Source organism: Burkholderia sp. SIMBA_062, assembly GCF_046534765.1.
Taxonomy (GTDB): domain Bacteria; phylum Pseudomonadota; class Gammaproteobacteria; order Burkholderiales; family Burkholderiaceae; genus Burkholderia; species Burkholderia ambifaria.
The window spans coordinates 1-55,401 of the sequence record NZ_JAWRYD010000025.1 but is presented as its reverse complement, the minus strand read 5'-3'; the positions used below and the strand labels follow the sequence as shown (position 1 = coordinate 55,401).

At 67.9% G+C, this 55,401-nt stretch carries 59 protein-coding genes and 2 pseudogenes (1 of these 61 only partly in view); 36 read left to right on the top strand and 25 right to left on the bottom strand.

The window, feature by feature from the left end; translation table 11 throughout:
• The 7 genes from lysA to SB786_RS24785 form a co-directional block, all read left to right on the top strand.
• Positions 1 to 1,163 carry the 3' portion of a diaminopimelate decarboxylase gene (gene lysA / locus SB786_RS24815; RefSeq protein ID WP_410729794.1) on the top strand. It extends 91 nt beyond the left edge of the window, so 1,163 of the gene's 1,254 nt are visible here — the last part of the coding sequence; its start codon lies off the left edge, out of view; its stop codon occupies positions 1,161 to 1,163.
• Positions 1,164 to 1,306: 143 nt separating this feature from the next.
• The gene (locus tag SB786_RS24810) at positions 1,307 to 1,573 is read left to right on the top strand and encodes a hypothetical protein (RefSeq protein ID WP_410729793.1); all 267 of its coding nucleotides are present in this window, start codon (positions 1,307 to 1,309) and stop codon (positions 1,571 to 1,573) included.
• Between the two features lie 179 nt (positions 1,574 to 1,752).
• Positions 1,753 to 2,553, top strand: coding sequence for a transporter substrate-binding domain-containing protein (locus SB786_RS24805; RefSeq protein WP_410729792.1), 801 nt, complete (start codon positions 1,753 to 1,755; stop codon positions 2,551 to 2,553).
• 84 nt (positions 2,554 to 2,637) lie between these two features.
• Complete coding sequence (locus SB786_RS24800; RefSeq protein ID WP_175702761.1) at positions 2,638 to 3,297, top strand: amino acid ABC transporter permease; 660 nt, start codon at positions 2,638 to 2,640, stop codon at positions 3,295 to 3,297.
• Between the two features lie 44 nt (positions 3,298 to 3,341).
• Entirely contained in the window at positions 3,342 to 4,067 is a 726-nt protein-coding gene (locus tag SB786_RS24795) for an amino acid ABC transporter ATP-binding protein (protein WP_126225748.1), read from the top strand.
• A gap of 49 nt (positions 4,068 to 4,116) precedes the next feature.
• The gene (gene metC / locus SB786_RS24790; protein ID WP_410729791.1) at positions 4,117 to 5,316 is read left to right on the top strand and encodes a cystathionine beta-lyase; all 1,200 of its coding nucleotides are present in this window, start codon (positions 4,117 to 4,119) and stop codon (positions 5,314 to 5,316) included.
• Positions 5,317 to 5,394: 78 nt separating this feature from the next.
• Entirely contained in the window at positions 5,395 to 5,739 is a 345-nt protein-coding gene (locus tag SB786_RS24785; RefSeq protein ID WP_006760714.1) for a DUF3088 domain-containing protein, read from the top strand.
• A gap of 227 nt (positions 5,740 to 5,966) precedes the next feature.
• On the opposite strand, the gene SB786_RS24780 is transcribed toward SB786_RS24785, so the two are convergent.
• Entirely contained in the window at positions 5,967 to 6,650 is a 684-nt protein-coding gene (locus tag SB786_RS24780) for a response regulator transcription factor (protein ID WP_410729789.1), read from the bottom strand.
• A gap of 281 nt (positions 6,651 to 6,931) precedes the next feature.
• Here SB786_RS24780 and SB786_RS24775 point away from each other — a divergent pair, with 281 nt between their 5' ends.
• The 8 genes from SB786_RS24775 (at position 6,932) to SB786_RS24740 (ending at position 12,934) form a co-directional block, all read left to right on the top strand.
• Positions 6,932 to 7,624: a DUF2589 domain-containing protein gene (locus tag SB786_RS24775; RefSeq protein ID WP_012366524.1), complete on the top strand. Its 693-nt coding sequence runs from the start codon at positions 6,932 to 6,934 to the stop codon at positions 7,622 to 7,624.
• Positions 7,625 to 7,639: 15 nt separating this feature from the next.
• Positions 7,640 to 8,566, top strand: coding sequence for a DUF2589 domain-containing protein (locus SB786_RS24770; RefSeq protein ID WP_410729788.1), 927 nt, complete (start codon positions 7,640 to 7,642; stop codon positions 8,564 to 8,566).
• Positions 8,550 to 8,996: a lysozyme gene (locus SB786_RS24765; RefSeq protein WP_006751360.1), complete on the top strand. Its 447-nt coding sequence runs from the start codon at positions 8,550 to 8,552 to the stop codon at positions 8,994 to 8,996. The genes SB786_RS24770 and SB786_RS24765 overlap by 17 nt, the downstream gene beginning before the upstream one ends.
• Before the next feature lie 175 nt (positions 8,997 to 9,171).
• Complete coding sequence (locus SB786_RS24760) at positions 9,172 to 10,290, top strand: poly(3-hydroxybutyrate) depolymerase (RefSeq protein ID WP_410729787.1); 1,119 nt, start codon at positions 9,172 to 9,174, stop codon at positions 10,288 to 10,290.
• A 66-nt stretch (positions 10,291 to 10,356) separates the two neighbouring features.
• A complete protein-coding gene (locus SB786_RS24755; protein WP_410729786.1) occupies positions 10,357 to 10,899 on the top strand; it encodes a hypothetical protein in 543 nt (180 codons plus the stop codon).
• Positions 10,896 to 11,516, top strand: a complete 621-nt coding sequence (locus SB786_RS24750; protein ID WP_410729785.1) for a hypothetical protein — start codon at positions 10,896 to 10,898, stop codon at positions 11,514 to 11,516. Before SB786_RS24755 ends, SB786_RS24750 begins: the two co-directional genes overlap by 4 nt.
• 112 nt (positions 11,517 to 11,628) lie before the next feature.
• Positions 11,629 to 12,246: a hypothetical protein gene (locus SB786_RS24745; RefSeq protein WP_006760772.1), complete on the top strand. Its 618-nt coding sequence runs from the start codon at positions 11,629 to 11,631 to the stop codon at positions 12,244 to 12,246.
• Positions 12,247 to 12,316: 70 nt separating this feature from the next.
• The gene (locus SB786_RS24740) at positions 12,317 to 12,934 is read left to right on the top strand and encodes a hypothetical protein (protein ID WP_410729783.1); all 618 of its coding nucleotides are present in this window, start codon (positions 12,317 to 12,319) and stop codon (positions 12,932 to 12,934) included.
• A gap of 58 nt (positions 12,935 to 12,992) precedes the next feature.
• On the opposite strand, the gene SB786_RS24735 is transcribed toward SB786_RS24740, so the two are convergent.
• The gene (locus tag SB786_RS24735) at positions 12,993 to 13,880 is read right to left on the bottom strand and encodes a DMT family transporter (RefSeq protein WP_175724091.1); all 888 of its coding nucleotides are present in this window, start codon (positions 13,878 to 13,880) and stop codon (positions 12,993 to 12,995) included.
• 127 nt (positions 13,881 to 14,007) lie between these two features.
• Between SB786_RS24735 and SB786_RS24730 the strand changes: the two genes are divergently transcribed.
• Positions 14,008 to 15,465 carry a PLP-dependent aminotransferase family protein gene (locus SB786_RS24730; protein WP_410729782.1) on the top strand — a complete coding sequence of 486 codons (1,458 nt, stop codon included), beginning with the start codon at positions 14,008 to 14,010 and terminating at the stop codon, positions 15,463 to 15,465.
• 42 nt (positions 15,466 to 15,507) lie between these two features.
• Here the strand turns inward: SB786_RS24730 and SB786_RS24725 are convergent, their stop codons facing one another.
• Positions 15,508 to 16,941, bottom strand: coding sequence for a nicotinate phosphoribosyltransferase (locus SB786_RS24725; protein ID WP_410729781.1), 1,434 nt, complete (start codon positions 16,939 to 16,941; stop codon positions 15,508 to 15,510).
• Positions 16,942 to 17,015: 74 nt separating this feature from the next.
• Positions 17,016 to 18,056: a bifunctional nicotinamide-nucleotide adenylyltransferase/Nudix hydroxylase gene (locus SB786_RS24720; protein ID WP_410729780.1), complete on the bottom strand. Its 1,041-nt coding sequence runs from the start codon at positions 18,054 to 18,056 to the stop codon at positions 17,016 to 17,018.
• A gap of 185 nt (positions 18,057 to 18,241) precedes the next feature.
• Between SB786_RS24720 and SB786_RS24715 the strand changes: the two genes are divergently transcribed.
• Positions 18,242 to 18,694 carry an SRPBCC family protein gene (locus SB786_RS24715; protein ID WP_410729779.1) on the top strand — a complete coding sequence of 151 codons (453 nt, stop codon included), beginning with the start codon at positions 18,242 to 18,244 and terminating at the stop codon, positions 18,692 to 18,694.
• 7 nt (positions 18,695 to 18,701) lie between these two features.
• Here the strand turns inward: SB786_RS24715 and speD are convergent, their stop codons facing one another.
• The 5 genes from speD to SB786_RS24690 are packed head-to-tail and all read right to left on the bottom strand — an operon-like array spanning position 18,702 to position 22,250.
• Positions 18,702 to 19,079, bottom strand: a complete 378-nt coding sequence (speD, locus tag SB786_RS24710) for an adenosylmethionine decarboxylase (RefSeq protein ID WP_410729778.1) — start codon at positions 19,077 to 19,079, stop codon at positions 18,702 to 18,704.
• Positions 19,076 to 19,237, bottom strand: a complete 162-nt coding sequence (locus tag SB786_RS24705; protein WP_410729777.1) for a hypothetical protein — start codon at positions 19,235 to 19,237, stop codon at positions 19,076 to 19,078. Before SB786_RS24705 ends, speD begins: the two co-directional genes overlap by 4 nt.
• Positions 19,237 to 20,757, bottom strand: a complete 1,521-nt coding sequence (locus SB786_RS24700) for a DUF4178 domain-containing protein (RefSeq protein ID WP_410729775.1) — start codon at positions 20,755 to 20,757, stop codon at positions 19,237 to 19,239. Before SB786_RS24700 ends, SB786_RS24705 begins: the two co-directional genes overlap by 1 nt.
• Before the next feature lie 9 nt (positions 20,758 to 20,766).
• Positions 20,767 to 21,837, bottom strand: a complete 1,071-nt coding sequence (locus SB786_RS24695; protein ID WP_410729774.1) for an SPFH domain-containing protein — start codon at positions 21,835 to 21,837, stop codon at positions 20,767 to 20,769.
• Positions 21,838 to 21,863: 26 nt separating this feature from the next.
• Entirely contained in the window at positions 21,864 to 22,250 is a 387-nt protein-coding gene (locus SB786_RS24690) for a DUF350 domain-containing protein (protein ID WP_410729773.1), read from the bottom strand.
• Between the two features lie 136 nt (positions 22,251 to 22,386).
• On the opposite strand from SB786_RS24690, the gene SB786_RS24685 reads away from it, so the two are divergent.
• From SB786_RS24685 to SB786_RS24660, 6 genes and pseudogenes are all read left to right on the top strand, one after another.
• The gene (locus SB786_RS24685) at positions 22,387 to 23,901 is read left to right on the top strand and encodes a polyamine aminopropyltransferase (RefSeq protein ID WP_410729772.1); all 1,515 of its coding nucleotides are present in this window, start codon (positions 22,387 to 22,389) and stop codon (positions 23,899 to 23,901) included.
• Positions 23,901 to 25,520, top strand: a complete 1,620-nt coding sequence (locus SB786_RS24680; protein WP_410729771.1) for an FAD-dependent oxidoreductase — start codon at positions 23,901 to 23,903, stop codon at positions 25,518 to 25,520. The genes SB786_RS24685 and SB786_RS24680 overlap by 1 nt, the downstream gene beginning before the upstream one ends.
• Before the next feature lie 147 nt (positions 25,521 to 25,667).
• Complete coding sequence (locus SB786_RS24675) at positions 25,668 to 26,429, top strand: N-acetylmuramoyl-L-alanine amidase family protein (protein WP_410729769.1); 762 nt, start codon at positions 25,668 to 25,670, stop codon at positions 26,427 to 26,429.
• Positions 26,430 to 26,480: 51 nt separating this feature from the next.
• Entirely contained in the window at positions 26,481 to 26,870 is a 390-nt protein-coding gene (locus SB786_RS24670) for a lysozyme inhibitor LprI family protein (RefSeq protein ID WP_410729768.1), read from the top strand.
• Positions 26,828 to 27,298, top strand: a complete 471-nt coding sequence (locus tag SB786_RS24665) for a hypothetical protein (protein WP_410729767.1) — start codon at positions 26,828 to 26,830, stop codon at positions 27,296 to 27,298. The genes SB786_RS24670 and SB786_RS24665 overlap by 43 nt, the downstream gene beginning before the upstream one ends.
• Positions 27,180 to 27,506: pseudogene (locus SB786_RS24660) on the top strand (GNAT family N-acetyltransferase); the annotation flags it as partial. The gene SB786_RS24665 and the pseudogene SB786_RS24660, both read left to right, overlap by 119 nt.
• Positions 27,507 to 27,516: 10 nt before the next feature.
• Here SB786_RS24660 and SB786_RS24655 read toward each other — a convergent pair.
• The 3 genes and pseudogenes from SB786_RS24655 to SB786_RS24645 form a co-directional block, all read right to left on the bottom strand.
• Positions 27,517 to 28,863 carry a glutamine synthetase family protein gene (locus SB786_RS24655; protein ID WP_410729766.1) on the bottom strand — a complete coding sequence of 449 codons (1,347 nt, stop codon included), beginning with the start codon at positions 28,861 to 28,863 and terminating at the stop codon, positions 27,517 to 27,519.
• A 146-nt stretch (positions 28,864 to 29,009) separates the two neighbouring features.
• Positions 29,010 to 29,567 carry a helix-turn-helix domain-containing protein gene (locus SB786_RS24650; protein ID WP_410729765.1) on the bottom strand — a complete coding sequence of 186 codons (558 nt, stop codon included), beginning with the start codon at positions 29,565 to 29,567 and terminating at the stop codon, positions 29,010 to 29,012.
• Positions 29,568 to 29,583: 16 nt separating this feature from the next.
• Positions 29,584 to 30,908: pseudogene (locus SB786_RS24645) on the bottom strand (NAD(P)/FAD-dependent oxidoreductase).
• 282 nt (positions 30,909 to 31,190) lie between these two features.
• On the opposite strand from SB786_RS24645, the gene SB786_RS24640 reads away from it, so the two are divergent.
• From SB786_RS24640 to SB786_RS24620, 5 genes are all read left to right on the top strand, one after another.
• Positions 31,191 to 32,264 (top strand): TIGR03118 family protein, encoded by a 1,074-nt coding sequence (locus tag SB786_RS24640; protein WP_410729764.1) that lies wholly within the window; start codon positions 31,191 to 31,193, stop codon positions 32,262 to 32,264.
• 76 nt (positions 32,265 to 32,340) lie between these two features.
• Complete coding sequence (locus SB786_RS24635) at positions 32,341 to 32,760, top strand: plastocyanin/azurin family copper-binding protein (protein WP_410729763.1); 420 nt, start codon at positions 32,341 to 32,343, stop codon at positions 32,758 to 32,760.
• Positions 32,761 to 33,106: 346 nt separating this feature from the next.
• Complete coding sequence (locus SB786_RS24630; RefSeq protein WP_410729762.1) at positions 33,107 to 33,334, top strand: DUF2945 domain-containing protein; 228 nt, start codon at positions 33,107 to 33,109, stop codon at positions 33,332 to 33,334.
• Positions 33,331 to 33,909 (top strand): DUF488 family protein, encoded by a 579-nt coding sequence (locus SB786_RS24625; protein WP_410729761.1) that lies wholly within the window; start codon positions 33,331 to 33,333, stop codon positions 33,907 to 33,909. Before SB786_RS24630 ends, SB786_RS24625 begins: the two co-directional genes overlap by 4 nt.
• Positions 33,910 to 34,101: 192 nt before the next feature.
• On the top strand, positions 34,102 to 34,839 hold the full coding sequence (locus SB786_RS24620) for a sulfite exporter TauE/SafE family protein (RefSeq protein WP_410729760.1): 738 nt from the start codon (positions 34,102 to 34,104) through the stop codon (positions 34,837 to 34,839).
• A gap of 125 nt (positions 34,840 to 34,964) precedes the next feature.
• Here the strand turns inward: SB786_RS24620 and SB786_RS24615 are convergent, their stop codons facing one another.
• The 5 genes from SB786_RS24615 to SB786_RS24595 form a co-directional block, all read right to left on the bottom strand.
• Entirely contained in the window at positions 34,965 to 35,543 is a 579-nt protein-coding gene (locus SB786_RS24615) for an NnrU family protein (RefSeq protein ID WP_410729759.1), read from the bottom strand.
• Positions 35,544 to 35,781: 238 nt separating this feature from the next.
• The gene (locus SB786_RS24610) at positions 35,782 to 36,201 is read right to left on the bottom strand and encodes a TfoX/Sxy family protein (protein WP_410729758.1); all 420 of its coding nucleotides are present in this window, start codon (positions 36,199 to 36,201) and stop codon (positions 35,782 to 35,784) included.
• Complete coding sequence (locus tag SB786_RS24605; protein WP_410729757.1) at positions 36,198 to 37,307, bottom strand: malate/lactate/ureidoglycolate dehydrogenase; 1,110 nt, start codon at positions 37,305 to 37,307, stop codon at positions 36,198 to 36,200. Before SB786_RS24605 ends, SB786_RS24610 begins: the two co-directional genes overlap by 4 nt.
• Before the next feature lie 70 nt (positions 37,308 to 37,377).
• A complete protein-coding gene (locus SB786_RS24600; RefSeq protein ID WP_410729756.1) occupies positions 37,378 to 38,832 on the bottom strand; it encodes a M20 family metallopeptidase in 1,455 nt (484 codons plus the stop codon).
• Between the two features lie 133 nt (positions 38,833 to 38,965).
• A complete protein-coding gene (locus tag SB786_RS24595; RefSeq protein ID WP_410729755.1) occupies positions 38,966 to 40,036 on the bottom strand; it encodes an NAD(P)H-dependent flavin oxidoreductase in 1,071 nt (356 codons plus the stop codon).
• Between the two features lie 435 nt (positions 40,037 to 40,471).
• Between SB786_RS24595 and adiC the strand changes: the two genes are divergently transcribed.
• Both adiC and SB786_RS24585 read left to right on the top strand, forming a co-directional pair.
• A complete protein-coding gene (gene adiC / locus SB786_RS24590; protein WP_410729754.1) occupies positions 40,472 to 41,998 on the top strand; it encodes an arginine/agmatine antiporter in 1,527 nt (508 codons plus the stop codon).
• Between the two features lie 2 nt (positions 41,999 to 42,000).
• Positions 42,001 to 44,340, top strand: coding sequence for an Orn/Lys/Arg decarboxylase N-terminal domain-containing protein (locus SB786_RS24585; RefSeq protein ID WP_410729753.1), 2,340 nt, complete (start codon positions 42,001 to 42,003; stop codon positions 44,338 to 44,340).
• A 66-nt stretch (positions 44,341 to 44,406) separates the two neighbouring features.
• Here SB786_RS24585 and SB786_RS24580 read toward each other — a convergent pair whose 3' ends face one another.
• Positions 44,407 to 45,135: a hypothetical protein gene (locus SB786_RS24580; protein ID WP_410729752.1), complete on the bottom strand. Its 729-nt coding sequence runs from the start codon at positions 45,133 to 45,135 to the stop codon at positions 44,407 to 44,409.
• A gap of 69 nt (positions 45,136 to 45,204) precedes the next feature.
• Between SB786_RS24580 and SB786_RS24575 the strand changes: the two genes are divergently transcribed.
• Both SB786_RS24575 and SB786_RS24570 read left to right on the top strand, forming a co-directional pair.
• Positions 45,205 to 45,342, top strand: a complete 138-nt coding sequence (locus SB786_RS24575; protein ID WP_410729751.1) for a hypothetical protein — start codon at positions 45,205 to 45,207, stop codon at positions 45,340 to 45,342.
• Between the two features lie 155 nt (positions 45,343 to 45,497).
• Positions 45,498 to 46,337 carry a DUF1460 domain-containing protein gene (locus SB786_RS24570; protein ID WP_410729750.1) on the top strand — a complete coding sequence of 280 codons (840 nt, stop codon included), beginning with the start codon at positions 45,498 to 45,500 and terminating at the stop codon, positions 46,335 to 46,337.
• 19 nt (positions 46,338 to 46,356) lie between these two features.
• Here the strand turns inward: SB786_RS24570 and ftrA are convergent, their stop codons facing one another.
• The gene (ftrA, locus tag SB786_RS24565) at positions 46,357 to 47,331 is read right to left on the bottom strand and encodes a transcriptional regulator FtrA (RefSeq protein ID WP_410729749.1); all 975 of its coding nucleotides are present in this window, start codon (positions 47,329 to 47,331) and stop codon (positions 46,357 to 46,359) included.
• Between the two features lie 110 nt (positions 47,332 to 47,441).
• Here ftrA and SB786_RS24560 point away from each other — a divergent pair, with 110 nt between their 5' ends.
• Complete coding sequence (locus SB786_RS24560) at positions 47,442 to 47,861, top strand: rhodanese-like domain-containing protein (protein WP_410729748.1); 420 nt, start codon at positions 47,442 to 47,444, stop codon at positions 47,859 to 47,861.
• 90 nt (positions 47,862 to 47,951) lie between these two features.
• Positions 47,952 to 48,281, top strand: a complete 330-nt coding sequence (locus SB786_RS24555) for a superinfection immunity protein (RefSeq protein ID WP_410729747.1) — start codon at positions 47,952 to 47,954, stop codon at positions 48,279 to 48,281.
• Positions 48,282 to 48,296: 15 nt separating this feature from the next.
• Here the strand turns inward: SB786_RS24555 and SB786_RS24550 are convergent, their stop codons facing one another.
• The 5 genes from SB786_RS24550 to SB786_RS24530 all read right to left on the bottom strand — a co-directional run bounded on the left by SB786_RS24550 (position 48,297) and on the right by SB786_RS24530 (position 52,670).
• Positions 48,297 to 49,478: a cytochrome P450 gene (locus SB786_RS24550; RefSeq protein WP_410729746.1), complete on the bottom strand. Its 1,182-nt coding sequence runs from the start codon at positions 49,476 to 49,478 to the stop codon at positions 48,297 to 48,299.
• Between the two features lie 175 nt (positions 49,479 to 49,653).
• Positions 49,654 to 49,917, bottom strand: a complete 264-nt coding sequence (locus tag SB786_RS24545) for a YodC family protein (protein ID WP_006758168.1) — start codon at positions 49,915 to 49,917, stop codon at positions 49,654 to 49,656.
• 340 nt (positions 49,918 to 50,257) lie between these two features.
• Positions 50,258 to 51,112 carry an oxaloacetate decarboxylase gene (locus SB786_RS24540; RefSeq protein WP_410729745.1) on the bottom strand — a complete coding sequence of 285 codons (855 nt, stop codon included), beginning with the start codon at positions 51,110 to 51,112 and terminating at the stop codon, positions 50,258 to 50,260.
• A 288-nt stretch (positions 51,113 to 51,400) separates the two neighbouring features.
• Positions 51,401 to 52,261: a MurR/RpiR family transcriptional regulator gene (locus SB786_RS24535; RefSeq protein ID WP_410729744.1), complete on the bottom strand. Its 861-nt coding sequence runs from the start codon at positions 52,259 to 52,261 to the stop codon at positions 51,401 to 51,403.
• Positions 52,262 to 52,316: 55 nt separating this feature from the next.
• Positions 52,317 to 52,670 carry a NirD/YgiW/YdeI family stress tolerance protein gene (locus tag SB786_RS24530; protein WP_410729743.1) on the bottom strand — a complete coding sequence of 118 codons (354 nt, stop codon included), beginning with the start codon at positions 52,668 to 52,670 and terminating at the stop codon, positions 52,317 to 52,319.
• Positions 52,671 to 52,895: 225 nt separating this feature from the next.
• Between SB786_RS24530 and SB786_RS24525 the strand changes: the two genes are divergently transcribed.
• Entirely contained in the window at positions 52,896 to 53,558 is a 663-nt protein-coding gene (locus SB786_RS24525) for a response regulator (protein WP_006753954.1), read from the top strand.
• On the top strand, positions 53,555 to 54,931 hold the full coding sequence (locus tag SB786_RS24520) for an ATP-binding protein (protein WP_410729742.1): 1,377 nt from the start codon (positions 53,555 to 53,557) through the stop codon (positions 54,929 to 54,931). Before SB786_RS24525 ends, SB786_RS24520 begins: the two co-directional genes overlap by 4 nt.
• A gap of 48 nt (positions 54,932 to 54,979) precedes the next feature.
• Here SB786_RS24520 and SB786_RS24515 read toward each other — a convergent pair.
• Positions 54,980 to 55,401: integrase core domain-containing protein (locus SB786_RS24515; RefSeq protein WP_410729741.1), on the bottom strand; the 422-nt coding region annotated here is incomplete at its 5' end.

The following is a 55,401-nucleotide window of genomic DNA, read 5'->3' as shown; positions in this document are numbered from 1 at the left end:
TCGCCCAACTGCGTCAGTTCGACGTGATCCGCTACGCGCAGAAGGCGAACTCGAACCTGCATATCCTCAAGCTGATGCGCGACGAACGCGTGTGCGTCGATGCCGTGTCGCTCGGCGAGATCGAGCGCAGCCTCGCTGCGGGGTTCAGTCCGGCAGGCGGTCCTGCGGCGGGCGATCCGGAAGGCGTCGTGTTCACGGCCGACCTGATCGACCGCCCGACGCTCGCCGCCGTGCTGAAGCACGGCGTGACCGTGAACGCCGGCTCGCTCGACATGCTGGCACGCGTGGGCGAGCATGCGCCCGGCCATCGCGTGTGGCTGCGCGTGAATCCCGGCTTCGGCCACGGCCACAGCAACAAGACCAATACCGGCGGCCCGCAGAGCAAGCACGGGATCTGGATCGACGACGTGCCGCGCGCGATCGAGATCGTGCGTCAGTACGGGCTGAAGCTGGTCGGCATCCACATGCATATCGGCTCGGGCGTCGACTATGGCCACCTGTCGCAGGTGTGCGACGCGATGGTCGACCTCGTCACGTCGCTCGGCCACGACATCGAAGCGATCTCCGCCGGCGGCGGGCTGTCGATTCCGTATCGCGACGGCGAGCCGCGCGTGGACGTCGGCCACTACTTCAGCCAGTGGGATGCCGCGCGCAAGCGGATCGAACGGCATCTCGGCCATGCGGTGCGCATCGAGATCGAGCCGGGCCGCTTCCTTGTCGCGGAGGCCGGCACGCTCGTCACCGAAGTGCAGGCCGTGAACCGCCGGCCGAAGCACGACTTCGTGCTGATCGATGCGGGCTTCAACGATCTGATGCGTCCGTCGATGTACGGCAGCTACCACGCGGTGTCCGTGCATGCGCCCGACGGCGCGCTGCCGGCCGGCCGGCCGCTCGTCGACATCGCGATCGCGGGGCCGCTGTGCGAATCCGGCGACGTGTTCACACAGGACGCGGGCGGCGTGGTCACGCACCGCAAGCTCGCGCAACCGCAGATCGGCGACCTGCTGTTCCTGCACGATGCGGGCGCGTACGGCGCATCGATGTCCTCGAACTACAACAGCCGGCCGCTCGCGCCGGAAGTGCTGGTCGATCGCGGCACGCCGCGGCTGATCCGCCGCCGGCAGACGATCGGCGAACTGCTCGCGCTCGAAACGTTCGAGTAACACGCGCGTTCGCGCCGCGTTCGACTGACCGGACGCCAACGGCCAGGCTTGCCGCTATCGGCATGCCTGGCCGTTTTGCTTTTCGGCGGTGATGCTCAGCGCAACCGCTCGAGCACACCGTAGCACCAGATGCTGCGCATCCCGTGCAACCGCAGCAGATCGCCTGCAGCGTGTTCCATGCATGGAGAAAAACATTCCACGCCGCGTGGGAAGTCCGTGCATTTTTGGAAGCACTTTCCTTTTTGACAAAACTAAGATTGCCCTCAGTCGTTCAGCATTTGCGTCACCGGATACGCATCGACGATGCAGCCGGTCTACCCCACTCGCAAGCCGCACGGGCACTCATGAACACGATGCTTGAACTCTTCGCCGCGCACCGTTACGCCACCATGCGCGAACGCATGCCGTAACGCATCGCGGCAAACGGCTCGCGCCCTGTCGCGCCCTCTCGCGCCGTCTGTCGCCGCACCTTTCCCGCGCCGCATTCCACCGCGGCCTGCTTCCCACCCACGGCGACGCCGCCCGTCGCCGCGGAGACGTACGCCCAAAAATTTCGACAACGACGTTTCGACAACACCCGGAGACAACCATGAAGCCCTTCACCCCGACGCTCAAGCAAGGCCTCGCCGCCGCCCTCCTCTGCGTGGCGGCCACGGCGTCGCACGCGGCGGACCTGCTCGACACCGTCAAGCAGGCCGGCGTGCTGAAGATCGCACTCGAAGGCACCTACCCGCCGTTCGACTACCGCAATGCCGCAGGACAACTCGAAGGATTCGACGTCGACGTCGCGAAGGCGGTCGCCGCGCGGCTCGGCGTGAAGCCGGCGTTCGTCACGACCGAATGGAGCGGGATTCTCGCCGGGCTGCAGGCCGGCAAGTTCGACGTGATCGTCAACCAGGTCGCGATTACGCCGTCGCGCCAGCAGGCGCTCGACTTCAGCATGCCGTACGTGTATTCGTCCGCGCAGCTGCTGCAACGCCAGAACGACACGCGGGCGTTCAAGTCGCTCGACGAGCTGAAGGGCAAGAAGGTCGGCGTGACGATGGGCAGCAACTACGTCGATCTCGTGAAGACGGTGCCCGCGATCGATCTGCAGGTCTATCCAGGCACGCCGGAAAACCTGCGCGACCTCGCGGCCGGGCGTATCGACGCGGCGGTCAATGACCGCCTGATGCTGAGCTACCTGATCAAGAACTCGCACCTGCCGCTGCGGCCCGGCTCCGTGCTCGCCGGCGGCGAGGACCGGATGGGCATCCCGTTCCGCAAGGGCAATCCGAAGTTCGCGAAGGCGATCGACGACGCGGTCGCATCGCTGCAGCAGGACGGCACGCTGAAGAAGATCTCGATGCAGTGGTTCGGCACGGACACGACGCGGCCGGTCGCGCAATAACGCAGCCGTCACGCGCCCGCGCGCCCGAACGCGCGGGCGCGCCGACACCTCGGCGGCACACGACACACAATCAGGAGACACGCGATGGAAGCACTCGATCTGGTCATTCATACCCTGCCCGTGATGGTGAAGGGCGCGCTGCTCACGCTGAAGTTCGCGGTGGCGTCGATGGCGCTCGGCCTCGTCGTCGGGCTCGTGGTCGCGATCATGCGCATCGGCAGCAACCGGCTCGCATCCGGTCTCGCGCAGGGCTACGTCAGCCTGATGCGCGGCACGCCGCTGCTCGTGCAGATGTTCGTCGTCTACTACGGGCTGCCCGATCTCGGCATCACGCTCGATCCGACGACGGCCGGCATCTTCACGCTGACGCTCAACGCCGGCGCGTACCTGTCGGAAAGCATGCGCGGCGCGATCCTCGGCATCGGCCGCGGGCAATGGGCGGCCGCGCACAGCCTCGGCCTCACGCACGTGCAGACGCTGCGCCACATCGTCTGCCCGCAAGCGCTGCGCCTCGCGGTGCCGAGCCTCGGCAATACGCTGATCAGCCTGATCAAGGACACGTCGCTCGTGTCGGTGATCACCGTCACCGAGCTGCTGCGCTCGACGCAGGAAGTCATCGCCGCGACGTTCCAGCCGCTGCCGCTGTACCTCGCGGCCGCCGCGCTCTACTGGGTGCTGAGCACGCTGCTCACGCGGCTGCAGGGCCGCGTCGAAACGCGGCTGTCGCTGCCATCCACGCATTGAGCCTGCGCATGTCATTCAACCCGAACCTCAACCACGGACAACCCATGATCACGCTCGACAACGTTTCCAAGTGGTATGGCAAGCATCAGGTCCTGTCGGCATGCAGCGCGGCGGTATCGAAAGGCGAAGTGGTCGTCGTCTGCGGGCCGTCTGGCTCCGGCAAGTCGACGCTGATCAAGACGATCAACGGCCTCGAGCCGTTCCAGAAAGGCAGCATCGTCGTCGACGGCATGCGGCTCGGCGATCCCGCCGCGAAACTCGCGCAACTGCGCGCGCGGGTCGGCATGGTGTTCCAGCATTTCGAGCTGTTTCCGCACCTGTCGATCACCGACAACCTGACGCTCGCGCAGGTCAAGGTGCTCGGCCGCCGCAAGGACGAAGCGCTCGACAACGCGATGAAGCTGCTCGATCGTGTCGGCCTGAACGCGCATGCGAACAAGTATCCGGGGCAATTGTCCGGCGGGCAGCAGCAACGCGTCGCGATTGCACGCGCGCTGTCGATGAACCCGGTCGCGATGCTGTTCGACGAGCCGACTTCCGCGCTCGACCCCGAGATGATCAACGAAGTGCTCGACGTGATGGTCGAGCTCGCGCGCGACGGCATGACGATGGTGTGCGTCACGCACGAGATGGGCTTCGCGAGAAAGGTCGCGCATCGCGTGATCTTCATGGACCAGGGCGCGGTGGTCGAGGATGCGGCGAGCGATGCGTTCTTCGCCGCGCCGCGCTCCGAACGCGCACGCGACTTCCTCGACAAGATCCTGCACTGACCGCGCGACGGCCTCGCTCCGATTTGACCGACTTTCAAAGGACGACATCTTGAACCCACTGCACTCGACCGACACCCTGCTCGCTCACGAAGGCCGCTCGTACGGCCAGCCCGGCTCGCCGGTGAACCCGCCCGTGTACCGCCAGTCGACGCTGCTCTTTCACGGCACCGACGCGCTCGACGCAGTGCGCGGCACGCCGCTCGCGTACGGACGCCACGGCAGCCCGACCACGCGGGCGCTCGAAAAGGCGCTGGCACGGCTCGAAGGCGCACATGCCGCGCTGCTGACGCCGAGCGGGCTCAGCGCGATCACGACCGCGCTGCTCGCGGTGTTGAACCCCGGCGATCACCTGCTGATGGCCGATTCGGTGTACGACCCGACCCGCTCGTTCTGCGACGAGACGCTCGCCCGCCTCGGCATCGACACGACCTACTACGATCCGTCGATCGGCGCCGGCATCGCGTCGCTGATGCGACCGAACACGCGCGCGGTGTTTACCGAATCGCCGGGCTCGCTGACGTTCGAGGTGCAGGACATCCCCGCGATCTGCCGCGTCGCGCACCAGCACGGCGCGGTCGTGCTGCTCGACAACACGTGGGGCACGCCGCTGAATTTCCGCTCGTTCTCGCACGGCGTCGACGTGTCGATCCACGCGGCGACCAAATACATCGCCGGACACTCCGACGTGCTGATGGGTGTGATCCTGACGACCGAAGCGCTCGCGCAGCAGGTGACGCGCTGCTACCGGCAGCTCGGGATGACCGTCAGCGGCGACGATGCGTATCTCGCGCTGCGCGGCCTGCGCACGCTGTCGGTGCGCCTCGAGCGCCACCAGCGCAATGCGCAGGTGCTGACCGACTGGCTCGCGCGGCAGCCGGAAGTCGCGCGGATCCTGTATCCGGCGCGGCCGGGCGACGCCGGCCATGCGCTGTGGCAGCGCGATTTTACCGGTGCGTGCGGATTGTTCGGCCTGGTGCTGCATCCGCAGCCCGACGAGGCGGTGCGCGCGCTGCTCGACGGCATGACGTGCTTCGGCATGGGCTACAGCTGGGGCGGCTTCGAAAGCCTGATCATCCCGTCGAATCCGTCGCGCCAGCGCACCGCGACGCAATGGAGCGCGGCCGGCCCGCTACTGCGCATTCACGCGGGGCTCGAGCATCCGGACGACATGATCGCCGACCTCGACGCCGGCTTCGCGAGAATGCGCGCCGCCGCGGCCGCGGCTGCGGCCGCGCTCGCGGCAGCCTGAACTCCGACAACGCCACCCGCGTCACCGCGCACCACCCTTTTACTTCAACGTTCGACCACCACCGATAGCGAGGCCATCATGAAAGACACGCTGTTCATTCTCCGTCCGGGATTCTTCAAGGACTCCGAAGGTCCGTTCTACTGCGGCGACTCGGTCGCCGTCGAAGGGCTGCTGAGCTTCTATCCGCAGCTGCGCGAGGCCGTCGCGGTCGAGTACATCGACGCGCCGCGGCCGCGCCAGCCGATCGTCGCGCTGATCGGCGAGGACAACCAGTCGGCGCCGGTGCTCGTGCTCGGCGACGGGCGCACGCCGAAGGATGACGCGCTCGGGATTCGCGAGCACGACGGCCGCCGCTTCATCGATTCGCCGGCCGACATCCGGCGCTATCTGTCATCGCAATACGGCGTCGCGCACGTCGCGTAAGCACGCCGGCGCCCGCTGTCGACGGGCGCCACCGAACGGGGCGCGCGGCCTGCGCGGCCCGTTCGCCGCTTGCGCTCCGAACGCCGCCACGCGCGTGCCATGTACTCGGCCACGCGGATTCACCGCTACCGATGATCGGCCCGGGCACCCCGGCCCCCGGCCGTGCGACCTTCAACGCAGCGCGACACCGGATGCTGGCACACACCGGGGCCTCGCCGCCGCCCGCGTCAGCCGGGCGAACTGCAGGCAGGCACGAACGCGAATGCCGCCGGTTCGGACGACACGTGGCGCGCGAGCCACAATGCGGCCTCGGTCCGGTTGCTCACGCCGATCTGGCGAAACAGCGCATACAGGTGGTTCTTGATCGTGCCTTCCGCGACGTTCAGCACGCGGCAGATCTGCTTGTTCGACTTGCCTTCGGCCAGGAGGCGCAGCACGTCGCGCTGGCGCGGCGTGAGACGCTCGAACGCGCGATCGTCGCCGGCCGGCATGCCGCCCGGGCGCGCCTGCGTCGCGCCGCCGTCGTTCGGCGGCACGTAGATCGCACCGGCCGCCACCCGGCCGAGCGCATCCGCGAACTCGTCGGCGCTCGCGTGCCGGTCGATGATGCCGGCTGCCCCCGCCAGCAGCGCATCGGCAATCGTGCGGCGGCACACGGCCGTCGCCACGCACAGCCACGGCGCGCCGGCGAACGTCTCGTGCAGCACGTTCGGCCAGCTCGGCCGCGCGGCGTGCTCGTCGCATTCGATCGTGATTGCCTCCACCGTCTCGGGCAGCAACGCATCGCGCAGGCGCAAGACGTCCTCGGGACAGCGAGCCGACCACACATGCCAGTTGACATCGCGTTTACACAGTACGTCCGCCACACCCGCGACGAATAACGGCGGGCTATCGATCATTAGAACGTTCATTGCGCGGTTTCCTCGAAATCGGGCTGCTCGGTTTGTTTTTTTTACTTCCCTACCCGGCGTTTTTTTACCGCTGTTTCACGCACCGCGCACTAGGCCCGTCGCTCCGTGACGAATGGCCTAATTCGTCCGCGCCGGGCCCCGCCACGCGCGCCGACGCCCGTCGCGGGCCGGCCCGGGCCGCCGGCCATGACGGACGTCATATTGGGTAACCGTCTTTAATTTCCTAACGTGAATAACGACAGCGAATTTCCGTTGTCTTGGACACGAAGAGGAGTTTATTCATGGACGCGAATTTCATCGGCTCGGTCATTAACGCTTTACCCATGGACCAAATGATCGCCGGCCCGTTAAAGGCGATGATCAGCGCGCAGACGCAGGCCGCGAAGAGCTACGCGGATTTCCTGATGCAGGTCTGCATCCAGGGCGGCAAGGCCGTGGCCGTCCAGTTCGACTACGACGAGACGCTGGTGGACGAAAGCGGCGTGTCGAAAGGCGTCGTGCAGAAGACCATGCGCATCCCGCTGCTCGCGGCGATCGTCCACCCGATCATCGCGATCGAGGAAGGCACGATCGACTTCGAGATGGAAATCACGCAGTCGGAGAAGTCGTCGTCGTCGACCGAGGCCGGCGGCGAATTCCAGGCGAAGTTCGGCTGGGGGCCGATCAGCGTGAGCGTGTCGGGGCGCGTGTCGCACAAGGCGGAGCAGACGCGCAGCACCGACACGCGCGCGAAATACTCGATCCATACGCAGGTGAAGCGCCAGTCGCCGCCCGAAGCGCTGATGCGCGTGATCGACTTCCTCACCGAAGCCGCGACCAAGCCGGTGGTCACCGAAGGCAACGCGAAGGACGTGAAGCCGCTGCCGGCTACGCCGACCGACGGCAAGCTGGTGGGCGACGCGTCCGGGTCCGGCGGCAGCGCGGCCGCGCCGGCCGCCGCCGGTGCGGATGCCCGGCAGCCGGCGCACGCGTAAGCGCGCGGACCGGCCATGTTCAGGCTCTTCAGACGGTCGCGCCGCGCGGACGGCGGCAGGCACGACGACGGGAATCCGGGTCCGGGCGACGGCCACGCCCGGCAGGAACCCGACGGGCCGGTCCCGACGCCGGCCGCGTCGGCAGCGGGCAATGCCGGCGCGGGCGCGGGTGCCGCCGCACCGGCGGCGATAGCCGCCGATCCGGCGCGCGACGTGCCGCCCGATGGCGCCGGCTGGCCGGCCGGCGCCGCACCGGGCACGCATGACGCACCGGCCACCGCGCCCGGCGCCTCCGACGGCGGTCTGCCGCCTGCTCCGCCTGCTCCGCCCGCCCCGCCCGCCCCGCCCGCCCCGCCAGCCCCGCCCGCGCCACCCGCCCCTCCGCCCGGCATGCCGGCCGACGACGCGCGCCCGCCGCCGCGCGGCATCGCGCTCGACGAGATCGCGCGCGGGATGCAGCACGCCGCCGCCGCCGCGAACCAGTTGCTCGCGCACCAGTACACGGCCGTGCTCGACCAGTTCTTCGACCTGCGCGACGACGGCCTGCTCGCGCCGCGCGAAGTCACGGTCGCGCTCGACGCGGAGCACACGATGCCGGTGCCGCTCGTCGCGCTCGCCACGCCGCGCGGGCTCGCGCTCGACCGGATGATCGTGCACCTGACCGTGCGCGGCGACTTCACCGAGGCGCTGCCGGCCGGCGGCGTCGCGGGCGACGACGACCAGCGCGGCCGCTTCTACGTGACGTTCGCGCCGCGTTCGGGGAAAAAGGACGCGCAGTGCAACGCGCGGCAGCGCGACACCGAGCATATCGACATCGAAATGCAGTTCGCGGCGCTGCCGCCGCCCGAAGCGATCATGCGCGTGATCGACGAATACACGCATCGCCTGGTGCCGCGCGCACGGCCGGGCAGCAAGGAGAACGACGATGGCGAACCAGCCTGAACGCACCGGTGCGCAGGGCATCGCGCTGATCAAGCAGTTCGAGGGGCTGCGCCTCGCGCGCTACCTCGACGCGGTCGGCAAGCCGACTATCGGCTACGGGCACCTGATCCTGCCGAACGAGCGCTTCACGCGCCCGCTCACGCCCGCCGAAGCGGAAGCGCTGCTGCGCCGCGACCTGCGCGGCGCCGAGCTGAACCTGCGCAAGCTGCTGCACGTGCCGGTCACGCAGCAGCAGTTCGACGCGCTGATGTCGTTCGTCTTCAATCTCGGCGCGGGGCGCCTGCGCTCGTCGACGCTGCTGCGCTATCTGAACGCCGGCGCGCGCGCGCGTGCGGCCGACCAGTTCCTCGTCTGGAACAAGGCCGGCGGCAAGCCGCTCGCGGGGCTCACGAAACGCCGCCAGGCCGAACGCGCGCTGTTTCTGTCATGAGCGCCGTGACGCCGCACCGGCCGGACGTCACGGGTCGCCGCGCATGTCGTTCGCGCCATTTCGCAAGTCGTCGCGTGCCCGTAAGCTGAAACCGTCGCTAAAGTTCGGTCTTGCCGCACCCGATCCGTTACAACGATTCGTCATCCGCCATTCGCCACGACAACAGGAGCCTCGCATGAACATCACTCGCTCGCCCGGCCGCCGCACGATGCCGCCCCGCTTCGCCGTTTCGCATGCGCTGCGCCGCACGCTGCGCGCCGCCTGCGTCGCCGTCGCCGCCGTGGTATCGATCGCGCCGTACGGCGACGCCGCTGCCGCCGATCAGTTGCCCGCCTATGCTGCCGACCTGCAGCGCACGTCGGTGTCGGGGCTGTCGTCCGGCGGCTTCATGGCCGCGCAGTTCGACGTCGCGTTCTCGAGCCGGCTGATCGGCGCGGGCATCGTCGCGGGAGGGCCGTTCTATTGCGCGGGCGTGAACCCGCTGATCCCGCCGGCGGTGGCCGCGGCCACGCTGTGCATGCAGCCGATCGGCCCCGCGCCGTCCGCGGCCGACGCGTGGCGCGCCGCGCGCACCTTCGCGCAGCGTGGCGAGATCGACGATCCGGCCGCGCTGCGCGGCCAGCGCATCTACGTGTTCAGCGGCGCGAAGGATACGGTGGTGTCGACGCGCGTCGTCGACCAGACCGCGCGCTTCTACACGCTCGCGCAGGTGCCGGCCGCGAACCTCCAGTACCGCGCATCGCCGGATGCCGGGCATGCGTTCATCACGAACCGCCCCGAGGACAACGCGTGCGGCGCGAACGCGAGCCCGTATATCGACAACTGCGGGTTCGAACAGGCGCACGACATCGTGCGCTGGATCTACGGCACGCCCGACAAGCCGCTCAATCCGCCGGCCGCGCAGGCAGGCGGCAAGCTGCTGGCGTTCGACCAGCGCGCGTTCGATCCGCGGCGCGCCGCGTCGCTCGGCGATACCGGCTATGCCTACGTGCCGGCCGATTGCGAGCGCGTGACGTGTGCGGTGCACGTGGTGTTCCACGGCTGCGTGCAGAACGTCGCGACTGTCGGCGAGAGGATGATTCGCGGCGTCGGCTACAACGAGATCGCCGATACGAACCGGCTGATCGTGCTCTATCCGCAGGTCGAGAAATCGGCCGTCAATCCGGCCGGCTGCTGGGATTTCTGGGGCTATACGAGCGCCAATCCGCTCAACCCCGACTTCTACCGCCGCGACGCGCCGCAGATGGCCGCCGTGATGCGGATGGTGCAGCGCCTCGGCGCCGCACGTCAGTAATCCGCGTATCGGCCGCCATCACGCCGTCATTGCACCTTCATCGCGCCTTCATCACGAGGAATCGCCATGCTCTCCACGTTCATCGCCCAATGGGAACGCGCGCACGCCGACGCGCTCCAGCTATTCGGCAAGCTCGCCGCGCAGACGACCGGCACCCACGGCACGCCCGGCGGCCCCGCGTGGCGCGCGTTCGCGCACACCGCGTTGCTCGCCGGCCACCGCTACACGGATGCCTGCCAGGCCGCGACCGACGCGTTGTGGCGCGGCCAGCTCGAACGGTTCGGGCTCGGCAGTTCGGCCGCCGCGGTCAAGGAGCTGGCGGCCCTGAACGCGGATCTCGCCACGCGCTTCACGCAGAGCCACCTGCAGCATGCGGGCGCGATGGCGGATGCGGCCGCGCAATATCTCGACGATCTCGGCCGCACGCGCGGGCCGGCCGATGCCGCGATGGCGCTCGGCCGCTTCGCCGGCGACCTGCAGGCCCAGGCGCGTGCGCATGCGCTGCACGTCGCGTCGCTCGCGAACGGCGTCCCGCCCGCGCTTGCGCAGTGGGCCGACCGCACGCTGCGCGACGAACGCGGCGCGCCCGATGAGGAGCAAGCGCCATGAACATCAAGCTGCGCTTCATCAATCGCTCGAACGACCGCGGCAACAGCGAAGTCGTGCTGTTCCAGCGCGACGTGATTCCGGATCTCGACGCATTCGCGATCGCGTGGAAGGTGATTCGCTACTGCGGACGCGACTGCTTTCATCCGTTCGACTACTCGACCGACATCGACGTCGCGCTCGGCGACGAGCACGGCAACTTCTCGCCGCGCGTCACCGCGCCCGCCGGCGTGCGCTTCGTCGTGGACACGCAGCCGACCGGACGCGGCCAGCTCGTGCCCGACCCGGCCGACGCACCGGGCGGCGACATCGAGGTCGTCAACCGGATGCAGCGCGGTGCGGTGAACGTCAACGCGTTCAGCGCGGGCCGGCTGATCGCGGTGAAGGAAGCGGTCGCGCCCGGGCAGAAGGCCGTGTTCCGCTTCACGCCGACGCTGTGGATCGGCGTGGCGTCGCAGGTGCAGGAAAGCCGCGCGCTGCATGCGGCGGTGATGTCGAGCGCGAACACGCCGCTGCCGCTGGCGGGCGTGGCCGCGGCGGACATCGTGATGACGGGCGGCGGCACCGGCGCCGACGCGCAGCCGTTCGCGTTCGCGCTCGAGCACATCGTGCGCGCGTAGCGCCGCCCGACACGGTTTGGACCGGCTTGACGGCACGGCTTCACGGCCGGGCCGGCGGGAAAGGTGTGCGGCAGACCGACTGCCGTTTTTTTCAAACTCAAGGAGCAACGACGTGGATATCCAACTGAACCTGATCAACCGCTCGAACGACGCGAACAACTCGAGCGTCGTGATCTTCCAGAAGAACGTGGCGACCGACTTCGACGAACTCGCGATCGCGTGGAAGGTGATCCGCAATTGCGGCCAGGGCGACAACCATCCGTTCAAGTTCCCGATGACGATGAGCGTGAGCGCGAGCGACAGCTGGGGCAACTACATGCCGCAGCAGACCGCGACCAACGGCCAGGTGTTCCAGGTCGTGCGCTCCAGCTCGGGCGACGTGCTGCAGCTCGGCGGCGATCCGGGCGCGAGCGCCGAGGTGCAGGTGCGCAACGACCTGCCGGCCGGCGCGATCAACGCGACGATCTACAAGGACGGCAGCGCGCTCGCGCGCAAGACGTCCGTCGCGCCGGGCCAGAAGGCCGTGTTCCAGTTCAAGCCGACGATCTGGATCGGCGTCGCGTCGCAGATCGAACAGGGCGCGCTGATGAATTCCGCCGTGATTTCCGACATCAACACGGAACTGTCGCTGCTCGGCATCGCCAGCGCCGACATCGTGATGACCGGCGGCGGCCCGGGCCCGCGCTCGCTGCCGTTCACGTTCCGGCTGGAAAACGTGGTGATGGCGTAACGGTCCGTTCGCCGGCAATGCACGGCCGGCGCCCTATCAATCAGTTATCCGAATCTAATCAAGGTGACTCATGGACATCAATCTCAACTTCGTCAACCTGTCGAACGACGTCAACAACAGCCAGATCGTGATCTTCCAGAAGAACGTGTCGACGGACTTCGACGAGCTCGCGATCGCGTGGAAGGTCATCACCAACTGCGGACGCGGCGACAACCATCCGTTCGTGTTCCCGATGCTGACGAGCGTCTGCGCGAGCGATGCCGACGGGAACTACATGCCGCAAAAGCGCGCGGACAACGGACAGCTCTTCAACGTGTCGCGCTCGACGTCGGGCAACGTGCTCGCACTGGCCGGCCCGGCGCCGACGTCGCGCGAGATCCAGCTGCGCAACGACCTGAGCCAGGGGGCGATCACCGCGTCGGTCTTCAAGGACAACCGGCTGCTCGCGCACAAGACCGGCATCGCGCCGGGCCAGAAGGCCGTGTTCGAGTTCAAGCCGACGCTGTGGATCGGCACCGCGTCGCAGATCGAACAGGGCGCGGTGATGAATTCGGCCGTGCTGTCCGACATCAACACCGAACTGTCGCTGCTCGGGATCAAGCGCGCCGACATCGTGATGACGGGCGGCGGCGGCGGCACCACCGCGACCGCGTACCAGTTCCGGCTCGCGAACGTCGTGATGGGGTAAGCCGCGCACGCGCGACGGCGAACGGGCGACACCCGTCACGTCGTCGCGCGCGGGCGCGTCAGCCCGCGCGCTGCACAGGCGCCATCTTCGAGAAATATTTCGCACCCGCCACGCAGGCGACGACCACGACCGTCACCACGAGCATCGACGGCGGCACCGTCTCGTGCAGCAGCCCGGCGGCGAGCAGGAAGCCGAAGAACGGCTGCAGCAGTTGCAACTGGCCGACGCCCGCGATCCCGCCGAGCGCCAGGCCGCGATACCAGAACACGAAGCCGATCAGCATGCTGAACAGCGACACGTACGCGAGCCCCCACAGCGCGGCGGCGTCGACGCCGTCGAACGTCGCGGGCCACGTGAACCCCGTGAGCGGCAGCATCACCGGCAGCGACAGCACGAGCGCCCACGAGATCACCTGCCAGCCGCCGAGCTGGCGCGACAGGCGCGCGCCTTCCGCATAGCCGAGCCCGCACGCGACGATCGCGGCCAGCATCAGCGCATCGCCCACCACCGACGCACTGCCGCCGTTGCGCAGCGCGAACGCGGCCACCGCGCCGCTGCCGACCAGCGAAAAGATCCAGAACGGCAGCCGCGGCCGTTCGCCGCCGCGCCAGACGCCGAACAATGCGGTCGCGAGCGGCAGCAGCCCGACGAACACGATCGCATGCGCGGACGTCACATGCTTGAGCGCGAGCGCGGTCAGCAACGGAAAACCGACCACGACGCCGAGCGCGACGATGACGAGCGACACGGTCTCGGCGCGCGTCGGCCGCTTCTGCTTCAGCGCGACGAGCAGGATCAGGCCGAGCACGCCGGCGATCGTCGCGCGCGCGAACGTGAGGAACAGCGGATCGAGCCCCTGCACCGCGACGCGCGTCGCCGGCAGCGAGCCACTGAAGATGATCACGCCCAGCAGGCCACTGAGCCATCCGTCTGTCGTCTTTTGCACGGGAAATCCTGGTCGAAATATGGGTGGATGACCGATGATCCGCCGTGCGCGAAAAGCGCGTAAGCTACAGCCCAATACAATTCTGACAAACTGTACTGGACAACCGGCCGTACAGTTCCTTCCCGCCATGAGCCGCTCCATGCCAAGCCCTGCTCCGCCCACGCCGTCGCGCACGCGCGTGGAAACCGTGATGGACACGCTGCGCGCCCGGATCGCAAGCCGCGCGCTGATGCCCGGCGCGCGCGTGCCGTCGATCCGGATGATGGCCGATGGGCTGCACGTGTCGAAATCGACCGTCGTCGATGCGTACGAGCGGCTCGCGAGCGAAGGCGTGCTCGTCGCGCGGCGCGGCTCCGGCTTCTACGTGTCGGGCCATGCGCCGCCGCTCGCGCTCGCCGAGCTCGGCCCGCGCCTCGATCGCGAACTCGATCCGCTGTGGCTGTCGCGCCAGGCGCTCGAGGCGGCGCCGAACTCCGTGAAGCCCGGCTGTGGCTGGCTGCCGTCGTCGTGGCTGCCGGACGAGAGCCTGCGCCGCGCGCTGCGCGCGGTATCGCGCGACGAACCCGACGCGCTGACCGACTACGCGACGCCCCTCGGGCTGCCCGCGTTGCGCCAGCAGCTCGCATGGCGGCTCGCGCAGCACGGCGTCCAGGCGGAGCCCGCGCAGATCATGCTGACCGACGGCGGCACGCACGCGCTCGATCTCGTGTGCCGGCTGCTGCTGGAGCCGGGCGACACCGTCGTGCTCGACGACCCGTGCTACTTCAACTTCCAGGCGCTGCTGCGCGCGCATCGCGCGCGGATCGTCAGCGTGCCGTACACGCCGAACGGCCCCGATCTCGCGCGCTTCGAACAGGTGCTCGCCGAGCACCGGCCGCGCCTGTACATCACCAACTCCGCGCTGCACAACCCGACCGGCGCGACGCTCGCGCCGCCGGTCGCGCACCGGCTGCTGACGCTGGCGGCCGAGCACGGCCTGCTGATCGTAGAGGACGACATCTTCGCGGATTTCGAAAGCACGCCCGCGCCGCGCCTCGCGGCGTTCGACGGGCTGTCGCGCGTCGTGTCGATCGGCAGCTTCTCGAAGACGCTGTCGGCCGCGATCCGCTGCGGCTATGTCGCCGCACGGCCGGAGTGGATCGACGCGCTCGTCGACCTGAAGCTCGCGACGTCGTTCGGCAACGCGCAGATTGGCGCGAACGTCGTGCACCGGCTGCTGGTCGACGGCACCTACCGCCGCCATCTCGACAGCCTGCGTGCGCAACTGGCCGATGCGATGGGCGAAACGATCCGGCGGCTCGCGCGCGCCGGGCTCGGGATCTGGACGGAGCCGCGCGGCGGCCTGTTCGTATGGGCGGAGCTGCCGGACGGGCTCGACGCGGCGCGCGTCGCCCGTCATGCGCTCGATCACGATGTCGTGCTCGCGCCAGGCGACGTGTTCAGCGCGTCGCACAGCGCGACGTCGTTCATGCGCTTCAACGTGTCGCGCTGCAAGGGGCCGGCCGTATTCGACGCGCTGGCGCGGGCGATGGACGCGGCGCGTGCGGCGCAATGCAGCGGCCGCACACTGGCCGACCAACGATGAACACCGAAGGCGGCGGGGCGAACGGCCGCCCCGCCACCGCCCTCATCGCTGCGCCGCGTGCGCCCTCGCCCGCACCTCGGCGAACGTCGTATCGACCAGCATCCGCCCCGTGTCGAACACCGTTTCGAGCGCGTCGTCCCACTCGCCCTCCAGCGCACGATCGTCCCACGCGACCGGCAGCGCGACCGTCCGGTACTCGCCCGTGCGCCGATTGCGCAGCAACGTGAGGCGCCCCTTCTTCGAGCGCTTGCCCTGATCGGTGATCGGATCCTTGCGGACGTCGTGCCAGATGCCGACGCGCCGGATCGCGGAGCACTTCATCGCGAAGCGCTGCGTATCGCGATTCACCTGCTGCAGCAGTGCACCGCCCATCCCGAACACGACGTTGCCGGCCGCATAGCCCGCGTCGTCGAGCGCGGCGAGGATCGCCCCGATCGACAGCTCGTCGACGCCGTCGCCCTGGATCACGCGCACGCGGTTCAGCACGCGCCGCCCCTTGCCGTTCATGGTCGAACCGAACGATGCGTCGAGCGCACGCACGGTCTGCAGCACGATCGTCACCGGGTCGCCCGAATCGGGACGCACGACGAGCGTCGCACCCGAATCGATCACCGCCTGGCGCAGCGGCCCGCCCCACATTTCAAGGGCGGCGAACAGATCGTAGGAGTCCGACACGACCGACACGATCGCGCCGGGCAAACCGAAGCGGCTGATCATGTTCCGGTACGCATCGGCTTCGTGCTCACGCCCCCACGACGTGATCGTGCTGTGCTCGGCCGCCGGCACCGAGTACGCGGCCATCGGCTCGTGATAGAAGCGGTTCGCGGCCAGCACGCCGAGCACCGTATCCGAACCCATGAAGCTCACGAGGTGCGCGGCGCCGCCGATCGCGGCCGATTCCGCGCTCGATACGCCGCGCGCGCCGAAGTCGTGCAGCTTGAACGGCAACTGCGCGAGATCGTCGTCGGTCTTCTCGAGAAAATGGCGGATCGTCTGCCGCAGGTGCCAGCTGCGCGTCGCGACCGTCACCGGGTACCACACGCGCAGCAGCATCGTCTCGAGATACGACGCGAGCCAGAACACCTTCGGGTCGTCGCATTCGACGGTCATCAGCACGTTGTGCACCGGCACGATCGAACCTTCGGACACTGCGCGAATCTTCACGGGCAAGTAGCCGTCGTAGTGCTCGACGACATGACGCCACCCGTCCTCGTTGAACGGCTCGCCGTGCACCGCGAAGAAGTCGCGCGCGTCGTCGATCATCGCGTGCGTGACGGGGCGGCACAGATATTCCTTCAGCAGCATCTGCAGGCCGAAGAACAGCGTGCGGTCGTAGCGGCCGCCGCGCGATTCGACGTACGAGAACATCGCCTGCGCGTCGGGCGGATATTGCAGGAAGTGGGAAGCCTTGTACGAATCCGTGTTGAGGATCGGATTGGCGAGAACCGCGGCAAAGCCGCCTGTATCGTTTTGCATGGCTAGAGCTCCTCTAGGCCGTTGAAGTGCCGCCGCGTCTGTCGCAGCGGACCGGTATCCGGGGAATCAGCGAATCACAGCTTCCCCAGGAAGTGATACGCGATCTCGAAGTGATCCTCGAACATCACGTTGCGCATCTGCGCGAATTCGTTGAGCGGCACCCAGCGCGCCTTGTCGGCGTCATCGCTGCCCTTCACGCGCGGCAGCTCGCCGGTCGGGAAGTTGAACAGGCACGCGTGCGTGATCGTGCGGCCGCGCAGCGAGCGGGTCGGATGATCGAACACCTGGCGATCCTTGATCGAGCCGCGCAGCACGGGCTCCGGCAGCTTCAGGCCGGTTTCCTCGCGCAGTTCGCGGATGCACGCCGCGTCGAGTCGTTCGTCCTGCTCCACGAAGCCGCCCGGCAGCGCCCACAGGCCGCGGCCCGGTTCGCTGCGCCGGCGCACGAGCAGGATATGGCCCGAGTGCACGACCACCGCGTCGACCGTCACGAACGTGACCGGATACGGTGCGGCCGCCCACGCCTTGCGATACGCGGCGATGAACTCGGCCTCGGCCTTCAGCTGCGCGAATTCCGGCTGCGTGCGAAAACGCTCGAGCCAGCCGAACACGGGTTCCGGCACCGCCCATTGCACGAAGCTGTTGGTGCGTTCGGCGAAATACTGGTCGCGGATTTCGGTTGCGGAAATGTCTTCGGTCGCATCGACGTCGACGAGCTCCCATTGCGGGAACATCCGCAGGTAATACGACGTGGCGTCCTTCTCGTGGCCGATCAGCCCGACCTTGCGCTGTGCGATGTTGCCGAGCGCGGCGGCCACGGCGTCCTGCACCCAGCGCACCCAGTCGCCGTCGTTGTACGTCGAATCCTGCACGGGCGCGATCGTCACGCGCTCGCGTTCGGACGCATCGAGCAGCGAGGCCAGCATCTGGCGACGCTCGTCGAACGAGAACGGATCCTTGATGGTGCGGGGCTTGTCGGTCGAGCCGATCAGCACGCACACGCGCTCGGCCCGGCTCAGTGCCGACTTCAGCACGTTCAGGTGACCACGATGCGGAGGCTGGAAACGACCAATGAAAACGAGCGCGTCGAAGCGCCGGTTCGGTTGCGTACTCATGAGGCTCCCTCAAGAGATTGAAACGCTTCGGGTCTTTCCCGAAGGCATGGAATCGATCGTAGGGGAATTCCCGGAGAAGGTCAATCGAGCCTGCGCTCGACTTGACGAAGTCTGACGAAACACGCGGTTTTGGCGCGTTACACTCGATTTCATCCCAATCCGCGCCGGTGTGCCCGCCATCCTTCATGAGAATTTCAGTGAGTCGGATCGTCGGCGTCGATCGCAGGCGCCTCTTCACGTGGTCGCAGGACTACGCGCGGCGGCTCGTGTGGGACAGCTTTCTCGCCGACGCCTATCTGCCCGACGGGATGACGGCCGACGTCGGCGTCGACGCGTTTTGCCGCAGCCAGTCGGGCGCGACGATGGTGTCGCGCTACATCTCGTACCGTCCGCCGCAGGTCGCGGCCGTCGAGATGGTCGACGGGCCGAAGGTGCTCGAATGCTTCAGCGGCAGCTGGAACTTCACCGAGCGCACACCGGGCACGACCGAAGTGAAGTTCACGTACCACTTCCGCGCGCAGCCGGCATGGCTGCGCTGGCTGCTCGAACCGCTGATCGGCGCGTTCTATCTCGTGCACACGCGCCGGCGTCTCGACTCGTTCAAGCGCTGGGCCGAGGCCGAAGCGCTGCCGCGCTGAGCGCCGCTCACGCGACGCCGCGCGCGACCTGCTGCCGCACTTGCGCGTGCGTGCCGAGCGCGGCGGCAATCGCGTCGACCGCATCGGCCGCGCGGGCCGCGCCGCACATGAATGCGTCGACGGCCGCGAAGCCGTGCTCGGGCCACGTATGAATCGTGATGTGCGACTCCGCGAGCAGCACGACGCCAGTCACGCCGTGCTCACCGCCGAAATGATGGAAATGCGCGCCGATCACGCGCGCGCCGGCCCGCTGCGCGGCGTCGGCAAGAATCGCTTCGAGCCGCGCGGCATCGCGCAGCAGCGCCGCGTCGATGCCGGCGAGATCGGCCAGCACGTGCGAGCCGAGCGTCGCGCGCGGCGGAGCGATGCACGCGCGCGCCGTCATTTGTGCGACCCGTACGACGAGTAGCCGCTGCGCGCCGACGAACTGCCCCACCCGCCGCCGACCGAACTCCCGCCGCCCGAACCGCTGCCGCCCAGCGACGTGCAGCTGAACAACGTGACGACGATCAGCCCGTAGAGTGCATAGAGGGTGTGACGCATCAGGTGTTGCCTCCATCCGATGCGAAGCCTTTCCACAGCCATTCAGGCAGCCACAGCACGAGCAGGCCGACCAGCACGTAGACGGAACGGCCGCTGAACGAGAACAGCGAGCCGATGTTGAAGATCACCAGCAGCGCGCTGAACACGATCGGCAGCGGCGCGAAGCTGTGCGGGTACTTCGCATCGAACAAGCCCGTCGACTTCCCGGCCGAACCCGTTGCGGGCGCAACCGCCGCGGTCTTGAGCGCCGGCGTGGCGAAGCGTTCGGCGAGCGCGCTGGCCGACAGCGGCCGCGCGCGCGACCACACGATCTCGGCGGCGCTGCGCTCGCGCGTGAGCTTGTCCTTCTGCCAGCCGTAGTCGACGATCGACGTGCGGTCGCCGATCTGTACGCGCCAGTTGAATGCGCCGACCACGTACACGACTTCCGAGTCGTACGTCTCGCGCAGTCGATAGGTCTTGCCATTGTCGATCACGTCGGACTCGCCGCCGATCGTCGGCCAGTGATCGAGCACCTGCACGCGCTCCCAGCGCCCTTGGCTCTGCACGAGCCACAGGAAGCCGCGCTTCGGGTTCAGCAGCAGGTATTCGTCCCACGTCTCGTCGTCGCCCGGCACGCGGCAACGCATCATGCCGATCACCGTGTACTTCACGCCGTCGAACGTGCCGGTCGCACCGAGCTCCAGCGCGCCCTTCACCGCATCGAGCCTGCGCTGCGCGGCGAAGACGGTCTGCTGCTCGGCCGTGCATTGCACGCCCGCGTGGCAGCTACCGCACACAACATAATCGGCGAGGTTCGGCGCATACGACAGCGGCGCGCCGCAGCTCGGGCACGCGAACGGCACCATCGCCGCGCCGCGTTTCTCGCGCGTATCGGTTTCGGCATCGCGCAGTCCGGTGAACGCGAGCGCGTCGAACTCCAGCGCCTCGCCCGTATAGACGGCGGGGCTCCCGCCGTTCGCATCGGCGTCGGAATAGTCGTAGGTCGCGAACGCGTTGCCGGTGCGCAGGTCGACGACGCGCGCCTGCCAGCCCGCATCGACACGGAACGGCAGCTCGCCGTCGCCGCCCGTACAGCGTGCGGTGCGCACGTCGGACACGAGATAGGCGCGGCCGCCGTGATCGATCCGCATGCCGGGTTCGAGCGTGCCGAACGCAGGCCACGCGCCGGCGGACGCATCGTCGGGCTCGCGCACCGTGACCGCATACTGGCCCGACGCATCCGACAGCCAGCCGAACGCGCCGTCGTCGAACACGACGTACCACTCGCTCCACGTGCCGGCGTCGTAGGTCATCTGGATGCGGCCGAGCACGGTGAACGTGCGCTTGCCGTAGCGTCCGGCCGTGCCGATCTGGATCGGCGACGCGTCGTCGAGCACCGCGGCGAGCTCGCCGATGCGTTCGACGTCGGCGCCGCGCTTGAAGAGCGTGCTGCGACAGAACGCGCAGACGGCCATTACCGCCGCCGCCGAGCGAAACTCGACCGGCGCGCCGCACTGGGGGCACGAAGTACTGAACATGCGCGACGTTTACCGGGTGAGCTTCGCGAGGATTTCCGCCTTCGCGCGCGAATAGTCTTCTTCGGTCACGAGACCCTTGTCGAGCAGGGCCTTCAACTGCTCGAGACGCTGCACGTAGTCGGTCCCTTCGGTGGGGGCCGCCGGGGCGGTGGGTGCGGCCGGCTGCGCAGCCTCAACCGGTGCCGCGGCGGGCGCGGGCGGCGCCGCTTGCGCCGCGTGCGCGGCGCCCGCGAGCTGGCCGGCCATCGCCTGGCCGATCACCGCACCGGCCGCGAGCCCCGCGCCGACGCCCGCGATGCCGCCCGGGTTCTGCGCGGCCAGCGGAATCGCCTGTGCGGTCTGGTATTGCGTCGCGCGGCCGAGATCGCCGGCCATCCCCGCGCCGATCCGCAGGTCGAGCGCCTTCTGCAGCTCGGCCGGCAGCGACACGCTTTCGACCGCGAACGCATCGAGCGCGAGGCCGTAGCGCGTGAACACCGGCACCAGCGCCTCGGCGACGCGTTGCGACAGCAGCGTCTGGTTCGCGGCCATGTCGACGAACGGCACGTCGGCCGCGCCGAACGTCGTGCTCATCGCGGTGACGACCAGGTTGCGCAGCTGCTGCTCGAGATCGTCGACCGTGTACTGCGCGCGCGTGCCGCTCACCTCGCGGTGGAACGCAGCCGCATCGACGATCCGGTACGAGTAGATGCCGAACGCGCGCAGCTGCACGAAGCCGAATTCGCGATCGCGGATCGTCACCGGCTGCGCGGTGCCCCAGCGCCGGCCGAGCTGCAGCCGGGTGCTGAAGAAGTAGACGTCCGACTTGAAAGGCGACTGAAAGAACTTGTCCCAGTTCTTCAGGTACGTGAGCACCGGAAGCGTGCGCGTTTCCAGCTTGTAGAGCCCGGGCTGGAACACGTCGGCGACCTTGCCTTCGTTGACGAAGATCGCGACCTGCGTTTCGCGCACAGTCAGCTGGCCGCCGTACTGGATCTCCTGGTCTTCCATCGGATAGCGCCAGGCCAGCACGCCGTCGGTGTCTTCCGTCCATTGCAGGACGTCGATGAACTGCTTGCGGATAAACGAACCCAGACTCATGTCGGTCTCCTCGAACGCGTGGCGCGTCAGGTCAGGCAGGCGGCATTGATGATGCCGACGACGAGCGATGCGGTGCCCATCAGGCCGCCCATCGCGACGTTGCGATCCTCGATCGCATGGTTCATGCCGGCGATCAGGCGGGTCAGCACCGCGTAGGTGACGAGCTGCACGGCCATCGCGCCGACGGCCCACAGCACGACTTCGCCGAGCGTCGAATTGTGCGCGATGCTGGAGGCGAGCGTCAGGCAGAAGCCGATCAGCGCGCCCCCGAACGACAGCGTCGCGGCCGGGTTGCCGTGGCGGATCAGTGCCAGTTCGTCGAACGGGGTGACCTTCAGGTACACTGCCGCGAACACAAAAAGCAGCACGAACGCCGACAGTAAATGAACCGCATAAAGATAGGCACTATTCATTCTTTTCCTCGGATTTTGTGCTCGCTTCGCCGCCCCCTCTCCGGTCGGCCCATGGCGCGCCGCCCCGCGCCCGGCCGCCCCACGGATGGCCGCGCCAGTATATCCACATTGCCGAACACTGCACAACGGACGCGCCATGCTGCATAAGCGCGCGCTCGTCCTGTCGATCCTCGTGCTCGCGTCGTGCGGGCTCGGCTACGAACTGATCAGCAGCGCGCTGGCGAGCTACCTGCTCGGCGATTCGATCCTGCAGTTCTCGTCGGTGATCGGCTGCTACCTGTTCGCGATGGGGATCGGCTCGTGGCTCGCGAAGTTCGTCGAGGACGACGACGTGCTCGACCGCTTCGTCGACATCGAGCTGCTCGTCGGCCTGCTCGGCGGCGTGTCGGCCGCGCTGCTGTTCGCGGTGTTCGGCTGGCTGGCCGCGCCGTTTCGCGCGGCGCTCTACGCGCTCGTGCTCGCGCTCGGCCTGCTGATCGGGATGGAGATCCCGCTCGTGATGCGTGCGTTCCAGCAGCGCCGGCAGGCGTTCCGCCATACCGTCAGCGAGGTGCTGACCTTCGACTATCTCGGCTCGCTCGCCGTGTCGCTGATCTTCCCGCTCGTGCTCGCGCCGCGTCTCGGCCTGTTGCGCACGAGCTTCCTGTTCGGCTTGCTCAACGCGTTCGTCGCGCTGTGGACCACGCACCTGTTCCGCGACGAGATCCGCAACGTGCGCGGCAAGCTGATGCGCGCATCGCTCGTGATCGGGCTGCTCGTCGCCGGCTTCGCGCTGTCGGAGCGCATCACGCACTGGGCCGAACACGGCGTGTACGGCGACGAGACGATCTATTCGGAAACGACGCCCTATCAGCGCATCGTGCTCACGCAGTGGCACGACGACATGCGGCTGTACCTGAACGGCAACCTGCAGTTCTCGTCGCGCGACGAGCATCGCTATCACGAGGCGCTGATCCATCCGACGATCGAAGCGCTGCCGTGGGCGAAGCGCGTGCTCGTGCTCGGCGGCGGCGACGGCCTCGCGGTGCGCGAACTGCTCAAGCACCGCAACCTCGAACAGATCACGCTCGTCGATCTCGATCCGGCGATGACGAAGCTGTTCTCGACCTCCGCGCCGCTCGTGAAGCTGAACCAGGGTTCGCTGAAGGACCCGCGCGTGCACGTGATCAACGCCGATGCGGTGCGCTGGCTCGAATCGAGCGCCGACGTGTACGACGCGATCGTCGTCGACTTCCCCGACCCGACCAACTTCGGGCTCGGCCGGCTGTATTCGGTGCCGGTGTTCCGGCTGCTCGCGCGCCACCTGTCGGAGAACGGCTATGCGGTGATCCAGTCGACGTCGCCGTATTTCGCGCCGCACGCGTACTGGACGATCGTCGCGACGCTGCACGAAGCCGGGCTCAACACGTGGCCGTACCACTGCTACGTGCCGTCGTTCGGCGACTGGGGTTTCGTGATCGCCGGCAAGCGCCGCGACTTCACCGTGCCGACGCACTATTCGGTGCCGACGCGCTGGCTCGACGCGCAGACGGCCGTCGAGATGTTCCACTTCCCGGCCGACATGCCGGCGCGGCCGATGTCGCCGAACGAACTCAACGACCAGCCGCTCGTGCGCCGCTTCGACGACGACTGGAAGCACGTGCTGCGCTGATGGATCGCCGCACCTTCCTCGTCGCGTCCGCCGCCGCGTCGCTCGCCGCGTGCGGGCGCACCGGCTGGATCGAGACGACGCCGCGCGTCGGCTACCCCGGCATGCGCGAAGGCCATGCGCTGCGCGACCACGCGGCGCTGCCGCCGCCGTCCGGCACGATCGAGACCGACGTCGCGATCCTCGGCGCCGGCGCGGCCGGCCTGTCGTGCGCGTGGCAGCTCGCGCGCGCCGGTCACACGCGCTTCGTCGTGCTCGCGGGCCCCGAGTTCGGCGGCAACGCGGCGGGAGGCCGCTTCGGCGAACTCGGCTATCCGAAAGGCGCGCACTACCTGCCGCTGCCGTCGCTCGAATCCGCGCATCTGCGCGACATGCTCGCCGATCTCGGCGTGATCGAGTCGGCGCCGTTCTCCGCGCAACCCGTGTACGACGAACGCGTGCTCGTGCACGCGCCCGACGAACGTCTGTTCATCCGCGGCGAGTGGCAGGACGGCATCGTGCCGGCGACCGGCCTCGACGCCGACGCGCTCGCGCAGCAAACGCGCTTTTTCGCGTACACGGACGGCCTGCGCACCGCGCGTGGCGCGGACGGCCGCAAGGTGTTCTGCATCCCGATCGCGGAATCGTCACGCGACGCGCGCTGGCGGGCGCTCGACCGGCGCTCGTTCAAGCAGTGGCTGCTCGACGAGGGTTACACCGCGAGCGCGCTGCACTGGTACCTGAACTACTGCTGCCGCGACGACTATGGCGCGGGCTACGAGCACGTGTCGGCGTGGGCCGGGCTCCACTATTTCTCGGCACGCGGCGGCCATGCGCGCAACGCGAGCGATGGCGCGGTGCTGACCTGGCCCGACGGGCTGCATGCGATGGTGACGAAGCTGAGCGATTCGATCACCACGCGCACCGGTTCGAACGCATGGTCGAGGGACGGTTTCGCCGTTCGCGCGACCGAGCGGGCGGGCGGCGTCGACGTGCTGTGCGCACGCATCGCCGACGACGGTACGCTGTCGACGTTCATGCTGAAGGCGCGGCGCGTCGTCAGCGCGATGCCGCTGTTCGTCGCGGCGCGCGTGTTTGCGCAGCTTCCCGCGTACGGCTTCGATCCCGCGCGCGACCTGCCGCCGCGCGCGCCGTGGCTCGTGTCCAACTTCCTGCTCGACGGGATGCCGGCCGAGGAAGCCGGCGTACCGCTCGCGTGGGACAACGTCGTCTACGACGGCGCGGGGCTCGGCTATGTCGTGTCGACGCACCAGATGATCCGGATGTCGCCGCCGACGCGCTCGGTGTTCTCCGCGTACCAGGCGTTGAGCACGCGCACGCCCGACGACACACGTCGCTGGCTCGCGCAGGCGCAGCCCGACGCGCTGCGCGAGCAGGCGGCGATCGACCTGCAGGCCGTGTACGGACGCGAGCTGTGGAAGCATGCGAGCGCGCTCGAGATCACCGTGCGCGGTCACGCGATGGCGACACCCGACGTCGGCTTCCTGAGCCGGCCGGGGCTGCTCGCGCTGCGCGAGGCCGACGGCCCCGTCGTGTTCGCGCATGCGGACCTGTCCGGGCTGTCGCTGTTCGAGGAAGCGTCGTACTGGGGCATGCTCGCGGCCCGGCGCGTGCTCGCCTGAGCGCCGGGTGCCGGCGCACGCGGCGGCGCGCATTCCGTCATTGCGGCGCCGCCGGCAACCGCTATAATCGCGCGACATTCCGACTGCATTGAGCAGGCCGACGGTGCGCGCCATTCGCCGCACCGTATCCCCTCCTCGACAACAACAATGACACACCGAACCGTTCGACGCCTTCGCCCGTTCGCTCGCGCCGCCGCGCGCCTGCTCGCGTGCGCCCCGCTGCTCGCCGCGCCGCCGGCGCTGCATGCGGCCGATGCCGCCAGCCCGGACGCGCAGCCCGCGTCCGGCCGCTACATCGTCGTCGACACCGGCCATACGCCGGCCCGTCCGGGTGCAACCGGCGCGAGCGGCCGCGTCGAATACCGGTACAACCTCGACCTGTCCACCGCCGTCGCCGAGCAGCTCGCCACGCACGGCGATCGCGTGCTGCGCACGTCGGCCGACGGCCGCGAGATCACGCTCGACCAGCGTTCGACGCAGGCGCCCGACGCGAACCTGTTCGTGTCGATCCATCACGATTCGATGCAGCAGCAGTTCATCGACGCGGGACGGCAACGTGAATTCCGCGGTTTCGCCGTGTTCGTGTCGGAGCGCAATCCGCACTATGCGCAAAGCCTGCGTTGCGCGAAGTCGATCGCCGAGCGGATGATCGCGAGCGGCGAACGGCCGTCGCTGTATCACGCGCAGCCGATCAAGGGCGAGAACCGTCCGCTGATCGATCCGCAACTCGGCATCCATCGCTTCGACGATCTCGTCGTGCTGCGCACCGCGCCGATTCCGGCCGTGCTGGTCGAGGCTGGCGTGATCGTCAATCCCGACGAGGAAAAGCGTCTCGCGCAGCGCGAGACGATCCAGCGTCTCGCCGCCGCGATCGCGGGCGGGATCGATGCGTGTACGGCGGCCAGGTAGAGGCTGGCGTCGGTCGGTTTCAACGGTTTTCACCCAGTGAGGAGCACCACCATGAAGAAAAAGAATCTGCTTGCATCCTTTGCGCTGCTTGCGCTTGCCGTTCCCTTCACCGCGCATGCGGCCGGCTGCGGGAAACCGCGCAGCGCGTTCGATCAGGTGTACTGCAGCAGCAACGAGTTCTCGCAGCTCGACCGCGAACTGAACGACCAGTACGGCCGCGTGCGCAAGCACCTGAGCGGCGATCAGCAGGCGAAGCTGAAGACGAGCCAGCTCGCGTGGATGAAGCAGCGCGATGACCGCTGCAGCGAAACGCGCGACGACGGCTACCTCGTGAACCTCCAGTGCGCGATCGACGCGACGCAATCGCGCCTGTCGTTCCTGCGCGAACGCGAGCGCGAATGCTCCAGCACGGGGTGCGTGACGGCGAAGCTCGGCGAGTAAGCGCTGCACGGGTGTCGTGCCGTGAATCGCTTCGCGGCGCGGCACCCGCTTTCCCGCCATATCCGCGTTGCCGAACCGCGCAGAGCACGTCGACGCAGCAAGAATTCTTTGAGGTCCTGAGCGACAGCCGCAACACCACCGTGCTGGAAGGCATCGTCATTCCGCTGGCCGGTATCGGAACCCATCCGTACACGGTCGCCTTCACGCTGGACGGCGACACACGCGAATTGCCGCAACCGATCACGCGGAGTACGCATGGCACCGAATACGACGATCGACATCCGCGCCGCCACGTCCGCCGACGCGCCGATCATCGCCGACATCCACGTCGCATCGTGGCAAGCGACCTACCCGGGCATCATGCCTGCGCGATTCCTCGCCGCTCTGTCGGTCGAACAGCGCACCGCCGCGTGGCGCGATGCGCTTGACGCGGGGCGGCCGCGTGTCGCGCTCGCATTCACAGAAAACCAGCCATCGGGCTGGATCGCCTACGGCCCGACACGCGACGCCGACAAGGACGCGACCTGGGGCGAGGTTGAAGCGATCTACCTGCATCCGTCGCATTGCGGACAGGGAATCGGCGCCGCGCTGATCGCTCACGCATGCCGATCGCGCGTGACCCGCTGCGGGGTCACGCGTCATGCGCTCACAGAAACCACCGATACTCCCGCGCACCGATCTCGTTGCGAAAATCCAGCTCCTCCTGCCGCTTGTTCTCGCAATACACCATCACGAACTCGCTGCCGAGCCCGTCGCGCACGGCCGCATGATCCTGCATCGCCGCGACGGCCGACAGCATCTCCTTCGGAAAATCGATCCCGCTGCCGCGATCGTCGTTGAGCGGCGCAATCGGCTCGAGCTGCGCATCGAGCCCGTGCTCCATTCCGGCCAGGATCGCCGCGAGCACCAGATACGGATTCGCGTCCGCGCTCGCGAGCCGATGCTCGATGCGCAGATTGCGCGCATCCGAATCCGGAATCCTGATGCACGCGTCGCGATCCTCGAAGCCCCAGCTTGCACGGCTAGCCGCGTTCACCATCGATCCATAGCGGCGGAACGCATTGTGATTCGGCGCGAACACCGGCATGCAGTGCGGCAGCAGCACGAGGCAGCCGGCCACCGCATGCAGCAGCGGCCGCTGCCCGTTGGCGGCGAGCAGGTTGCGGCCCGCATCGTCGTACAGGCTCACGTGCACATGCATCCCGCTGCCCGGCGCATGCAGGTACGGCTTGCCCATGAAGCTCGCGCGATAGCCGTGCCGCAACGCAACGCCGCGCGTGCTGCGGCAGAACAACGCCGACCAGTCGGCCGCGCGCAACGCATCGTCGGTATGGCCGAAGTTGATCTCGAACTGGCCCGGCCCGAGCTCGGCCGTGATCACCGTCGCGTCGACACCTTGCTCGCGCGCGGCCTCCACCATCTCGTGCAGCACGTCGGAAAACCGCGACAGGCGTTCGATGTGCATGTTCGGCTGATCGTCGCGGTCGTCGCTCAGGCGGTCGCGCGGATACTGCGGCATCCCGTCCGCGAGCTGCGCGGCAAACAGATAGAACTCGAGTTCGAACGCGACGACCGGCCGGATGCCGCGCGCCTCGAATCGCCGCAGCACGCGCGCAAGCACCTCGCGCGGCTCGAACTCGATCGGCGCATCGGTGCCGTCGGAGCTGATCAGCATCTGCGCGAGCGGCTGCCGCTCCCAGCGCACCGGCTTCAGCGTGCCGGGAATCAGGCGGCGCGGCGCGTCGGGGTCGCCGTCGTTGAAGCAGTAATCGCCGATCTTGTAGAGGCCGCCCTGCGTGCCGAGCAGCACGCAGTTCTGCGGCAGCTTCAGCAGCGCACCGGACGCGACCTTCTCGAGCGCATCGATCGGATAGCGCTTGCCGTAGAAGTGGCCCGGCAGGTCGAGACAGATCAGGTCGACATAACGGATCTCGGGATGCGCCTGCCGGAATGCGCGGACTTCATCGACCAGCACGGGAACGACGTCAGCCATGTCTCATCCTTTCCATGTCTTGTATGGCGGTGCCGCATCGCGGCGACCGGACACATCGGCATGCGGCACGTCACATGCCCGATGTCGATCAGTACTGCAAACCGGCGGCACGGCATGGGGGCACGTCAGGCCGCCGCGCCGACGACTCAGGTGAACACCCAGATCACGCGCGTCAGCGTGTCGCCCAGGTTCGCGTAACGAAACCGCTGGTGCGCGGGCAACTGGAACGCGTCGTTCGGGCCGAGCGTGACGGGTGTGTCGTCGCCGTCAATCCAGACCGTCAGCTCGCCTTCGAGCACGAAGCCGCCCTGCTCGTCGCTGTCGTCGACGGAGCGCTCGCCGCTGCTCGCGCCGGGTGCGAGATGGCTCTCGAGGATCGAGAAGCGCGAACGCATGTTCGGCGACACGAGGATGTCCGTGATGCCGGCCGCGTAATACACGGTGCGCCGCTCGTCGGGCCGCGTGACCCACGGCACGCTGCGCGGCTTGCTCAGGCTGTAGAAATACGTGGTCGGCACGCCGAGCGCCTCGCCGATCGCGGTGAGATCGGCCACCGTCGGGCGCGACAGCCCGCGCTCGACTTGCGACAGAAAGCCGACCGAGCGGCCGATCCGTTCCGCGAGATCGTTGAGCGTGACCTTGCGATGCTTGCGCAGGTCGCGGATCAGGATCGCCAGACTTTCTATCTCTTCCTGTTCGTTCATGTCAGATTCCGGTGCGTCAAACGGTATCGCGCAGACGGTACCAAACCTTGCCGATCGCTTCCAGCGGCGCGGCGAGGCGGTCGCCGCCGGGAAAGCGCGGGTTGCGGATGCGCTGGTACTGCGCGAGCAGGCGATCGTCGCCGAGCACGGCATCGGCGACCGCGCGCGCACCGGCGAGCGTCGGCAGCACGCCGTGTCCCGAGAAGCCCTGCAGCCAGAAGCGCTGGCCGCGGCGGCCGATGTCGGGCGTGCGTCGCATGCTGATGTCGATGTGGCCGCCCCACGCGTAGTCGAGCGGCACGCCGCCCAGTTGCGGGAACACGCGTTCGAGGCGCGGGCGTGTCGCCGCCGCGATGTCGGCGGGTATGCCGCCGAGATACGTGCAGCCGCCGCCGAACAGCAGGCGGTTGTCGGGGCTCAGGCGGAAGTAGTCGGGCACGAACTGGTTGTCGATCACGCAACTGTTATGCGGCAACAGCGAGCGTGCGACGTCCGGCGCGAGCGGCGCGGTCGCGACCTGATAGGTGCCCACCGGCAGCAGCCGGCGCGACAGCTCCGGATCGAGCCGGTCGACGTACGCGTTGCACGCGAGCACGAGCACGTCCGCGCGCACTTCGCCGTGCGCGGTGCGAGCGACGTGGCCGCTGGCCGTCTCGCGATAATCGAGCACGCGGCTTTGCTCGAAGATGCGGCCGCCGGCCCGCTCGATCGTCTGCGCGAGACCGAGCGCGAGCTTCAGCGGATTCAGATGGCCGGCCTCGGGATCGTAGGCGCGGCGAGATAGCGCGTGCTGCCGATCCACTCGGGCATCTCGGCCTGCCCGATCACGCGCAACCGGTCGTAGCCCCAGCGCTGCGCCGCTTCGTCGCGGGCCTGCGCGAGCATCGCGACGCGACGCGGGCGCAGCGCGGCCCACAGGCTGCCGGGCCGGTAGTCGATGTCGAAGCCGTGACGGGCGGGCAGTTCGCGCACTTCGGCCGCCGCCCAGCGCATGCTGTCCCACAGCAGGCGCGCGCCGTCGCGGCCGAGCGAATCCTCGAGCGGCTGCATGTCGCACGACCAGCCGAGCAACGCCTGACCGCCGTTGCGGCCCGATGCGGCCCACGCGACGCGGCTCGCTTCGAGCACGACCACGCGCTTGCCCGCGAGCGCGACACGCAACGCCGTGTGCAGCCCGCTGAAGCCCGCACCGACCACCAGCACGTCGGCGTCGATGCGTTCGTCCAGTTCGGGACGCCGCGGGATCGGCGCCGGGTAGGTGCCGGCGTAGTAGCTTGCGACGTGACGGTCGGACTGCACGAACATGCGGACTCCCGTGAAATTTACGCCGGTTAATTTCATGAAAAATTAGCACGGCAATTTCACGGAAGCAAGGGGGATCGTGCGGCGGGTCGTCAGGGAAATGCGGTGTTCGGCGCGGAAGTTGGACAACTAACGTTGCGCTCTTTTCAGGTTCTCATAACGCCGTTGTCTCGAGCCCCGCATGCCGGAGATTCTCTGGCTCGGCCGGCGCAGCATCAGCGGCGATGGCCGGTTCCGGTGTTTGAAGTCAAACGAAGCGAACGGAATAAACGCATCGGCCGGTCCGTTTACTAACGTCCCAATCGTGTTCGGAGCCCAGCCATGAAACAGGTCCATACAACGCTCGGCGCTGCGATGATCGCATTCGTGCTGACCAGCGTCGTAGCATGCGGCAATTCATCCCACGTCAGTCAGTACAAGGTCGATGTACTGGTTTCCGACGGTGCCCTACCCGCTGCTCACGTGGATACAAACCTGAAGAATCCGTGGGGCATTGCCTTCAATCCCAGGGGTTTCGTGTGGGTCGCGGATAACGGGACGCAGCACGCAACGCTCTATGACGGCAATGGCGTACCGCAATCGCTCGTCGTGACGATCCCCGCCGGCTCGCAAGGCGACGCGTCCCCCACGGGCATCGTATTCAATGGCACGTCGGACTTCGTGGTGACCCAGGGCACAAAATCGGGGCCGGCATCCTTCATTTTCGCCGGCGAGGGCGGAACGATCACGGCGTGGTCGCCAGCCGTCAATCCGACCTCGGCCGTCACCGTGTTCGACAGCGGCGGCGGTGCCGTCTACAAAGGGCTAGCCATGGCCAGCAACAACGGCGCGAATTTCCTATACGCAACGGACTTCCACAACAACAGGATCGATGTTTTCGACAGGACCTTCACAAAGGTGACGACGACCGGTGCATTTCAAGATCCCGCTTTGCCGGCCGGGTTTGCGCCGTTTGGAATTCAGGCCATCAACTCGAAACTTTACGTTGCTTATGCGAAGCAGGATGCGGCAGCACACGACGACGTCGCTGGTGCAGGATTGGGTTTGATCGACGTGTTCAGCCCATCGGGACAATTCATTCAACGCTTCGCCTCCGGCGAACCATTGAATGCGCCGTGGGGCATGGCGCCTGCACCCGCGGATTTTGGCCGCTTCAGCAACACCGTTCTGATCGGCAACTTCGGTGACGGCATGATCCACGCGTTCGATGCGACGTCAGGCATGCTGCGCGGGACCCTGCAGCAACTCGACGGCAAGGCGATCGTCGAGCCGGGGCTGTGGGGCATCGCATTCGGCAACGGCCTCAACAATCAACCTGTCAATACACTGTTTTTTGCTGCCGGCCCCAACGACGAAGCCGACGGTGTCTATGGCCGCATCGACGTCGGCCCGTGAGCGTTCTGGCCGGGATTGCCTGCGGCAATCGCTCGACGCCGGATAGGCGCGTTGTTTCGATGCAAAGGAGGCCCCCATGGCCGCCACTACTTACCGAATCGCCGTCGTCGCCAGTGTGACTGCCCTCGGCATGACATCGCATCCCGGCTGGGCGGAGCAAACCGTCAACGCGACGTTGCGTTCGAATTCGATCCAGCTCGACACACACAACATGAAAGCGGGTCGCGTCACGTTCGATGTCAAAAATGCTGTGGACAACAACATGGAGCACGAACTCGTCTTGCTCAGGACCAATCTCTCAGATGATGCACTTCCTGTCCGCAAAGGGCAGGTGCTGGAGCACAGGTTGAGAAAGATCGGCGAAGTCGAAGACATCGCCCCGGGAACGAGCAAGCGCGCGTCATTCAAGCTCATGCCCGGCCACTACGTGCTGATCTGCAACAAGCCGGGACATTATGTTGCGGGCATGCACACGGCGCTTGTCGTGACGCCGTAAGTCACTTCGGCGGCCCGAAAGACAGCCCGGCAGCGCCGCCGTGCGATCGTAACAGGAGACTTGGCCGCGCGGCGCGGCCCGGCATGTGCGCCGCCGACCTCGGCTCCTGTTCAGTTCGTCCGTCGCGCAGCGCCGCTCGGCGTCACGCCGACGGATGCCCTTGTGTTGCTGCCCGCCTCCCTTTTCAACGTGTCGGCAACTTTAGTTCGTCGGCCTGCGGACGCGTCGCTTTTCCACCATCCGGTCCCGACGCATAATGAACCCCTGCACGCGTTGCCGTCGCGCTACGGGCAACCCGCGGCGCGACGGCAAGCGAACGCGGCATCGACGCAAGGAGGCTTTCCGCATGACGCAGCCATTCAGACTGGGCGACCACGTCCGCTGGAATTCCGAAGCCGGTTACGTGACGGGCACGATCATCGCGATCCACACGCAGGATTTCGACTACAAAGGGCATCGCCATCGCGCGTCGCCGGACGATCCGCAATACGAGATCAAGAGCGACCGGACCGACCACATCGCCGCGCATCGCGGCCGCGTGCTCGAACGCATAGCCGGCAAGGACGACGCGTGACGCTCCCGTTCTACACGATCGGCCATTCGAACCGCACTCTCGACGAGTTCGTCGAGATGCTCGACGCGGTCGATATCGCGCTGCTTGCCGATATCCGGAAGATGACGCGCTCGCGCACGAATCCGCAGTTCAACGAAGCGACGCTGCCCGACGCGCTGGCCGCCGCCGATATCGCGTACGAGCACATCGCCGAACTCGGCGGCCTGCGCGGCAAGTCGCGCGGCGTGCCCGACGAGGTCAACGACTTCTGGACCAACCGCAGCTTCCATCGCTACGCCGATTACGCGCTGTCGCCCGAGTTTCGAGCCGGCCTCGACCAGCTGATCGCGCAAGGGCACCGGCAACGCTGCGCGATCATGTGTTCGGAAGCCGTGTGGTGGCGCTGTCACCGGCGCATCGTGTCCGACTACCTGATCGCGCGCGGCGAAACGGTGCTGCACATCATGGGCCGCAATCGCGTCGAGCCCGCGCGTCTCACGGCCGGCGCGGTGATCCGGGACGACGGCACGATCGTCTATCCGGACGTCGACAGCGATGCGGCTGCCGACGGCACCGCCGGGCAACCGAACGAGTAACGCGGCGCTGGCCGTGCTCGTGCGCACGGCGGCGATGGCCTGACGCGCGGCGCAACGCTCCATATCGGCCGCCCGACACGCCACGCGCTCGCCGCGGTTTGCAACGCCGCGATCCTGCATTACCATCGGGCGATCATCGCGCGCGCGTGGCTTTCGGCCCGCGCGCCCCGCCACCTCCGCGCTCCCTCACCGATGCTCGCTCTCATCATCATCGCCGGCCTGTGGGCCGGCCTGCAGAATGCCCTCGCGGGCGGCGGTTCGTTCGTCACACTGCCCGCGCTGATCCTGTCGGGCATGTCGCCGCTCGCGGCGAACATCACGTCGACGGTCGCGCTGTTCCCCGGCCAGGTCACGACGGGCTGGGCGAGCCGAAACATGGTGCGCGGCGCGGGCAAGCTGCCGTTTCGCGCGCTGTTCGCGATCAGCGTGGTCGGCGGCGCACTCGGCGGGCTGCTGCTGCTGAAAACCCCGTCGTCGATCTTCTCGCACCTCGTGCCGTGGCTCGTGCTGTTCGCGACGATCGTGTTCGCGTGGGGCAGCTTCTTCCGCAAGCCCGGCGCGGACACGCAGCATCTCGGCCCCGTCACGGCCGCGATCGCGCAGTTCCTGATCGCGATCTACGGCGGCTACTTCGGCGGCGGCATCGGCTTCCTGATGATGGCCGCGCTGACGATGGCCGGCTTGTCGCCGCGTCACGCAATGTCGACCAAGAACGCGCTCGCAGGCGTGATGAACGCGTCGGCGGTCGTGCTGTTCCTGACCTCGCCGCATCTGCACTGGCAGGCGGCGATCGCCCTTGGCGGCGGCGCGATCGTCGGCGGCCTGCTCGGCGCGTGGGCGCTGCACCGCGTGAACGAGCGCGTGCTGCGGATCGCGATCGTCTGCATCGGCGCCGCGCTGACCGTCGGGCTGTTCGTCAAGCCGATCTGACGCACGCTCGGGCAGGCGTCCGTACGTTGAGGGAGCGCGGGTAGCGGGGAATGCGCCGCGTCGATGTCGCAGGCGCCCGGGGCGGCGCGTGCGCCCCACTCGTCAATCGTTGCAGGCGGCCACGTTCAACCGAACGGCCGCACGCCGATCAGCGGTCCGTGCAGGAAAAGCGCGAACACGGCCCATACGACGAGCCCGGCCGCGATCGTCACCGCATCGCCCGACAGCCTGCCGGCCGGATAGCGGACGCCGTCGCGGCGGTCGCGCGCGCGCCACACGACGAAATCGACCAGCGCCCACACGAAAAATGCGCCGAACAGCACGACCGCATGCAGCGTGCCGTTCGCGAGCAGGTGCGCGACCGCCCACACCATCACGCCGGCTACCATCGGATGACCGACGAGCGTCTTGATGCGGTTGCGCGGCACGTAGGCCGCGGCGATCAGCACGAATGCGATCGCGGTCAGCATGCCGGTGAGGTGGCGCACGCCCACGGGTGACACCCACAGCAGCGTCGCGCTCTGGCGCGCGATCCCGTAACCCCAGATGATCAGCACGAAGCCGACGATCGACGCGATCGCATAGGGGCCCTTCCAGCGTTTCTCGCCGATCCGCTCGATGGTTGCGGAGCGCCAGCCATCCGCGACGATCCGGATCGAATGCACACCGAGGAAGATCGCTAAACCGAGAATCAGGACGAGCATCGGCTATCTCCGTCTGGAACGATGAGTGGGGGAAGCATTCGCGCGGCTTTCGATGCGCCGTTCGCGAGGCCGGCGGCGACACCGGCTCGGGTTGCGCCGGGCACGGACGCAATCGCGCCGATCATAAACGCCGGGGCCGCCGTTGTGAAGCAGGCGGACCATGCGCTGCGTCAAGCTCGGCGCTTGCGCGCACCCGCCGTGGCTCGAAAGAAAGGACAAGAAAGGAAAGAGCGCCGTCTTACGGCCGACGCTGCGTGCGCTTGCGCGTCGCCTCCGGTTTCGGTGCCGGCTTCGACTTCGGCCGTGCGTTGCGCTTCGGCGCCCCCGCCAGCAGCGCCGCGCGATACGCGCCGCGACACCAATCGAACAGCGCGCCCGCGTCCTCGAGCACGTCGGCCGGCGTTTCGTAATAGCCTTCGAGCGCAACGGTGCGCGTGGGCCGCTCGTACGAGAACGGCCCCATCCCGGCCGCAACGAACGCGGGACGGTTCACGTCGTCGACGCGCAGGAACAGCGACCCGCGCGACATGAAGCCAAACATCACGCCGTCGAGCCGCATCGCGGCGCCGCTGAAGAACCGCACGACCTCTACCTTGCCGAGCGGCGCGAGCTGGTAAGCGATCTCCTCCCCGTGCGCCTTGTCCGCCTGCCAGCTCATGCGGGCTCCGTGCAGCGCTGCGTCCACGCGTCGAGTTCCGCGTCGTCGAAGCCGACAGCCGCCGCGCTCTCGCGGATCTGCCGCCACGTCGCACGATCGACCGGAATGCCGTCCGCGCCGCGCGCCGCGCGGCTTGCCTCCTCCGGCTCGCCTGGCATCCGCACCGGCGCATCACCCGCCTGCGGCGACGCCTTCGCCCACGCGACGAACGCATCGGCTTCACGCTGGGCGTCGGCTGCATCGAACGCGTTCGGGTCGATCAACACCGACAGCATCCCGTTGACGATCGCGCTCGTCTTCTGCAGCGTGTCGCCGTAGGTCGTATGCCCGCCAACCAGCGCGCCGCCGAAGATCTCGCACATCGCGGCCAGCGCATAGCCCTTGTGCAGCCCGAACGGCAGCAACGCGCCGAACGGCTGCTCGTGCATGACGGCCGGATCGTCGCTCGGCTGGCCGCGATGATCGATCAGCGACCCGACCGGCACGCGCTTGCCCTGGTTATACGCGACCCGCGTCTTGCCGTACGCGATCGCGCTCGTCGCGAAATCGAGCAGCAGCGGCGGGCGGCCCGCGCGCGGATACGCGGCGCAGAACGGATTCGTGCCGAAGCGCGGATCGGTGCCGTTGAGCGGCGCGACGAGCAAGTCGCCCGGCACGTTGACGAAATGGAACGACACGAGGCCCGAGCGCGCGCACTGCTCGGCCCAGTGCCCGATGCGGCCGAGATGATGAACGTCGCGCAGCCCGATCGCGCAGATGCCCATGCGCCGGGCCCGCTCGATCCCTTCGACCATTGCCTCGAACGCGATCACCTGGCCGAAGCCGCGCCCGCCGTCGATCGTCAGCACCGCGCCGCCATCGCGGACGATCGACGCGTGCCCGTTCAACTGCAGTTGCCCTTCCCGCCACGATGCGACGTAGTTCGGGATCATCCCGATCCCGTGCGAATCGTGCCCGGCCAGATTCGCGCCGACCAGGTGATCGGCCACGAGCCGCGCCTCGCGCTCGCTGCTGCCGGCCCGCTCCCAGAGTGCCGCGACGAATGCGTGCAGCGGTTCGGCGCGCATGCGCAGCGGGTCGGTAGCGGGTGTCGGCAGCGCGGTCATCGGCAAGGCTCCGTCAGGTCAGGCGGGATCGTGTCGGGTTGGGTCGGATCGGGACTGGCAGCGCGAACGCTCAGCGCGCGGTGGCGATCACGTCCGCGACCGCCGCGGTCAGCTTCTTCGCGTACGGCACGTGCAGGAACTCGTTCGGGCCGTGCGCGTTCGACTTCGGGCCGAGCACGCCGCACACCATGAACTGCGCGGACGGGAACCCTTCCTGCAGCACGTTCATCAGCGGGATCGTGCCGCCGAGGCCCATGTACGCGCAGTCCGCGCCGAAGTGGCGGCGCGATGCGGCGTCGAGCGACGACGCGAGCCACGGCGCGAGATCCGGCGCGCTCCAGCCGGTCGCAGCGCCCGCGTCGGGCTTGAACGTGACCTTCGCGTTGTACGGCGGATCGAGTTCGAGCAGTTCCTTCAGCTGCTGCACGGCCTGCGCGGCGTCGACGAGCGGCGGCAGGCGCAGCGACAGCTTGAACGCGGTGCGCGGACGCAGCACGTTGCCCGCGTCGGAAAGCGCCGGCAGGCCGGCCGCGCCCGTCACCGACAGCGACGGACGCCACGTCGAATTCAACAGCGCCTCGCGCGGATCGGTCGTGGTCGGCAGCACCGGTTTGCCGTCCATCCCACACGCCCATGGCAGCCCCTTCCACACGCTGTCGCCGAGAATCGCGGCGGCCGCGTCGGCTTCGCGCACGCGGCTGTCGGGAATTTCGCAATGGAACACGCCCGGCAGCAGATTGCCGTTCTTCGCATCTTCGAGGCGCTCGAACAGCTGCCGCATCACGCGGAAGCTCGACGGCGCGATGCCGCCGAAGACGCCCGAGTGAACGCCTTCCTCAAGCACCTCGACCTGCAGGTCGCCGGACACCAGCCCGCGCAGCGACGTCGTGAGCCACATCTGGTCGTAGTTGCCGGCGCCCGAATCGAGGCACACGACGAGCGACACCTGGCCGAGCCGGTCGCGCAGTGCGTCGACGTACGGCAGCAGGTCGTAGCTGCCCGACTCCTCGCAGGTCTCGATCAGGCCGACGCAGCGCGGCCGTTCGACGCCCTGCTCGTCGAGCGCGCCGAGCGCCGCGAGGCTCGCATAGATCGCGTAGCCGTCGTCCGCGCCGCCGCGGCCGTACAGCTTGCCGTTCTCGAACTTCGGCGTCCACGGGCCGAGGTCCGCGCGCCAGCCGTCGAATTCGGGCTGCTTGTCGAGGTGGCCGTACAGCAGGATCGTGTCGGTGCTGCCCGCGCGCGTCGCGGGCGTTTCGAAGAAGATCACCGGCGTGCGGCCGGGCAGGCGCACGATCTCGAGCTTCAGGCCTTTCACCGGCTGGCGTTCGGCCCACTGCGCGGCATCGGTGACGACGCGTTCGAGATACCCGCGCTGCGCCCAGTCGGGGTCGAATGCGGGACTCTTCGCGGGGATCGCGATGTAGTCGGTCAATGCGTGGAGGATTTCATCGTTCCACTTGCGCTCGACGAAGGTAACGAGCTTGTCATGGTCGAGGACGGGGGTAGTGTCGACGGAGGTCATGATGGGTGCCTGGATCGGGCTGATGAAAAACCGGATGATACGCCGATGGCACCGGCCCGGGGCCTTTGCGCGGCTCTTTCCGCCGCCGGCTTCTGGCTTGCCTTCGGCCCCCTTCCAGCGTTTGCGCGCCCGTTCAGTCGCCCGGCGGAAACGTGTCGCGCAGCCCCGCCGCGCACGCCAGCGCGTCATCCCACAGTCGTCGCGTCAGCACCCCGGCGTGCTCTTCGCGCGCGAGCGCCGCGGCCTCGCCCGACCACAGCAGCGAGAAATCGTCGCGGCCCTGCCGTTCGAATGCGCCGCGCAGCGGATCGACCGCGGCCGTCGCGAGCGGGAACGCGGGCGCGAGCGCGCTCATCGGCCCCTGCTCGCGCATGAAGCGCGTCAGCAGCCCGCGCGCCGGCCGGCCCGTGTACAGGTTGGTCATGCGGGTGCCGTCGTCGCGCGCCGCCCGCACCGCCGCGCGGTGCTGCGCGGAGCGGCCGGCCTGCGGCGTGAGCAGGTAGCCGGTGCCGATCTGCACCGCACGTGCGCCGAGCGCGAAAGCGGCCGCGATGCCGCGGCCGTCGGCGATCGCGCCCGCCGCGATCACCGGCGCGCGCACCGCGTCGACGATCTGCGGCAACAGTGCGAACAGCCCCGGCTGCGCGTGAATGTCATCGGCGAGGAACATCCCGCGATGCCCGCCTGCCTCCGCGCCCTGCGCGATGATCGCGTCGACGTCGCGCGCATCGAGCCAGCACGCCTCCTCGACGGTCGTCGCGGACGACACGATCCGCGCGCCGGTACGACGCACGCGCGCCAGCAACGCGTCGTCCGGCAACCCGAAATGAAAGCTGACGACGGCCGGCCGCATTTCCTCGACCACCGCGCACATCGCGTCGTCGAACGGTGCACGGCCGGCGCCGCCCTTCACGTCGACCGGATCGAGCCCGGCTTCCGCGTAGTAGCCGGCCAGTGCCGCACGCCAGCGCGCGTCGACCTCGGCGTCCGGCGCGGGCGGCGTATGGCAGAAGAAGTTCACGTTGAACGGGGCCTGCGTGCGTGCGCGGATCGCCGCGATCTCGTCGCGCAGTTGCTGCGGGCCGAGCGCCGCGCATGCGAGCGAGCCGAGCCCGCCGGCTTCGCAGACCGCGATTGCAAGCGCGCTCAGCGAACCGACCATCGGGGCCTGAATCAGCGGCAAACGGGAAGGCAGCATCGGCATCATCCTTCGAAAGGAAAAATCATGCGCACCGGCGGCGCGCTTGCGCGGCTCTATATTCAACGCGCCAGATAATAACCGATAAAATCGAGCCCGAAAGACCGGAGCATTTACGTCCCAAATGCTCCATCCAATTCGTCAAAAATCCGGATCATCCATCGCCCCCGACCCGCCGGAAATCAACATTCCCGGCGCACCGCGGCAGAACCCAGCGAAGTTTTCCGTATCGCGGCGCAGCGCCCGCCCCCCAATTCCACCCGACGCACTTCAATGACATCGATCAACATTTAACTCATTAAATATACGCGTTTACCATTAAAAAAATCGATCAGCGATATAACATGACGTCGTTTTTAAAACGGCGATCCATTCCGGAATCGTCGACCGGCGCCGGGCCGCGCCACCTCACTCGCATCACGTCCATTCAAGGAGCCCCGCATGTCCGATGCCAGCTCGTCCTCCTCCCGCTCCGCCGCCGCGCCGGCCGCGATTTCCGCGCCGAAAATCGGCGTCGTCCCCGCCACGCTGATGGTCGCGGGCAACATGATGGGCTCCGGCGTCTTCATGCTGCCCGCGAACCTCGCCGCCACCGGCGGCATCGCGATCTTCGGCTGGCTCATCACCGTGGTCGGCGCCGTGTCGCTCGCGCTGGTGTTCGCGAAGCTCGCGGCGATCGATCCGGCCGCCGGCGGCCCGTATGCGTATGCGCGCAAATCGTTCGGCCCGTACATCGGCTACCAGACCAACCTGATCTACTGGCTCGCGAACGTGCTCGGCAACGTCGGCCTCGCGGTCGCCGGCCTCGGCTATCTGACGCACTTCTTCCCCGTGCTGCGCGACCCGCTCGTGTTCGCGCTCGCGCAGATCTTCGTGATCTGGCTGTTCACCTACGCGAACATCCTCGGGCCGAACATCGTCGGCCGCGTGCAGTCGGTCACGACGATCTTCGCGCTCGTGCCGATCCTCGGGATGGCCGTGTTCGGCTGGTTCTGGTTCAGCAAGGATGTTTATTTCGCCGGCTGGAACGTGTCGGGCGCGAGCAGCTTCAGCGCGATCGGCGCGACGCTGAACTTCACGCTGTGGGCGTTCATCGGCGTCGAGAGCGCGTCGGTGTCGGCCGGCGTCGTCGAGAATCCGTCGCGCAACGTGCCGATCGCGACCGTCGGCGGCGTCGTGCTCGCGGCGGTGTGCTACGTGCTCAGCTCGACCGTGATCATGGGGATGATCCCGAACAAGGCGCTGCTCGCGTCGAGCGCGCCGTTCGCGGATGCCGCGCGCCTCGCGCTCGGCGACACCGCCGCGAACGCCGTCGCGATCTGCGCGGCGCTCGGCTGCCTCGGCTCGCTCGCGGGCTGGACGCTGCTGGTCGGCCAGACCGCGAAGGCCGCGGCCGACGACGGCCTGTTCGCCGGCGTGTTCGCACGCGTCAACTCGAAGAACGTGCCGTCGGCCGGCCTCGCGATCGTCGCGGTGATCATGTCCGTGCAGGTGCTCGCGACGATGTCGCCGAGCGCGAGCGAGCAGTTCGGCAAGATCGCGTCGATCGCCGTGATCATGACGCTGTTGCCGTACATCTACTCGTGCATCGCGATCAAGGTGCTCGGCTACGGCAAGATGCCGTCGCACCAGTTCACCTTCTACACGATCGTCGGCCTGATCGGCGCCGTCTACGCGCTGTGGGCGATGGTCGGCTCCGACGGCCAGCAGACGCGCTGGTCGCTGATGTTCGTGATCGCGACGATCGTGTTCTACGAGCTGTCGATCAACCGCCAGCGCGAAATCGAGGAAACCCATGTCCACCCGGGCGGCCGTTCGCCGCGCTGGGTGCGCTATCTCGCGCTCGGCGTCACCATCGTCGCGCTCGTCGCCACCTTCTGGATCTCGGTGGGTCGACACGAGGCCGACATTCTTCACGCCCGCTCGCCGGCCGCGGGCGTCCAGGCAACCCAGCAAACGGGGGAATAACCATGACCGCTACCTTGACCCAACCGGCGTTCCGCCGCCTCGGCATGAAGGCGCTGCTCGTGCAGCACGACATCGACGAACGCACGGCCACCGGGCGCGCAGCCTCCGCCCTCGCCGAAGAATTGCGCGCCCGGCTCGTCGACGTCGCGATCGCGACGTCCGCCGAAGACGCGCGCGCGGTGGTCGACGCCGATCCCGCGATCCAGTGCCTGCTGCTCAACTGGGAGCTGGGCGACGATCCCGGTCATGCGCCCGCGCAGAGCGTGCTCGACGCGCTGCGCGCGCGCAATGCGACGGTGCCGGTGTTCCTGCTCGCGAGCCGCGCGAGCGCGGCCGCGATTCCGGTCGACGCGATGCGCAAGGCCGACGACTTCATCTGGATGCTGGAGGACACCACCGCGTTCATCGGCGGGCGAATCGTCGCCGCGATCGAACGCTATCGCGAGACCGTGCTGCCGCCGATGTTCCGCGCACTCGCGCAGTTCTCGCGCGTGTACGAATACTCGTGGCACACGCCGGGCCACACGGGCGGCACCGCGTTCCTGAAATCGCCGGTCGGCCGCGCGTACTTCGAATTCTTCGGCGAAGCGCTGTTCCGCTCGGACCTGTCGATCTCGGTCGGCGAACTCGGCTCGCTGCTCGACCACTCGGGCCCGATCGGCGAAAGCGAACGCTACGCGGCCCGCGTGTTCGGCGCGCACCGCACGTATCACGTGACGAACGGCTCGTCGATGTCGAACCGCGTGATCCTGATGGCGAGCGTCACGCGCAACCAGGTCGCGCTGTGCGACCGCAACTGCCACAAGTCGGCCGAGCATGCGATGACGATGTCCGGCGCGATCCCGACCTACCTGATCCCGTCGCGCAATCATTACGGGATCATCGGGCCGATCATGCCGGAACGGCTCACGGCCGCCGCCGTGCGCCTCGCGGTCGACGCGAATCCGCTGGTGCGCGGCCGCGACGGCATCGATCCGACGCCCGTGCATGCGCTGATCACGAACTCGACCTACGACGGCCTCTGCTACAACGTCGCGCGCGTCGAGGAACTGCTCGGCCAGAGCGTCGACCGGCTGCATTTCGACGAAGCCTGGTACGGCTATGCGCGCTTCAACCCGATCTACCGCGACCGTCACGCGATGCACGGCGATCCGTCGCAGCACGACGCGAGCAAGCCGACCGTGTTCGCGACACAGTCGACGCACAAGCTGCTCGCCGCGCTGTCGCAGGCGTCGTTCATCCATGTCCGCAACGGCCGCAACCCGATCGAGCACGCGCGCTTCAACGAGGCGTACATGATGCACGCGTCGACGTCGCCGAACTACGCGATCATCGCGTCGAACGACGTGAGCGCCGCGATGATGGATGGCCCCGGCGGCGAGGCGCTGACGACCGACGCGATCCGCGAGGCTGTGTCGTTCCGCCGGATGATCGCGCGGCTGCATGCGGAATGCGAGGAGAACAACGACTGGTTCTTCAACGGCTGGCAGCCGGACACCGTGGTCGACCGCAAGACGGGCCGCCGCGTGCGCTTCCATGAAGCGGACGAAACGCTGCTCGCCACCGATCCGTCGTGCTGGGTGCTGCATCCGGGCGACACGTGGCACGGCTTCGGCGAGATCGAGGACGACTACTGCATGCTCGACCCGATCAAGGTATCGATCGTCACGCCGGGCGTCGCGCCGCACGGCGGCCTGATGCCGGTCGGCATTCCGGCGTCGGTCGTCACCGCGTATCTGGACCGCCACGGGATCGTCGTCGAGAAAACGACCGACTTCACGATCCTGTTCCTGTTCTCGCTCGGCGTGACGAAGGGCAAGTGGGGCACGCTCGTCAACACGCTGCTCGATTTCAAGCGCGACTACGACGCGAACGCGCCGCTCGAACAGGCGCTGCCGGACCTCGTCGCGCGCTATCCGGACCGCTACGGCAAGCTCGGCCTGCGCGAGCTGTGCGACCTGATGTTCAGCGCAATGAGCGACCTGAAGACGACCGAGATGATGTCGCGCGGCTTCTCGACGCTGCCGCAGCCCGACTTCAGCCCGGCCGAGGCGTTCGAGCATCTCGTGCACAACGACATCGAGATGCTGGAGCTGTCGGAGATGGCGGGCCGCACCGTCGCGACGGGCGTCGTGCCCTATCCGCCCGGCATTCCGCTGCTGATGCCCGGCGAGAACGCGGGGCCGGCCGACGGGCCGCTGCTCGGCTACCTGAAGGCGCTCGAGCATTTCGACCTGCGCTTCCCCGGCTTCACGCACGATACGCACGGCGTCGAAGTCGAGGACGGCGTGTACCGGATCGCCTGCATCCGGCACGTCGATCGCAAGACCAACACGTGCTGAGCGTGTGCGTCGCGACGCCGTGCCGGCAACCCGCGGCCGGCATCGCGACGCAGGGTGAGCCGCCGGTTATGCCGGCAGCCGCCCGACCCATGCGGCAAGCTGCGCTTCGCCGTCTTCATCGAGCTTGCCCTTCAGTTCGCCGTACCATGGCGCGATCGCGTCGGCCGGCTGCGTGGCCTTCAGGATCTCGAGACTGTTCTCGAGGAATGAAGAAAAGAACGGAATGCCGCGCAGGTGGAGGAAGGTCGAGTCGGTGATGCGCACGTGGCCGTACACGTCGCGCACCCATGCGAGATGCGGCAGCGCCTCGCGCAGATGGCCGCTTTGCATCAGCGCGGAGATGAAGTTCACGCGCGCGGCGACATCCGACTGCTCGTGCGTGTCGTGATTGACCTCGGCGGCCTTCTGCAGCCACGCTTCGCCGCGCTCCACTTCGTCGCACATCACGGATGTCGTCGCGAGCTGCACCGCGTTGTGCGCGCTCGGCTCGTGATCGAACAGCGCGAGCCAGTACGGAAACGCTTCCGGGTGACGCTTCATCGCCGAGTACGACAGCGCACACAGCCGCGCGCCATCGGCGAGCCGCTCCGCATGCGGCGCGGCGGCCGCGATCGCGGCTTCGTGCCGGCCGGCCTGGAATGCCTGCAGCGCGGACGCGAGTTCCGGTGCGATGTCGGGGCCGTCCTGCCCGGCGGCGTCGGTTGCTTCCGGCGCATCAGACGCTTGCGCCGAAGGCGCGGGCGATGCCGCTTCGTCACGCGGTTTCTTTCCGAACAGCTTTCCCAGCAGGCCCATGGTGATTGTCCTTGTCGTTGTGAGGGATCGATGGCGGCTTCCTGCAGCGGCGCGCAATGCGCGACATGCGTGGATCGCCGCACGGCGACCGCCATCTTACGCGCGCTCGAAGTCGGCAAGAAGTGCGCGGCCGCGAAGCCGGCCCGCGGCACGTTCATCGCCGGGATCGTGTCACCCTCTCCGCACGACAATATTGAGAAATATTGAGAATTCTTTGAGGTATTGTGACGCGCATTCAGTCACGCCTTATCGTGCTGCGGCGGCTGGGCCCAGCCGCTCACATCCGGGTTGGCTTCTTGCGGATCTGCTCGACGCAGGTCAACCGGCCACGACAAACAACATCATTCGAGGCATACCCAACCGTGAAAATTGAAGGGCATTTCAGAAAGATGGCGCCGCTCATGATGGCCCTCGTATTAGTGGGGTGCGGCAACGATACGTCCGTTTCGTCCACTCAGCCGACCCAGCAACAAACTGCGCTCGCGAACTTGAACGAAGCGACCTCCGTCAAACTGGACGCGCTACTGGCACTCCGCGCCACGCATCCGGACAGCGGCACCGGACAGCTCATCGAGACGTTGTCGCGCGAATTTCTCGGCACCCCTTATCGGGACGGCATGCTCAAGGGGAGCGCGACCACGCCGGAACAACTCGTGATCGACTTCAGCGGACTCGATTGCTTCACTTATCTCGACTATGTCGAAGCAGCGAGAAAGGCCGTGACAAGAGTCGACTACGCCGATCGTCTCGCCCGGACGCGCTACGTGAACGGCGACATCGACTTCCAGCACCGCCGCCATTTCTTCACGGACTGGGCCAACCGGCCGGCGGTGCTGGCCGATGACGTGACAACCGCGCTCAGCCCCCGCGCCGTCACGGTCACGAAGGAACTCAACAGGAAAGCCGACGGCGGCGCCTACGTGCCTGGACTGCCGGTGGTCCGGCGGGACGTCGCTCATATCCCGAGCGAATTCGTCGACGACTATGTCGTCAGCCGGCTTCGGACCGGCGATTACATCGGCATCTACGCGAAGGCGGACGGCCTCGACGTCACGCACGTCGGCTTCTTCGTCGCGACAAGCGACGGGCCGATGCTGCGCAACGCGTCGTCGAAGAAAGCCAACATGAAGGTCGTCGATTCGCCGTTTCTCGAGTATGTGAAGAACACGCCGGGCATCGTGGTGCTGAGGCCGCGCACCTGAGCGACACGGCGCCCCGCGCTCAAGCCTCCTGCGCGCGATCGCCGCGATCCATCCCGCGCCGGTACGCGGCGGGGCTCGTTGCCGCGACGCGCCGGAAATGCCGGCGCAGCGATTCCTCGGAACCGAACCCCGAGCGCGCGGCAATCTGCGCGAGCGACAGCGCGGGATGTGTTTCGAGCATGTCCTTCGCGATATTCACGCGCTCGCGGATCAGCCACATGAGCGGCGACATCCCCGTCGCATCCGCGAACTGCCGCTGCAGCGTGCGCGTGCTCATCGCGGCCTGCGCGGCCAGCGATGCGAGCGTGTGCGGGTCGGCCGCATGCGCGCGCATCCAGTCGATCAGCTTCGCGAGGCGGTCGCCGCCGCCCGGCGCGACCGGGCGCGGCACGAACTGCGCCTGGCCGCCATCGCGATGCGGCGGCAGCACGAGGCGCTGCGCGACGCGGTTCGCGATCGCCCCGCCATGATCGCGGCGCACGAGATGCAGCAGCATGTCGAGCCCCGCGGCCGAGCCAGCCGACGTGACGATCTGCCCTTCGTCGACATAGAGCGCGTCGGGATTCACGCGCAGCGCCGGATAGCGCGCCTGCAGGCGCTCGGCGTAACGCCAGTGCGTCGTCACGGTCAGCCCGTCGAGCACGCCGGCCGCCGCGAGCACGAACACGCCCGAGCAGATCGAACAGAGCCGCGCGCCGCGGCGATGCGCGGCACGCAGCTTCTTCAGCAACGGTTCCGGCGGCAGTTCGTCCGGATCGCGCCAGCCGGGAATCACGATGGTGTCCGCGCGATCGAGTGTCGCAAGCCGGTACGGCGCGGCGACCGTGATGCCGCCCGCCGCGCGCACGGGCCCCGGCTCGCTCGCGCACACCGCGAAGCGATACCAGTCGACACCGAGTTCCGGGCGCTCGAGCGCGAACAGTTCGACCACGCAGCCGAATTCGAAGGTGCAGAGGCGATCGTAGGCGAGCGCGACGACGAGATGATTTTGCATGGCGCGATGTTACCGGAACTTGTCGATCGCGCCACTGACGGAAAAGCCGGCGAACCGCGATACTGCCCTTCATTGCGGCGCATTCCGCGCGGTCCCGATGGAGCCCTTTCATGTCATACGTCACCGACGTACCCGCCGCCGACAGCGCCGCCGCCCTCGCGCATTTCGAAGCGTCGCTGCGCTTCGAGACCGATTGCTGGGATGTGCACGACGCACTCGCGTCCGGCGCGCCCGATTTCGTGCTGCTGGATGTCCGCAGCCCGGACCTGTTTTCCGCCGGCCACGTGCCAGGCGCACGTAACCTGCCGCACCGCAAGATCGTCGCCGGCAAGCTTGCCGAGCATCCGGCCGACACGCTGTTCGTCGTGTACTGCGCAGGCCCGCACTGCAACGGTGCCGCGCGTGCGGCGATCCGGCTCGCGCGCCTCGGCCGCCCCGTGAAGCTGATGATCGGCGGCGTCACCGGCTGGCTCGACGAAGGTTTCGCGCTGAGCAACGATGCGGGACTGAAGGATGTCGCCGCGCGCTGATCGTCACTAAAAACGCAACAATCAATTGCCAGCACACAACCGGAAAAAGCGCGACAATCAGCCTCATTGCAGTTCGGACGGAGCAGCAACATGCAACACGCAGTCCTGATTCAGATGGCCGGTTCGGTCGCAGCGATCGCGCTCTATTTTCTCCCTGCCGTCATCGCCGACCGGCGCGGCCGGCACGACAAGCTGATGATCGCGATGTTCAACGCCCTGTTCGCGTGGACGGGCATCGGCTGGCTGATGACGCTGTACTGGGCCTGCCAGCCGAACCCGCAGACCGACGTCGCGCAAACCATCCTCGCGAAGCGCCGCGGCAGCAGCATGCGGACCTTCTCGACCGGTCTCGTCGAACGCGTGCAGCGCCGCGTCGCCGCCCAGGAGCAATGGGCCGAGAAGCAAGGTTGCCCCCGCTAAGCCCCGCTATTCCGCTTACCTTGCCGGGCCGAACTTCGGCATCCTGACGTTGGTCGAGGCCCGGTAGTCCCATACCAGCCCGTCGCGCGGCGCGTCGCCGCCCGCGCGCAACCATGCCCCGAATGCCCCGACCGTGACCGCCCGCGCGATTCGCTCGCCCGGGCAGCCATGCGGCCCCGTGCCGAACCCGAAGTTCGGCGCCGGCGCGCGGCCCGGCAGCAGCCGATGCGGCTCGCGATGCACGGCCGGATCGCGGTTCGCGGCCGCCAGCAGGACCAGGATGGCCGCACCGGCATCGACGGTCACTCCGTCGATCGTCGTGCGCGACGCGACGAAGCGGCGCGTGTTCTGCACCGGCGAATCGAATCGCCCGACCTCGGCGACGAATGCATCGAGCGCTGCGGCGTCCGGCATCTTGCGTTCGCCACCGGCCGCGTCGTCCGTCGTGCCGTCCCATGCAACCAGCACATTGCCGAGCCACGCGGCCGTGGCCTCGCACGTCTGCGATAGCAGCCCGACGAGATTCGCGACGAGCGCACCGCTCGCGTGCCAGCCCGCGGCACCGGCCCCCTGCTGAATCGCCGCGACCCACGAGCCGTCCTGCGCACGGGTGCGTGCGACGCGCTCCGTCATCCGCTCGAGCAGTTGCCGCGCGGCTTCGCTCGCGCGAGCCAGCGCCGCGTCGTCGGACAGCGGCGACAGCGCGGCGACGATGTCGACCACCAGTGCGGCGATGTCATCGAGCTGCGTATCGTCGAAACCGAGCAGATCGGCGACCGCGCAAACGGGCACCGACAGACACCACGCGTTCAATGCATCCGCGTCATACGGCGCGCGCAGGCGACTGCCGGCCAGCTGTGCGGCACGCTCGCGCAACGCGCTTGCGTCAATCGGCGCGAACGCCGCGCGCAGCGCCTGCTTCGGCACGTCGTGCCGCAATGCGCCGTCGTTCATGCGCACCAGCTCGCCGAACAGCGCGCCTGCCGTCGTGCCGCGCAACGCGGGCGGCACCGGCGTATCGAGCGGCCTGACGCGACATGCCGGATGGCCGAGCACGGCCGTCACGCTCGCCGCCCGGCTCGCGACCCACAGGCCGAGCGTGGCGTCGAACGCGAGCGGGGGGCCGTCGACCAGCGTCGCGTAGTAGGGATAGGGATCGCGGTGTGTCACCGCGGCAATCGGATCGGTCGGGTTCATGCGTGAAGTATCGGCTCGCCGGGCCGCCGCACGTTTCCGGTTGACGTGAAATGTCGAGGTTGCCGCGGGGGGCCGGCAGTGTGCGGCCGCCGCGGCACGGCGACATGCGGGCGGCAAGCGGCGCCGCGCCGTAACAAATGCGGCGGGATTCGGCCGGCTGCGGCGAGCTGCGGCGTCAGGCCGCCGACCGGTAGCGGTGGGCCTGCATCCGCAGACGGACGCGCCCGGCGGAAATCGCGCGCGGCTCGGCCACCACCGTCTCGTGGTGAAACATTTCCTGCCGGAAGTGGCCGTTCTCGTCGAACCACTGGCAAATCAGCCAGTCGGCATCGTCGAACACGACCGGCCCGGCATAGGTGACGGTCATGCGTGGGCCGCCGGTTTTCAGCGTCACGACATCGCCCACGCGAAAGCCGCGGTGATTTTCTCGGATTGTCATCGCTCTCTCGATTTTTTATATATTCATTTTCCAGCGGCCTGCCGACCGCTGCCTCGGATATGCCGCAGATTACCAATGCTAAAAATAACCGGCAACTCCCCAAACCAAAAAAATTATCGCTCGGAAAATCGCAACAATACGTGGCATCGGTACGCCTGGCAGGCATCTGGCACCCATAACCGGCGCGGCTTGCGCCGGCTACGGTAGACCGACCGGAAGGCGGAGAATAAACGATGTACTTTTCGACGTCATCGCGACATTAAATCAGTCGCGATTTCGGTTGATTACAGTCAATCGATTTTCGGCTGAAAACGTTCCCACGTTTTATCGGTTGTCATAGTCAAAATTGAATATGTGCATTATCGGGCGCCGAAAACCAGCGATCGAGGTCGCGCCCCGACACCGCCGCCTGCGCGAACGTAAATGTGCCGTCGCGCGCCATTTCCGTCGCGGCACGCAGGAACGCGCCGAGCGCGGTCCGCGCCAGTGCGCCGCCGACGCTGACACGCTTCACGCCGAGCGCCGCGAGCGCATCGAGGCTCAGCAACCCGCCCTGCAGCCCCATCACGACATTGACTGGCGCACCGACCGCGCGCGTGACCGCCGCGATGTCGTCGGCGCCGATCAGCCCTGGCGCGTACAGCACGTCGGCCCCCGCGTCGCGGTACGCGACCAGCCGCGCGATCGTATCGGCGAGGTCGCGCCGGCCGTGCAGGTAGTTCTCGCAGCGCGCGGTCAGCGTGAACGGAAACGGCAGCGCGCGCGCCGCGTCGACCGCCGCCGCGATGCGCTCGACTGCCGCGTCGTGCGGATAGATCGGCGTGTCGGCGCGGCCGGTCGCATCCTCGATCGAGCCGCCCACCGCGCCGGCGCCGGCCGCGAGGCGGATCGTCTCGGCGACCGTGTCGGGCGCGTCGCCGAAGCCGTTCTCGAGATCGGCGCTGACCGGCAGGCCGCCCGCCGCGACGATCTCGGCGATGTGGCCGAGCATTTCGTCACGGCCGATCGCGTTGTCGGGCCGCCCTCTCGAATAGGCGAAACCGGCGCTCGTGGTGGCGAGCGCGTCGAAGCCAGCCATCGCGAGCAGCCGGGCGGAACCGGCATCCCACGGGTTCGGGATGATGAAGGCGTCGGGGCGCGTATGCAGTGCACGGAAGGCTTCGGCGTGGCGGAACTGCACGTTGGAATCGGACATCGCTGCCTCCTTGGAACGGGAGATACCAGCATAGGCGCGCGCTGTACCGCGACGGTTCGCGCCGCGGTGAAATGTCGATGTGGATGGCAGGACCTCGCGTGCGCGGTGCACCGCCGGTCACGCCGCCGCTCAGGAACCGGGCGCTGTCGTCAGGAAAATGCGCGACTGCGCGGCCGGACAGCCGGCCGTGCGCCGAAGCGGACATCACCGCGCTTCTCGCGGAATGAGAACGGCCGCACCTGAACGTCGAACGGGTCGAGCGATGCACCGTGACAACCGCGTGCACGGCTACACGACATACGCGCCCTTCGCATGCAGTTCCGCTTCGGTGCGCTCGAGCGCCGCGACCGCATCGCTGCCTTCGAGCGCGAGCAACTGCGCGACCAGCGCTTCGGTCATCGCATGCGCGGCGACCAGCGACGGAAAGAACGACGGGCTGTCGTGCGTGAAGATCAACTGCGCGTCCGCATGCAGCGCGATCGGCGACACCGCGCTGTCGGTGATCGCGACGACCTTGCTGCCCTGCGCCTTCGCCGCCTGCGCAACGCGCGTCGCTTCCGCCGAATACGGCGCGAAACTGACGATCACGGTCGCGCTCTGCTTCGCGATGGTGCGCAACTCCATCTCGAGCGAGCCGGCGACGCCGTTGAGCAGCGACACGGTCGGCCGGAACAGCCGGTAGCCGTACACGAAACCGAACGCGACCGGATAGCACGACCGGAATCCCGCGACGTGCACGTGCGATGCCTTGCGGATCAGCTTCGCCGCGTCGGCGAGCGCGTGCTCGTTCTGCGCGGCGGTGGCGGCGAGATTGTGTTGCTGGGCGGCCAGCAGATCATGCGCGAGCGACGCCTTCGCGTCGGGCCGCACGAGCGAACGCGCACGCTGCGTGAGCGGCTCGGGACGCGTGCGCACACGCGCGACGCACAGGTCGCGCAACTCGTTCCAGCCGGGGAAACCGAATTGCTGCGCGAGCCGCACGAGCGACGCGGGTTGAACCTGCGCGCGCTGCGCGACCTTGCGCATCGACGAAGTGGCGACCTCGTCGGGGTGATCGAGCAGAAATGCAGCGCCCGCCTGGAATTGCGGGCTCAGTTCGGAAAATTGCGCCCGGATACGGGACGCGAGTTCATCGAAATTGGCAGCCATCTGGGTGAGAACGGGAACCGGACACCCATGGTATCACCGGCCCCGCGCGCACCGCTCAGCGCAGCACTTCCACGTGGTCGGCATCGACCTTCACACGGCCCGACCATTTGCGCTCGAACTCGCCGGTCAGCTTCACTTCGTTCTTGTCGCTGACGGGCTGGCCGGCCGCCCACAGCTTGTGATCGATCTCGACGCGAATCGTGCCGGTCGTGTCGGCGAACTCGTAATCCTCGCCGCCGACGTGCTTGACGATGCGCCCCTGCAACTGCACGTGCTGATCGTCCTTGCCGTTCGCGAGGAGTTCCTTCACGGTGGTGGTCGTCAGCGCGGACGGCCCGGTGTACTGCGCGTGGACGGCGGCCGGCAGCACCGCGAGCGCGACCGTCAGAATTCTGGCCAGGTATTTCATGATTGCGATCCTCTTGCTTGATGGGACGCCGCGCTCCGTTGAACGCGACGGCCCAAGATTACGGACCGTAAGATTAAGCGAGCCTGAAGGCCGTGCCGGCGCGACACGGCGCCGCATAGGACGCGTACGAAAGCGCGGCCGCCACCCCCGTTTAAGCTCGACCTAAGACACCTGCGCTTATGATGAACACCCCGGGCGCCCGTGCCCGCCAACAGACATGAATCCATGCGCGTACTGCTCGTCGAGGACGATCCGCTGATCGGCAGCGGGCTCGAACAGGGCCTCAAACAGGAAGGCTTCGCGGTCGACTGGGTCAAGGACGGCGACGCCGCGTCGCTCGCGCTGCGCTCGACCGCCTATGGCCTCCTGCTGCTCGATCTCGGGCTGCCGAACCGCGACGGCCTGTCGGTGCTCGCGTCGCTGCGCCGCCGCGACGAAACGCTGCCCGCGATCATCATCACCGCGCGCGACGGCGTGCCGGACCGCATCGCCGGCCTCGACAGCGGCGCCGACGACTACCTCGTCAAGCCGTTCGTGCTCGAGGAGCTGCTCGCCCGCATCCGCGCGGTCAACCGCCGCCATGCGGGGCGCGCGCAAACGACGCTCGCGATCGGCCCGCTGCGGCTCGATCCGGTCAAGCACCTGGTCTGGCTCAACGACGACGAAGTCACGCTGTCGCCGAAGGAATTCGTGCTGCTGCACGAACTGATGCGCGACCCCGGCGCGGTGATCTCGCGCGAACAGTTCGAGGAACGGCTGTACAGTTGGGGCGAGGAAATCGAAAGCAACGCGGTGCAGGTGCACATTCACAACCTGCGCAAGAAACTCGGCCACGACATGATCCGCACGGTGCGCGGCGTCGGCTACCGGATCGGTGACGGCGCATGATGCGCGTGCGACACGCGATCGAGCGCTGGCGCAGCGCGTCGCTGCGGCGGCGCCTGTTGATGTGGCTGCTGCCCGCCGCATGCGTGATCGGACTGGTCGCGAGCGCGGGCACCTACTGGGGAGCGCTGCGCGAGCTCGACGATCTCCTCGACGACCAGATGCGCAGCATGTCGAAGCAGATCGTCGTCGGCCCGAACGGCGAGCTGTCGTTTCGCGACCATGGCGACGGCAAGCACGACTTCGAGGCCAGCGATCCCGACGCCGTGCTGCTGCAGGTCTGGCGCAACGGCACACTGGTCTACTCGACCGATCGCGAGTCCGCGCTGCCGCCGCCCGCGCAGACGGGCGTCGCGAGCATCGACGTCGGCGGCCAGCCGTGGCGCACCTATGTGACCGAACGCGGCGGCACGACGATCCGGCTCGCGCAGGCGCGCCATGCGCGCTGGGAAGCGATCGCGGGCATCGCGGTGCATTTGCTGTGGCCGGTGTTCTCGATGCTGCCGGTGCTCGCGATCGGGCTGTGGTTCGGTATCGGCGCGGGGCTGCGGCCGCTGCGCACGATCGCATCGGGCCTGAAGCGCAGGAATGCGAACAATCTGGAACCGGTCGACATCGCGTCGATGCCGAACGAGGTCCGGCCGCTCGCCGAAGCGATCAACGACCTGCTCGCGCGGCTCGACCGCTCGTTCACGCTGCAGCGCCACTTCATCGCCGATGCCGCGCACGAATTGCGCACGCCGATCATGGGGCTGTCGATCCAGTCGCAATTGCTGCGGCGCGCGGCGAGCTCCGACGAACGCGAGCAGATCCTCGCGCAGATCCACGCGGGCACGACCCGCCTTGGCCACCTCGCCGAGCAGTTGCTGACGCTCGCGCGCCTCGAACCCGATGCGCAGGCGGGCGCGTCGGCATCCACGCCCGTCGATCTCGCCGCGCTGTGCCGCTCGGTGGTCGCCGATCGCGCGCGCGTCGCCGATGCGCACCGGATCGACCTCGGCGCGATCGTGTCGTCGCCGGTGATGGCCACCGGCAATATCGATACGTTGCGCGTACTGCTGAACAACCTCGTCGACAATGCGATTCGCTATGCGGGCGACGGCGCGCGCGTCGACGTGTCCGCGCGCGTCGACGGCGCCACGCCCGTGCTCGAAGTCGCCGACGACGGGCCCGGCATCCCGGAGGCCGAGCGCACGGAAGTCTGGGAGCGCTTCTATCGCGGCGAAGGCGCGCAGGCCGTCACGGCGTCGGGCAGCGGACTCGGGCTGTCGATCGTCAAGCGGATCGCCGAACAGCATCGCGCGACGGTCGCGCTCGGCACGACGCAAGGCGGGCGCGGGCTGACCGTGACGGTGCGCTTTCCCGTGCCGGCCTGACGCACGCCCGATCCGCGGCTTGTCCACAGATTGTGACCTGCCCCGGTTTTAGTCCGAACTGCAGTTAGAGTCCGAGGTTAAAAACTGCTGCTTCGCGTCGTGCGCCCGCACGAACTGCGCAGGCGTCAGGTAGCCGAGGGAACTATGAGGCCGCTCGGTGTTGTACTCGATGCGCCATTCCTCAATCAACTGCTTGGCGTGGCGCATTGAGACGAACCAGTGCTCGTTCAGGCATTCATCTCGGAACCGCCCGTTGAAGCTCTCGATATAGGCATTCTCCACCGGCTTGCCGGGTCGAATGAACGACAGCGTGACGCCTGCTTCGTAGGCCCAGGCATCTAGCACCTTACCAGCGAACTCCGGCCCGTTGTCGACCGTGATGGATGCGGGTAAGCCTCGCATCTCCTTGAGCCGCTCAAGCACTTGCTGCACGCGTAGGCCCGGCAATGAAGTATCAACCTCGATGGCCA

Coding starts and splice junctions, on each gene's coding strand:
- SB786_RS24560 (WP_410729748.1), top strand. CDS start 47,442: ATGTCATACGTCACCGACGTACCCGCCGCCGACAGCGCCGCCGCCCTC.
- SB786_RS24530 (WP_410729743.1), bottom strand. CDS start 52,670: ATGAAATACCTGGCCAGAATTCTGACGGTCGCGCTCGCGGTGCTGCCG.
- SB786_RS24695 (WP_410729774.1), bottom strand. CDS start 21,837: ATGAGTCTGGGTTCGTTTATCCGCAAGCAGTTCATCGACGTCCTGCAA.
- SB786_RS24540 (WP_410729745.1), bottom strand. CDS start 51,112: ATGTCCGATTCCAACGTGCAGTTCCGCCACGCCGAAGCCTTCCGTGCA.
- SB786_RS24715 (WP_410729779.1), top strand. CDS start 18,242: ATGAGAATTTCAGTGAGTCGGATCGTCGGCGTCGATCGCAGGCGCCTC.
- adiC (WP_410729754.1), top strand. CDS start 40,472: ATGTCCGATGCCAGCTCGTCCTCCTCCCGCTCCGCCGCCGCGCCGGCC.
- SB786_RS24630 (WP_410729762.1), top strand. CDS start 33,107: ATGACGCAGCCATTCAGACTGGGCGACCACGTCCGCTGGAATTCCGAA.
- SB786_RS24535 (WP_410729744.1), bottom strand. CDS start 52,261: ATGGCTGCCAATTTCGATGAACTCGCGTCCCGTATCCGGGCGCAATTT.
- SB786_RS24765 (WP_006751360.1), top strand. CDS start 8,550: ATGGCGAACCAGCCTGAACGCACCGGTGCGCAGGGCATCGCGCTGATC.
- SB786_RS24605 (WP_410729757.1), bottom strand. CDS start 37,307: ATGACCGCGCTGCCGACACCCGCTACCGACCCGCTGCGCATGCGCGCC.
- SB786_RS24525 (WP_006753954.1), top strand. CDS start 52,896: ATGCGCGTACTGCTCGTCGAGGACGATCCGCTGATCGGCAGCGGGCTC.
- SB786_RS24640 (WP_410729764.1), top strand. CDS start 31,191: ATGAAACAGGTCCATACAACGCTCGGCGCTGCGATGATCGCATTCGTG.
- SB786_RS24775 (WP_012366524.1), top strand. CDS start 6,932: ATGGACGCGAATTTCATCGGCTCGGTCATTAACGCTTTACCCATGGAC.
- SB786_RS24800 (WP_175702761.1), top strand. CDS start 2,638: ATGGAAGCACTCGATCTGGTCATTCATACCCTGCCCGTGATGGTGAAG.
- SB786_RS24555 (WP_410729747.1), top strand. CDS start 47,952: ATGCAACACGCAGTCCTGATTCAGATGGCCGGTTCGGTCGCAGCGATC.
- SB786_RS24580 (WP_410729752.1), bottom strand. CDS start 45,135: ATGGGCCTGCTGGGAAAGCTGTTCGGAAAGAAACCGCGTGACGAAGCG.
- SB786_RS24795 (WP_126225748.1), top strand. CDS start 3,342: ATGATCACGCTCGACAACGTTTCCAAGTGGTATGGCAAGCATCAGGTC.
- ftrA (WP_410729749.1), bottom strand. CDS start 47,331: ATGCAAAATCATCTCGTCGTCGCGCTCGCCTACGATCGCCTCTGCACC.
- SB786_RS24705 (WP_410729777.1), bottom strand. CDS start 19,237: ATGCGTCACACCCTCTATGCACTCTACGGGCTGATCGTCGTCACGTTG.
- SB786_RS24585 (WP_410729753.1), top strand. CDS start 42,001: ATGACCGCTACCTTGACCCAACCGGCGTTCCGCCGCCTCGGCATGAAG.
- SB786_RS24610 (WP_410729758.1), bottom strand. CDS start 36,201: ATGAGCTGGCAGGCGGACAAGGCGCACGGGGAGGAGATCGCTTACCAG.
- SB786_RS24760 (WP_410729787.1), top strand. CDS start 9,172: ATGAACATCACTCGCTCGCCCGGCCGCCGCACGATGCCGCCCCGCTTC.
- SB786_RS24655 (WP_410729766.1), bottom strand. CDS start 28,863: ATGGCTGACGTCGTTCCCGTGCTGGTCGATGAAGTCCGCGCATTCCGG.
- SB786_RS24665 (WP_410729767.1), top strand. CDS start 26,828: ATGCTCCAGCACGGGGTGCGTGACGGCGAAGCTCGGCGAGTAAGCGCT.
- SB786_RS24690 (WP_410729773.1), bottom strand. CDS start 22,250: ATGAATAGTGCCTATCTTTATGCGGTTCATTTACTGTCGGCGTTCGTG.
- SB786_RS24670 (WP_410729768.1), top strand. CDS start 26,481: ATGAAGAAAAAGAATCTGCTTGCATCCTTTGCGCTGCTTGCGCTTGCC.
- speD (WP_410729778.1), bottom strand. CDS start 19,079: ATGACGGCGCGCGCGTGCATCGCTCCGCCGCGCGCGACGCTCGGCTCG.
- SB786_RS24740 (WP_410729783.1), top strand. CDS start 12,317: ATGGACATCAATCTCAACTTCGTCAACCTGTCGAACGACGTCAACAAC.
- SB786_RS24785 (WP_006760714.1), top strand. CDS start 5,395: ATGAAAGACACGCTGTTCATTCTCCGTCCGGGATTCTTCAAGGACTCC.
- SB786_RS24615 (WP_410729759.1), bottom strand. CDS start 35,543: ATGCTCGTCCTGATTCTCGGTTTAGCGATCTTCCTCGGTGTGCATTCG.
- SB786_RS24700 (WP_410729775.1), bottom strand. CDS start 20,757: ATGTTCAGTACTTCGTGCCCCCAGTGCGGCGCGCCGGTCGAGTTTCGC.
- SB786_RS24650 (WP_410729765.1), bottom strand. CDS start 29,567: ATGAACGAACAGGAAGAGATAGAAAGTCTGGCGATCCTGATCCGCGAC.
- SB786_RS24755 (WP_410729786.1), top strand. CDS start 10,357: ATGCTCTCCACGTTCATCGCCCAATGGGAACGCGCGCACGCCGACGCG.
- SB786_RS24550 (WP_410729746.1), bottom strand. CDS start 49,478: ATGAACCCGACCGATCCGATTGCCGCGGTGACACACCGCGATCCCTAT.
- SB786_RS24805 (WP_410729792.1), top strand. CDS start 1,753: ATGAAGCCCTTCACCCCGACGCTCAAGCAAGGCCTCGCCGCCGCCCTC.
- SB786_RS24725 (WP_410729781.1), bottom strand. CDS start 16,941: ATGCAAAACGATACAGGCGGCTTTGCCGCGGTTCTCGCCAATCCGATC.
- SB786_RS24520 (WP_410729742.1), top strand. CDS start 53,555: ATGATGCGCGTGCGACACGCGATCGAGCGCTGGCGCAGCGCGTCGCTG.
- SB786_RS24680 (WP_410729771.1), top strand. CDS start 23,901: ATGGATCGCCGCACCTTCCTCGTCGCGTCCGCCGCCGCGTCGCTCGCC.
- SB786_RS24545 (WP_006758168.1), bottom strand. CDS start 49,917: ATGACAATCCGAGAAAATCACCGCGGCTTTCGCGTGGGCGATGTCGTG.
- SB786_RS24780 (WP_410729789.1), bottom strand. CDS start 6,650: ATGAACGTTCTAATGATCGATAGCCCGCCGTTATTCGTCGCGGGTGTG.
- SB786_RS24635 (WP_410729763.1), top strand. CDS start 32,341: ATGGCCGCCACTACTTACCGAATCGCCGTCGTCGCCAGTGTGACTGCC.
- SB786_RS24675 (WP_410729769.1), top strand. CDS start 25,668: ATGACACACCGAACCGTTCGACGCCTTCGCCCGTTCGCTCGCGCCGCC.
- SB786_RS24770 (WP_410729788.1), top strand. CDS start 7,640: ATGTTCAGGCTCTTCAGACGGTCGCGCCGCGCGGACGGCGGCAGGCAC.
- SB786_RS24730 (WP_410729782.1), top strand. CDS start 14,008: ATGAGCCGCTCCATGCCAAGCCCTGCTCCGCCCACGCCGTCGCGCACG.
- SB786_RS24595 (WP_410729755.1), bottom strand. CDS start 40,036: ATGCCGATGCTGCCTTCCCGTTTGCCGCTGATTCAGGCCCCGATGGTC.
- SB786_RS24600 (WP_410729756.1), bottom strand. CDS start 38,832: ATGACCTCCGTCGACACTACCCCCGTCCTCGACCATGACAAGCTCGTT.
- SB786_RS24750 (WP_410729785.1), top strand. CDS start 10,896: ATGAACATCAAGCTGCGCTTCATCAATCGCTCGAACGACCGCGGCAAC.
- SB786_RS24720 (WP_410729780.1), bottom strand. CDS start 18,056: ATGAGTACGCAACCGAACCGGCGCTTCGACGCGCTCGTTTTCATTGGT.
- SB786_RS24620 (WP_410729760.1), top strand. CDS start 34,102: ATGCTCGCTCTCATCATCATCGCCGGCCTGTGGGCCGGCCTGCAGAAT.
- SB786_RS24685 (WP_410729772.1), top strand. CDS start 22,387: ATGCTGCATAAGCGCGCGCTCGTCCTGTCGATCCTCGTGCTCGCGTCG.